The following is a 56445-nucleotide window of genomic DNA, read 5'->3' as shown; positions in this document are numbered from 1 at the left end:
TCCTGCCAGTTTTTCGCCGGGTGAAAGTGCAGGCTGAGGCGGCAGCCCTGTGCTGCCAGCAGTTGCTGAAGCCGGATAGCCATTGCGTGCAGTTCTACCGGCAGATGGTAATGCAGGCTTAACGTCGCAGGGAGTGCCGTTTGCCGATCGGGTTTCCACTGCGGAATATGCCAGCCCGGAAGCATCTCATTACTGGGGGAAATCAACCCTTCTTCCAGCGGTAGCTGTTCGACCAGTCCTGACAGGTGTACCAGTGCCATAATGTGCTGTGCCTGTGCGGCGTTAAGCCCGGCACGTTGTCCAATAGCCAGGTAACAGAACCCCAGGCTGATACGCTGGCTCACGGGCTGTAACTGCGCGAGGTCCTGCTGCGCACCTATCGCTATCTGCACCGGATGGCGGCAGCTGGTTCCAAGTTCGCGGTCAAAAAGCTGTGGTGCAATCCAGTATTCAACTGCCTGCATAAGAGGATGGACGCCGTGATACCAGCCGTGGCTTTCCAGCCTGACCAGCATTGTCGAGTTGGCGACCAGTCGCCACGGGCCTGTACCGATATCCGGATTGTCGGGATGAGGTAACAGGCAGCATACGCTGGCCAGCCGGTGAGCAAGCCAGTAGTCCGCCTGATGCAAATCGATGCGCAGGCATAGCGCATGGGCTTGAGATACGCGTTTCACGCTGGCGAGCATCCGCTCCCCGGTCGGGCTGGCAAGAATATTTTGCAGCGTCTGCTGCAGCTGTTGTGCGGTTACCGCTTCGCCGTGGTGCCAGCGTAGCTGGGGTCGCAGGAAGAAAAACCAGCTCAGGCCATCGTCGCTAATCTGCCAGTGGTGAGCGAGGTCGGGGATAGCGTCATCACCGGCCAGTCGGCTCAGCCCCGAGAACACCTGTTGGGCCAGATGCTGCTCTGCGCGCCCGGCCAGTACCAGGGGCCGCAGAGGGTCCAGCTTGCGGTAATAGGGTATACGCAGCGTAGGCTGGTTATTCTGCCACTGGCCGCCAAGAAACGGCTGGAGAAGCTGGCTGAGCTGCTCGGTGGCGAGCGGCACCAGCTGCAGGGCATGCTGCGGCTGCCCTCTGTCCAGTTGTTGCAGCATCATTTCGCTACGCAGCGCTTCAGGCGAGCGTAAAAAGGTCACGGTTCCACGCTTGCCGCGCCCCGAGCGCGCCTCCCAGCCCAGCCATCCCGCCTCCTGCCACTGATTAAGTAGAGTGCGAACGTGGCGTTCGCTACAAAAACAGCAATTGGCTATTTCGCTCACGCTGGACGATAGCGGCTGGCCTTCGCTGCGCTGCCAAAGCCGCTGATATTGATTTAACCGGTTAATTTCACGCATCAGCCTAAACCCGGAACAGTTTTGTGAAAGTATTCACTATTTGTTCCGCAAATACCAGGTGATACTTGCTGACAGATTAACCACCGTTGCCGGAGTGATTATGGTTCGCCTTGCTGCATTTGATATGGATGGAACACTGCTGTTACCGACTCATCAGTTTGGGGAACAAACTTTGTCGAGCCTGAGATCGCTGCAGGCGCACCCGGTACAGCTAGCTTTTGCTACCGGCCGGCACTTCCTGGAAATGCAACCGCTGATGCAGCAGCACAATCTGCCTGCCTGGTTAATCAGCGGCAACGGGACCCGTGTTCACGATGCCGAGGGCGGGCTGCTGTTTGGCTCAGATCTGCCACCGTCGGTTGCCCGTCAGGTGATCCACAGCCACTGGCAGACTAAAGCGAGTCTGCACGTTTTCAACGATGACGGCTGGTTTACCCAATTTGATGAGCCTGAAATTTTAGACGCGCATCAGCTCAGCGGCTTTAGCTACCATATTGCCGATCCACGTACGCTGGCGGAGCATCAGGTCACTAAAATTTGTTTTCTCGGCGAGCATGATGATCTGTGCCAGTTGCTGATTCAGCTGCGTGAGGTGCTGGGAGACAGCGCTCATCTCTGCTTCTCGGCCAGCCACTGCCTGGAGGTGTTACCACTGGGTTGTAATAAGGGATCGGCGCTGGCTCAGCTTACAAAGCATCTGGAGATAGAAATGGCAACCTGCATGGCCTTTGGCGATGCGATGAACGATCTGGAAATGCTGAATCAGGTTGGGTATGGCTTTATCATGCAAAATGCCATGGCGCAGCTGAAAGCGCAGCTACCGCATTTACCGGTTATTGGAAATTGCGCGACGCAGGGAGTGTCGCATTACCTCAACCACTGGCTTAACACACCACATCTCGACTATTCCCCCGAATACTGAGACCCGTTTTCCAGTGTGCCGGACAAGATGTCCGGCTTTTTTATTTGTATTCAGCGCTGTATTGCTGCGGGCACAACCACTTTGCGTTTCTGTGCCGCGCCGCGATACAGCGTCAGTAAAATCCCCAACAGAAACGGCAGCAGCAGCAGTAAGGATTCGCGACTGATACTGCTGCCGTTAAGCCAGTTTTCCAGTGCGATGGCGATCAGCGGAAAGACCAGAAATACCAGCGAGGCCTGGAAAGGTCGCGCTATCTGTTGCAGCGCGAAGTAGCACAGTATCCCGCCGACACCCGCGACGAATCCCAGATAAGCAATAGCCATCAGCGCCTCGGGAGCAAACGCGTGAAAATCCGGTGATTCGCTAAGGCCGGTCAGCGTTAACAGCACCCCGGCGCCCAGGCAGGGAAGGGCGTTGTAGCTCAGAACGGAAATCCCGGCGCAGCGTTTTTTACACTGTACATACATCAGTGCGTGGATCAGCACCGCCGCCACCAGCGCCAGAATACCCTTTAGCTGGCTTACCCCATTGGCCTGGGTTTCATGCCACAGAATAGTACTGAGTGCACCAAGACTGATTGCCAGCCCCAGCAGTTGCTGAAGTGATGTTTTTTCCCGCAAAAACAGCAGCGATGCTGCCAGCACCGCCGCAGGCATGGTGGCGAAAATAATCGCCGCCAGGCTGGAAGAGGTGTAACGCTCACCGTAGATCATCAGCGTAAAGGGAATGGCAAAGTAGAACAGCATAACGCAGAGCTGGAAACCGCGCTGACCTGCGGGGAACAGCAGCGGAGCGCGGCGATAGCGTGCCAGCAGCAAAAGTAGCGGGGCAGCACACAAAAAACGCAGCCCGGTAGCAAAAACAGGGGGAACCGTGGCAACGGCAATTTTCATCGCCATCCATGTCGTCCCCCATGTCAGGGCTACTGCGCCAAAAAGCCCGGCAATAAGCAGGTTACGGTAAATATTCTTGTTCATCGTCATCATCCCTGAAATGGTCTGGAGTGGATTCAGATTAACTAAACCATCGGGGAAAAGGTTGCTATAATCATGCTGCTCACCAGACCAATGAGAGAAAATTTTGCTACAAAATCCGCTTGATAAAAAAGACCGCATGCTGCTTAACCTGTTACAGCAGGACTGCATGCTCTCACTGCAGGCCCTGGCCGATGCGGTCAGCCTGACCACCACGCCCTGTTGGAAGCGCTTGAAAAGGCTTGAGGATGAGGGCTATATTCGCGGCCGGGTGGCGCTACTTGACGGTGAAAAGCTGGGCCTGGGGCTGACGGCGTTTGTGCTGATAAAAACCCAGCAGCACAGCAGCAGCTGGTTTCAGCAGTTTGTAACGTTAGTGCAGGGAATGCCTGAAGTGATGGGTTTTTATCGTATGGCAGGAGAATATGATTACCTGTTGAAGGTGCAGGTAGCCGATATGAAAAGCTACGATGGTTTTTACAAACGGCTGGTCAACGGTATTCCAGGCCTGATCGATGTCACTTCGAGTTTTGCCATGGAAGAGATAAAATACACCACCGCTTTGCCGGTTGCCCCCTGAACGGCAGCCGTCTTCTTTTCGGTCGATAATCAGGATATTTTGTGCGACTTTTCAGCCAGCTAAGTTGGTATTTCCTTCGTGAATGGCGGCGCTACGTGGGCGCCGTTCTGTTGCTCATCGTCATTGCGCTGCTGCAGCTGCTGCCGCCTCATATCGTTGGCACCATTGTTGACGGCGTTAGCCAGCAGCAGATGAGCCATCAGCGGCTGCTGGTGTGGGTGGGAGTCATGTTGCTTACTGCCGTGGTGGTCTACCTGCTGCGTTACGTCTGGCGCGTGCTGCTGTTTGGTGCCTCCTATCAGCTGGCGGTGGAGCTGCGTGAAGATTTCTATCGTCAGCTCAGTCGTCAGCATCCTGAATTCTATTTACGCCATCGCACCGGTGATCTGATTGCCCGCGCCACTAACGATGTTGACCGCGTGGTCTTTGCTGCCGGTGAGGGCGTGTTGACCCTGGTGGATTCACTGGTAATGGGCTGCGCCGTGCTGATTGTGATGAGCACGCAGATCAGCTGGGAGCTGACGCTGCTGGCGCTGCTGCCGATGCCGGTAATGGCACTGGTGATTAAACGCTACGGCGATCAGCTGCATAACCGCTTTAAGCTGGCGCAGGCAGCCTTCTCCTCGTTAAACGATCAGACCCAGGAAAGCCTGACCAGCATTCGGATGATCAAAGCTTTTGGCCTGGAAGATCGCCAGTCGGCGCAGTTTGCCGACATTGCCCGTGATACCGGAGAAAAAAATCTGCGCGTTGCCCGGGTTGATGCCCGCTTTGATCCGACAATTTACGTGGCGATTGGCCTGTCGAATCTGCTGGCGATCGGCGGCGGTAGCTGGATGGTCTGGCACGGCGAGATAAGCCTCGGCCAACTGACCAGCTTTGTGATGTACCTCGGCCTGATGATCTGGCCAATGCTGGCGCTGGCGTGGATGTTTAACATTGTTGAACGCGGTAGCGCCGCATGGAGCCGCATCAAGGCGCTGCTGTCAGAGGCACCGACAGTCACCGATGGAACAACAGTTCTGCCGGAAGGGCGCGCGGAGTTGCGGGTAGCGATCGACGAGTTCCGCTATCCGGCCGCCGCTCAGCCCGCGTTGTCGGAAATTCATCTTAGTCTGGCTCCGGGACAGATGCTGGGGCTGTGTGGCCCGACCGGTTCCGGTAAAAGCACGGTGCTCGGCCTGATCCAGCGTCATTTTGATATCGATCGCGGGGATATCCGCTACCACGGTATTCCACTGACGGAACTGCAGCTGGACAGCTGGCGCAGTCGCCTGGCGGTGGTCAGTCAGACGCCGTTCCTGTTCTCGGACACTATTGCCAACAACATTGCACTCGGCAATCCGGGAGCGACTCAGGATGAAATCGAGCGGGCGGCAATGCTGGCTTCGGTTCACGATGACATTATACGCCTGCCAGCAGGCTATGAGACTGAAGTCGGGGAGCGCGGGGTAATGCTGTCCGGCGGGCAAAAGCAGCGTATTTCTATTGCCCGTGCGCTGCTGCTCAATGCCGAAATTTTGGTACTGGATGACGCGCTGTCGGCTGTCGATGGTCGTACCGAACATCAGATCCTGCACAATCTGCGCAGCTGGGGTGAAGGGCGCACCATCATCATCAGTGCACACCGACTCTCTGCCCTGACCGAAGCCAGTGAGATTCTGGTATTACAGCATGGCAAAATCGCCCAGCGCGGCAGCCATGAACAGCTGGCCGCTGCCAGCGGATGGTATCGTGATATGTATCGCTATCAGCAGCTGGAAGCCGCGCTGGACGAAGATGAATCAGAGCAGGGGGTGCCGCATGGCGAATGAAAACCGGCGGCTGTGGCCAACGCTTAAACGGCTGCTTTCCTATGGATCGCCGTGGCGGAAATCGCTGAGTCTGGCGGTGCTGATGCTGTGGGTGGCCGCAGCGGCGGAAGTGCTGGGACCGGTGCTGATTAGTTACTTTATTGACAATATGGTGGCGAAACACCATATGCCGCTGGGCCTGGCTGCAGGTCTGGTAACCAGCTTCCTGCTGCTGCAGCTACTGGCTGCGGCGTTGCATTACTGGCAGTCACTGCTGTTTAACCAGGCTGCGGTTGGCGTGGTGCAGCGCCTGCGTACCGACGTAATGGATGCCGCGCTGCGTCAGCCGCTCAGCGCGTTTGATACCCAGCCGGTCGGGCAAATCATATCCCGTGTCACCAACGATACCGAAGTCGTACGCGATTTGTACGTTACCGTGGTGGCGACCGTTTTGCGTAGCGCGGCGCTGGTGGGGGCAATGCTGGTGGCGATGTTCAGCCTCGACTGGCGCATGGCGCTGATTGCAATCGCAATTTTCCCGGCTGTGCTGATCGTTATGCTGATTTATCAACGCTACAGCACGCCAATTGTTCGCCGGGTGCGCAGCTATCTGGCAGACATCAACAACGGTTTTAATGAAGCGATCAACGGCATGAGCGTTATCCAGCAGTTCCGCCAGCAGGCGCGGTTTGGTGAGCGTATGGGGGCCGCCAGCCGCTCGCATTATCTGGCGAGGATGCAGACGCTGCGGCTGGATGGATTTCTGCTGCGGCCATTGCTCAGCCTGTTTTCCGCGATGATCCTGTGTGGCCTGATGCTGCTGTTTGGCTTTTCGTCGGTGGGGGCAATTGAGGTCGGGGTACTTTACGCCTTTATTAATTACCTTGGTCGCCTTAATGAACCGCTTATCGAGCTGACGACTCAACAGTCGATGCTGCAGCAGGCAGTGGTGGCCGGTGAGCGCATCTTCGAACTGATGGATGCGCCGCGTCAGCCCTATGGCGACGATCCGCAGCCGCTGTCCAGCGGCAGCATTGCTATTCGCGACCTGATTTTTTCCTATCGTACCGGTAAGCCGGTGCTGACCGATATCAACCTGGAAGTCGCCCCGCGTGATTTCGTTGCGCTGGTTGGCCATACGGGGAGCGGTAAAAGCACGCTGGCTAATTTACTGATGGGCTATTATCCGCTCAGTAAAGGTGAAATCCTGCTGGATGGCCGCCCGCTGGAGTCACTCAGTCATGCGTCGCTGCGGCAGAGTGTGGCGATGGTACAACAGGACCCGGTCGTGCTGGCGGATACCTTCTTTGCTAACGTTACTCTGGGGCGGGATATCAGCGAACAGGCGGTCTGGCAGGCGCTGGAAACCGTGCAGCTGGCCTCGCTGGCGCGAAGTATGAGCGACGGGATTTACACCCGACTGGGCGAGCAGGGAAACAACCTTTCCGTTGGGCAAAAACAGCTGCTGGCGATGGCGCGGGTGCTGGTGGCAACGCCGAAGATCCTGATCCTGGATGAAGCTACCGCCAATATTGACTCGGGTACAGAGCAGGCGATTCAAAAGGCACTGCGTGCTATACGCCAGCAAACCACGCTGGTCGTCATTGCCCATCGGCTTTCCACTATCACCGAGGCGGATACGATCCTTGTACTGCACCGTGGGCAGGCAGTGGAACGCGGTAATCATCAACAGCTGCTGGCAGCCCAGGGACGCTACTGGCAAATGTACCAGCTACAGCTGGCGGGCGAAGAGCTGGCTGCCGCAGAGAGCGAATCTTAACTGGTCAGGCGCTGCACCATATTCAGGCGAAAAAATAACCATTGCCCTGACTTAATGCACCGAATCCTCGCAAAACGCACCGTTAAGGTGCGTTTTTTCTATACTCCTCTTACAGGCTTTCTGTTCGCGGTATCCCATCCCAGGCTGCGCTTCAGATCCGCACTGACTAATCACCTGAAAACTGCCTGTTTTTCATTTCTGGCACAGCCTTTGCTTTAGTAAATCCGTGTTCGTGAAACAACCGTATTCAATACTGGAGGGGATCGTATGAAGCTGGTTACCGTGGTAATCAAACCGTTCAAACTGGAAGACGTGCGTGAAGCACTGTCATCTATCGGCATTCAGGGTCTGACCGTGACAGAAGTTAAAGGTTTTGGCAGACAAAAAGGGCATGCAGAACTTTATCGCGGAGCTGAGTACAGCGTTAACTTCCTGCCAAAAGTAAAAATTGATATTGCGATTGCAGATGACCAGATCGATGAAGTGGTTGATGTGATTAGCAAAGCTGCCTACACCGGCAAAATTGGTGACGGGAAAATCTTTGTTGCAGAACTGCAGCGGGTGATCCGTATTCGCACCGGCGAAACTGACGAAGCAGCACTGTAATTCGGGGCTAAGAATTGTGATGGGATGGGATAAAATGAAGAAACTCGCTAAGTTTGGCCTTGCCAGCATTGCTTTGTTACCGTCGCTTGCCATGGCTGCCGCACCGGCGGTAGCGGATAAAGCCGACAACGCATTTATGATGATCTGCACCGCGCTGGTGCTGTTTATGACAATTCCGGGCATTGCGCTGTTTTACGGCGGTCTGATTCGCGGTAAAAACGTGCTGTCCATGCTGACCCAGGTGGCAATGACCTTCGCTATGGTCTGCGTTGTGTGGATGGTTTACGGATATTCTCTGGCCTTCAGCGAAGGCAACGCGTTCTTCGGCAGCTTTGGCTGGGCGATGCTGAAAGGTATTGCGCCAACCACGCTGATGGGTTCCTTCTACCAGTACATCCACGTCGCGTTCCAGGCTTCCTTTGCCTGTATCACCGTGGGTCTGATTGTGGGTGCTATTGCTGAGCGTATCCGCTTTGCAGCCGTGCTGATTTTCGTACTGATCTGGCTGACCTTTGCTTACCTGCCAATTGCACACATGGTCTGGGCGGGCGGTTTCCTGGCTCAGGATGGCGCGCTGGACTTCGCGGGCGGCACCGTTGTACACATCAACGCTGCGGTAGCGGGTCTGGTCGGTGCTTACCTGCTGGGCAAACGTGCGGGCTTTGGTAAAGAAGCCTTTAAACCGCACAACCTGCCAATGGTGTTCACCGGTACTGCAATCCTGTACTTCGGCTGGTTTGGCTTCAACGCCGGTTCTGCAGGTACTGCGAACGAAATCGCCGGTCTGGCATTCCTTAACACCGTTGTAGCAACGGCGGGTGCAATGCTGACCTGGACCTTCGGTGAGTGGGCACTGCGCGGTAAACCTTCGCTGCTGGGCGTCAGCTCCGGTGCGATTGCGGGTCTGGTAGCGATTACCCCAGCCTGTGGTTACGTTGGCGTTGGTGGTGCTCTGATTATCGGTCTGGTTGGTGGTCTGGCTGGCCTGTGGGGTGTGACCACCCTGAAGAAATGGCTGCGTGTTGATGACCCATGTGATGTGTTCGGTGTTCACGGCGTCTGCGGTATTGTTGGCTGTATCCTGACCGGTGTGTTCGCATCTTCTTCACTGGGCGGCGTGGGTTATGCAGAAGGCGTGACCATGGGCCATCAGGTTTGGGTGCAGTTGGAAAGCGTTGCGCTGACCGTTGTCTGGACCGCTGTTGTCGCGTTTATCGGTTTCAAAGTGGCAGATATGATTGTTGGCCTGCGTGTTCCTGAAGACCAGGAGCGTGAAGGTCTGGACGTCAACAGCCACGGCGAGAATGCTTACAACCAGTAATCTGGTCGGGTAAGCAAAAAAAGGAAAGTAGTGCGCTAAAAATAAAAAATCTTGCGGGCCATTATGGCCCGCTTTTTTTTGTGGTACATCCCAGTAGCACCGCAAACCCTCAAACCGCAAGCCCAGCAGCACGTCCGTGTTGCGCCGATCCCCGTTGTCATTATCTATCGTCTGAGGTTGCCTTACTCTCGCTGGCGGATAACGCCTTCCTGCACCGTTGAAGCAACCAGCGTCCCCTGCTGGGTGTAGAACTCGCCGCGAACAAAACCACGCGCGCTGGAAGCCGAAGTGCTCTCCACGCTGTACAGCAGCCACTCATTGAGGTCAAAAGGACGGTGGAACCACATGGAGTGGTCGATGGTCGCGACCTGCATACCCGGCTCAAGGAAGCCTTTACCATGCGGTTGCAGCGATACCGGCAGGAAATTGAAATCGGACACATAGCCGAGCAGATACTGATGAATACGCTTATCTTCCGGCATCGTGCCGTTTGCGCGTATCCACAGGTGACGATAAGGTTCGTCCACATGTCCTCTTAGCGGGTTATGAAATTTCACCGGGCGGATTTCAAACGGTTTTTCCGACAGGAATTTGTCGCGATAGGGGGCAGGGATATGTGGAGCAAGTTTGTGCGCAATTTCGTGCTCGGATGGCAAATCATCAGGTCCGGGGACCACCGGCATCGTTTTCTGATGCTCAAAGCCGCTTTCCGGGCCCTGGAATGAGGCGGTCATGTAAAAAATCGGTTTGCCATTTTGAACCGCCTTCACCCGGCGGGCGCTAAAGCTGTTGCCGTCCCGCAGGTTTTCCACATCGTAAATAATCGCCTTCTGACTGTCGCCAGGGCGCAGAAAGTAACTGTGAAAAGAGTGGATGATACGTTCGCTGGGAACAGTCTGTTTGGCAGCATAAAGCGCCTGGCCGACAACCTGGCCACCAAAGACCTGACGCAGACCAAGATCTTCACTTTGCCCACGGAATAAGCCCTCTTCAAGGCTTTCCAGATCGAGCAGATTTAACAAATTTTGCAGCGCCTGGCTCATAAACGGCATCCTCTTAAAAATTTCAGTGCTCAGTTTGCGAGATCCGACCAGTTAGCGTCAACGCCTGTTTATGGGATCTGCGCAGTTCGTGCGGAAAGAATGAAAATCGCTGGTAACAGGAAAAATCCAGCAACATGTGCCAGAATTAAAGCCTTACGGGCAGTAAAGCTCTGCCCCTGAACGGCATTATCGCGCCGTAGGGATCAAAAAGGAGAAGACATCCATGAAACTCTGGTTTGTATTGAGCAGTGCCGCTCTCGCGGTGGCAATCTCTGGCTGTGCGGACAAGAGCAAAGATGTGCCGACACCAACTTTGGGTTCGCAGGTACAGGGCCAGCAGGCAGTTATCCAGCAGCCAAACGTTAGCGGTACGGTATGGATACGCCAGAGAATCGCACTGCCGCCTGATGCGGTGCTGACGGTCACATTGTCAGATGCGTCACTGGCCGATGCACCGTCGAAAGTCCTGTCACAGCGCGTTACGCGCACCGAGGGCAAGCAGGCACCATTCCAGTTCGTGCTGCCGTTTAATCCGGCCGATGTGCAGCCGGGAGCACGCATTCTGCTTAGCGCGGCGGTAACCCTGAATGGCAAAATGCTGTTTATTACCGATACGGTGAAGCAGGTGGTCACTACGGGCGGTACGCGACAGGATCTGACGCTGGTGCCGGTTCCATCAGTGCCGCTTCAGGCACAGGACGGAGCGGCCACCTCGGTGCCGTCGACCTCACCGACACAGGTTACGCCTTCATCGGCGGTTCCTGCGCCAACCTCATACTGATTCAGGTGTTCTCAAGCGCCCCTGCGGGGGCGTTACTAAGGCTTCCAGCGATAGCGCTTTAAATCAACTTTACCCTCTGGCGAGACCTCAATGCCTTCGGCTTCCAGCGCTAACCGCTGTCGGCTCAAATCATCACCCGTAAGCGAAATTTCCCCCATGCGGTTAATCACCCGATGCCAGGGGAGTTTGCTACCTTCCGGCAGACGTTTCAGTACGCCGCCAACCTGACGTGCAGCTCTGGGTGAACCTGCCAGATGGGCAATCTCTCCGTAAGTGGTGACGGAACCGTAAGGGATAGCTGCAAGGATCTGAAAGATACGTTGGCGAAAGTTATCGTGTTCTGCGTCCAAATTCACTCCCTGACCATAGCTGTAAACAGGAACCAGCCGCGAAGGCGTTCAGAAAGGGATCAGTATAAGGGACAGACGCTGAAATTTGAGCTGATTAATCAGCGTGATTTGACAAGTAATGAGGGAATATTACCCGTATTGTGCAAGAAACAAACGGTCATCGGAGGCTGGCTTGCAATTGCCCTGGGGTTCATTGATAATGCGCCTGCGCTTCGGTTATCCGAGGCCGTCAATGGGGGCCCTGTTGGTTCTCCCGCAATGCTAACTTGTGAATTCGGTCAGGTCCGGAAGGAAGCAGCCGTAACAAGTGACGCGTGTGCCGGGATGTAGCTGGCAGGGCCCCCACCCATTTCTGCTTTCGTAACTCTCTCTTTAGCTTTCGCCTTACCCTAATCACATTGAGATTCTCCTGAGATAAAAGCGGCATATTCGCATATCACTGCAAAATTCCTTATGTTTAACATGCTTGCCGGGTTTGCTGGCTGTGCGTTATCAGCCACTGCGCGTGATGCGGATCGTTACTCTACAACATGAGATAGCGATCTGCAGAATGAGCATCACTTATATGGGGAATATACGGACACCGATCGAAGGCTACACTGTTGAGTTAAAAGCGCGCGTATCAATGCCGGTCGCTGTTGAACAACCCATCAGTTTAATTTAATCCTTAGCTCAACGTCACCGTGTTTGCCGGAAACGCTTATCCTGGTTCCTGTAGGAGGCAATGCAAGGCAGCTAACGACAACAGCAGGGCACAATAGGGAGAATTATTGTCTGCGGGGTATGCATGATAAAGCGATTGAACTCTACAGACTATGTAAGAGTGCAACCCTCATAGATTATTTGTAAAATGCTGGGATTAATTATAGTTCAGCTTGATGTCATACTCCTGGCAGACATCCTTTCTGCACATCAGCGGTTGATTTTAATGAATTCTGAGACAATCTTTACGGTGTTCTGCTGGTTGGACGCCGCCCGTTACGCCCTGGCCAGCTCTGCACACACTACTCTATTAAAATCAAAACCATTTAAATGTCAGCGTACAAATTTCCACACGGAAACGGGGACTTTGTCATAAAGTTTATTCATGGTTAGTTCAGCAAGGCGATGATCGGCTGCTGAATAAAATATAGCCAATTCGTCATCAGATAATTCGTACTTGTTCTTTTCAATCACGCGCTCGAGGGTGTCAATAGAACGACAGCGTCTGAGGCGCATCAGATAATCAGTTTTAGTTAAAAGTTTGTCAGTCATCATTAAACCGTAAGGAGTAGTGGGTTACTAAAATGAATGGCTGGCCTGGATTTGGCCGTGCGCACACTCTTCTGCAAAAATGTTGAACAGGCGTTTTGCTGATTTTTGCCAACGCTGAAGGTCCTGTGCATTAATGCCGTAGTTGCTGAATAACATAAAAGTATCATCGAGATAATCGTCAATCTGTCCAATCAGATCGGTATCATCAACGTGCTTGATTTTGTAATTCATAGTAAAAGCAGCAATGTGTTCAATCAGATCATTAAGCTGCAGGTTGATGGCAGAAGTAGGATCGTTAACCCAGCCGTGGTGGCTGTCGCCTAACGTTGCCATACTTTCATCATACAGGTTTTCACACAAGAATTTCAGCTGTGCAATATCATGCCTTCTCGGTGAGTATTCGTCCATCTTTTTCCCCTCCATCGCTTGAAAAACATGCTTATTAACAGCACTTTTATACTCGGTTGGCCAGGAAGTGATAATTACTCTTCAAATGAAACATCTATTTAAAATATAACTTAGTTTCATTTTTTTGTTAACTAATTGACTGATTATTACAATTCTTCCGACATAGAGTCCGGTTCGTTATCTATGAAATCAAACCGCAATGCACCATCTGAAAGCACAAAGTTGACTGAGCTATAAGTGGTTTCGTCTGAATCAATATCAAGACAGGCATTGAAGACGTTCCAAAGGAAACTATAGTTCATTTTATAACGCGATTGTCCCAACTCTTCCAGAGAAATAACATTCAGACTATTCGGAACATAACGAGCATTAGGGGAATACCAGATCAAATTTCCGACCAAGTCATCCTCAATTTTAGGAATGTTCTGTTTAATTTCCTCTATTAATTCTAGTGGAGTAATGTCATTTTGACGATTTTTTAATGGTAAAGTTCTGTGCATTTTTCACCCTGAAGTTAATTGTTGCTAATAAAGATGATGCATTTTTACAGCTAAAGCCAATCGGTTGTCATTCTGGTTTAGCCTATCGTTATGATTTGTCAATTGATTATTATTTCCTGTGAACCCTCTTTTTTTTGAGTGGCTTCACGCTTGTTGAATTTTCTTTATATAAATCACCGAGAAAGACGTTACGGCATAATGTAATACTTAGATACATTTTAATCTTATCAATTCACCCATTTTAGCAGTAAATTTGCGTTATGTTATAACATATTGAATGATGCTATGCGCTATCCATCCTCTCCTTTCTATCGATTCGGCACCCTGTTCAGTAGCCCTGCCTGGCTAAGAGCGGTGTTATCCATCGTAGTGGTCCTGCTGCTTTTGTTGATGACAAAATGGGCGATCGTTTGATGATTACACTGAACAAACTCGTCGTTGGTTATCAACAGCGCGCGGTCACCCCTGAGCTGGTAGGTGAGTTTACCCAGGGAAGCATGACAGCACTGGTCGGCGATAACGGCAGCGGTAAATCGACGTTGTTAAAAACGCTGTGCGGCATGATCCCGCCGGTGAGTGGCAGTATCAGCCTGCCAACTCCGCGTCCTACGATTGCGTGGCTACCGCAGCATGCGGAACTTGAAAAAACATTTCCCCTTACCGTGTTCGACCTGGTAGCCATGGGCTTCTGGCGGCAGTGCGGCTGGTTCGGCGGCATTAATCGCCAGCAGAGGAAACAGATTTTTGAGGCGCTGGAACGGGTCCGTATGTTGCCGTTTATCGATGCAGCACCGGGTACGCTTTCTGGCGGGCAACTGCAGCGTGTTCTGTTTGCCCGCCTGTTGATTCAGGATGCCGAACTGTTGCTGTTAGATGAGCCGTTTAGCGGTGTAGACAGCGATACGATCGCTCTGCTTATCGAGCTGCTGGCGGAGCGCCATCGAGCCGGCTGCACGTTGATTGTCGTTCTGCACGATATGGCGACGGTCGCTAATCATTTCCCTCAGGTTCTGCGTTTAAAAGCGAATCACAGCGAATGGTCCTGCCGTAGCTGCGGTGTGACGGGGCTGAACTTTTCCCGCAGCGCGGGGGAGCGGGCATGATACTTATTGAGCCTTTTATCGAATTTGGTTTCATGCGTCGTGCGCTGGTGGCCTGCGTCGCTCTTTCGATTAGTGCAACCCCACTCGGCGTTTTTTTACTGCTTCGACGTATGAGTTTGGTAGGGGATGCGCTATCCCACGCGGTGCTTCCCGGTGCAGCGATTGGCTATTTGATCTCGGGACTGTCTCTGGTAGCAATGGGTATCGGTGGTGCGATTGCCGGGTTGACGGTGGCACTGCTGTCCGGTGCGGTCAGCCGCTACACACCGTTGCGGGAAGATGCCAGTTTTGCCGGTTTCTATCTTGGTTCTCTGGCGCTAGGGGTTACGCTGGTTTCCCTGCGCGGCTCCAGTGTCGATCTGCTGCATGTACTGTTTGGTTCCCTGCTGGCCGTTGATGCGCCATCAATTTTGCTGGTCAGCAGTATCAGCGGTATTACGTTACTGGTGCTGGCATTCATCTATCGTCCCTTAGTGATCGATGCTTTCGATCCTACGTTTCTTGCTGCGCAGAATCGCTGGACCTCGCCGCTGGTCCACGGAATCTTTCTGATACTGGTGGTGATCAATCTGGTTGCGGGCTTCCAGGTGCTGGGAACGTTAATGAGCGTAGGTCTGATGATGCTGCCTGCTGCCAGTGCCCGCTTCTGGAGTCGCCATCTCTCCGGCACTCTCGCCGCTGCGATGCTGCTGGCAATAATTTCCAGTTTCAGCGGTCTTTGCGCCTCATTTTATCTCTCTCTGCCTGCCGGACCCGCCGTGGTTCTGAGCGCGGCAGTGCTGTTCTTTATCTCGATTTTATTTGGACCCTGCGGCGGTATTTTTTCCGTACGCAGAACATTGTCTATGGCGAAGGAGTAAAAATATGAAGAAGTTACCTTTGGTGCTGGCACTGTCAGCCCTGTTGGCCGCTCCGGCGGTGATGGCAAACACGGTACAGGCCGTGGCCAGTTTTAGCGTACTGGCTGATATCGTACAAAACGTCGGCGGTGAGCATGTGGTGGTCAAAAGTCTGGTCGGGCCAAATGGCGATCCGCACAGCTTTGAACCGACACCAAAGGACAGTCAGTCACTGGCTCATGCCGATTTAGTGTTTGTCAGCGGCCTTGGGATGGAGGGGTGGATGGATCGCCTGATTACCTCTTCTGGTTATAAAGGGCAGACCATTGTGGCTTCCAGCGGAGTTAACACGCGAAAAATGGAAGAAGATGGCAAAACAATCACCGATCCTCATGCATGGAACAGCATGCAGAATGGCGTGATCTATGCCACTAATGTGATGAATGCCCTGATTGCCGCCGATCCAACTGATGCCGCCTACTTCCGCCAGCAGGGTAATGCTTATATTGAGCAGCTGAAAAAGCTGGATAGCTGGGCACAGCAGGAGTTCGCGCAGATCCCTCAATCGAAGCGCAAGGTATTAACCAGCCATGATGCGTTTGGCTATTTCGGCCAGCGATATGGCGTCAGCTTCCTGTCTCCTGTCGGTTTTTCGACGGAATCTGAAGCCAGTGCATCAGATGTAGCCAGCCTGATTAACCAGCTTAAGAAAGAGAAGATTAACGCGTGGTTTATTGAGAATCAGACCGATCCTCGCCTGGTAAAACAGATTGCCTCTGCCACCGGTGCAAAACAGGGTGGAGAACTTTATCCAGAAGCCTTAACGGAAAAGGGCGGGGAAGCAGATAGCTACGTGGCCGCGTTTAAACATAACGTTACTGCGATGGTTGCCAGTATGAAGTAAATCAACAAGGCGGATCGTCTGGCGATCCGCCTTATTTATCGATCAGAATGAACGGTGGTAGTTAACCAGCGGCAGTACCGGAACGGTGGCATTGGTTGCAATGTTAATGACACCAATCTGTAACCCTTCAAGTTTTTTGGTGGCGTTGACCAGGCCGAACTGGAAGGACGTACTTTCGGAATAGTTAAAAGCACCAATGTCTGCGTTGGTAGTACCCGAAGAGGCGTTCACTGCGCCAAAGTTGAAACCGTTGACGTTATGAGCCACGTTAACCACCCCGATGTTTCCTCCCTGCACATCGTTCGTCATGTTCACCAGACCAATATTGGCCCCCTGAACGTTATGCGACATGTTAATCGCACTGAAGTTGGCTCCCACGGTATCCTGCGACAGGTTATACAGTGGCGAAATGTTTAAACCGGTAATGTTGCCCGAAACGTTGACCAGGCCGAGGTTAAGCCCCTCAATGTTACCTTCGCTCCAGTTACCGACAGCGCCAATGTTGACGCCGGTGGCGTTGCCAGTGTGGTTGAGGAGGCTGACGTTAACCCCGGTGCTGTCACGCTGGGTCCAGTTAAACGGCGCAACGTTTATCCCCTGCAGGTTGCCCGTGGTGTAGTTTCCCAGTGCTCCAAAGTTAATACCGTTCATTTCGGCAGTTTGCGTTGCAACACCCAGATTAATACCGGTGAACCGTTCTGCTCCACTGTATAAACCCAGGTTGAAACCGGTCATATCACCAACTTTGTTGGCAAGGCCGATGTTCACGCCATTGTCAGTGCCGCCGTGCCAGTTAAACAAACCAATAGCAACACCGTTCATACCGTTTCGAATATGTGAACCGGCAACGGCACCGATCTGTAACCCGTTGAGCTGATCCAGCTCGCCGTATCCAAGGATCGGCAGGTCGAAACCATTAACGGTGCCGGTATTGCTGTACAGGAAGCTGCCGTGAAAACCATTCACTTCGTTATCATCTGGCAGGTTATTGAATGAGGAGAGTTGAATCGGTGTTGAAGCCATACTGGCCGCAGAAAACATAACGCATGACAAGGCTAATGCTAATGTTGAACGTTTCATTTTGATATCCCTATTAAATTATGATGCGTAACATTATTGAATGACAGGGGGTCATATAATGTAGTGCCACTACACTTCAGCAATCGCCAAATATCGGAGTAATCAAAGTGATACTGCGATGGTGGGATGATGATGCTTCGTATAAATTACTGATTTAACGATGATTTCTTTGACAAAAAATGCGCATAAACACACCGTCAACGGACGGTTATTAGCGAGGTGTTCAGGTTAAATAGATGGATTTTCGAGGAAAAAAAATTATTCAATGCCGGTGGGAGTAGGGATTGAAAATAAACAGACACAAAAAAGGCGAACCCTTTGATGATTCGCCTGGCACATTAAGTTCATTTTAACTTAGCGTTTTTTCTTTCTTCCCTGCACCGCTTTAAAGCGAGGGTTGCTTTTACAGATCACAAATACCCGGCCGTGGCGGCGTACGATTTTGCAATCTTTGTGACGCTTTTTGGCTGATGCCAGCGAGCTTAATACCTGCATGGGAAGCCCTTACTTTTTCATTACGTTGAGAATGCCACCAAAGCGCTGGCTGAAACGCGCGGCGCTACCTTCTTTAGCAAAGTCTTTCTGTTTGCCGGTGTAGTACACATGTGATGCGGAAGAGACATCCAGCGTTACGTAAGGCATAACTTTGCCATCATGTTCGATGGTGCGGTCGGTTTTAATTGTCGATCCCACCACAAAGTAAGCATCGGCCGTGGTGTCATGGAACACCACCTGACGGTAGGCAGGATGAATACCCTGTTTCATCGTTCACTCCATTTGTTATGTTATACTATAACAATAGTATGCGCCCACGTTTTTGAAATTGCAACCGCAAAAAAAAGAGGCCGCACAGGGCGGCCTCTTGGGGATTTCGACAACGGTCGATTATTTGTGATGTTCAACCGGATGGCTGTGTTCCAGTTCCTCTTTGTTCTTACTAAAGCGGCGGCGAACCACCACAAAGAACACAGGGACGAAGAAGATAGCCAGAACGGTTGCGGTAACCATGCCGCCCATTACGCCAGTACCTACGGCGTTCTGCGCGCCGGAACCGGCACCGGAACTGATCGCCAGTGGCAGTACGCCGAGGATAAATGCCAGAGAGGTCATCAGAATAGGACGTAAACGCATACGTACCGCTTCCAGAGTCGACTCGACCAGTCCTTTTCCTTCCTTCTCCATCAAGTCCTTAGCGAACTCAACGATCAGGATGGCGTTTTTCGCCGATAGCCCTATGGTGGTCAACAGTCCCACCACAAAGTAAACGTCGTTACTCAGCCCACGCAGTGTGGTGAAGAGCAGAGCCCCGACAACACCCAGTGGCACAACCAGCATCACCGAGAACGGAATCGACCAGCTCTCGTACAGTGCTGCCAGACAGAGGAAGACCACAATCAGCGAGATGGCGTACAGGGCAGGGGCCTGGTTTCCTGACAGACGTTCCTGATAGGACATGCCGGTCCACTCATAGCCGATACCCGTTGGCAGTTTAGCCGCCAGTTCTTCCATCAGGTTCATCGCATCACCCGAGCTTTTGCCCGGTGCCGGCTGGCCCAACAGCTCCATAGAAGGCAGGCCGTTGTAGCGTTCCAGACGCGGTGAGCCGTAGATCCACTGACCGGTGGTAAAGGTACTGAATGGCACCATTTCACCGCTGGTGGAACGAACATACCAGTTGCCGATATCGCTTGGGAGCATACGGTAAGGGGCTTCACCCATCACGTACACTTTCTTCACGCGGCCGCGGTCAATGAAGTCATTAACGTAGGAACCGCCCCAGGTTGCGGCCAGCGTGGTGTTGATATCAGAGAGTGATACCCCCATCGCGCGCGCTTTTTCCTGGTCGATAGTCAGTTTGTACTGCGGCGTGTCTTCCAGACCGTTAGGGCGCACACCGACCAGCGTATCCGGGTGCTGTGCAATCATGCCCAGCAGCTGGTTACGGGCTTCGGTCAGCTTCTCGTGGCCCAGGCCGGCTTTATCGGTCAGCTGGAAGTCGAAGCCGGTTGCCGTACCCAGTTCTACGATGGCTGGCAGGTTGAATGGGATAACCATGGCATCTTTAATCGATGACAGTGCACCCATCGCCCTGGCGGCAATCGCCGGAACTTTGTTTTCCGAGCTGGCTCGTTCATCCCAGTCTTTAAGACTGATAAAGGCGATACCGGTGTTTTGCCCACGCCCTGCAAAGCCAAAGCCGTTAACGGTAAACACGGAGTTCACGTTGGCTTTTTCTTTAGTCAGATAGTAGTCAGTCACCTGATCCAGCACTTTCTGGGTACGTTCCTGAGTCGCACCAGCCGGCAGCTGAGCCATGGTCAGTAATACGCCCTGGTCCTCTTCAGGAAGGAACGAAGTAGGCAGGCGAAGGAACAGGAAGGCCATGCCCACAACGATCAGCAGATAAATCACCAGATAACGACCGGTGCTGCGAACGATATGACCCACGCTATCGGTATAGTGCTGGGTGCTCTTATCGAACAGGCGGTTGAACCAGCCAAAGAAGCCGGTGGTTTTACCGTGATCGCCTTTGGCAATCGGCTTCAGCATGGTGGCGCACAGCGCCGGGGTCAGGATCAGGGCCACAATCACCGACAGCACCATCGCAGACACGATGGTAATCGAGAACTGACGATAAATAACCCCGGTTGACCCACCAAAGAAGGCCATCGGGATAAATACCGCAGACAGCACCAGGGCGATACCCACCAGGGCACCCTGTATCTGGTCCATCGATTTTCGCGTGGCTTCCTTCGGCGGCAGGCCGTCTTCAACCATCACGCGCTCAACGTTCTCCACCACGACGATGGCGTCATCTACCAACAGGCCTATCGCCAACACCATACCGAACATCGTCAGGGTGTTTATCGAATAGCCGAAGGCGCTGATAATCGCAAATGTACCCAGCAATACGACCGGTACCGCGATGGTTGGAATCAACGTAGCGCGGAAGTTTTGCAGGAACAGATACATTACCAGGAACACCAGCACGATCGCTTCGATTAACGTTTTAACCACTTCATTAATCGAGATTTTAACGAACGGTGTGGTGTCATACGGATAAACCACTTTCAGGCCGGACGGGAAGAACGGTTCCAGCTTGGACAGTTCAGCTTTCACGGCAGAAGCCGTGTCCAGTGCGTTTGCACCGGTCGCCAGCTTAATCCCCAGACCAGAAGCGGGTTTACCGTTAAAGCGGGCGATAATCTCGTAGTTTTCACCGCCCAGTTCGATCTGCGCAACATCCTTCAGACGAACCTGCGAACCATCGGTATTCACCTTCAGCAGAATATTGCCAAACTCTTCAGCCGAGGTCAGGCGCGTCTGTGCAATGATCGAGGCGTTAAGCTGCTGCCCCTTCACCGGCGGTGACCCACCCAGCTGTCCCGCTGCAACCTGGGAGTTCTGCGTATTGATTGCGCTGATCACATCCACGGGAGTTAGCTGGAAGTTATTCAGCTTATGCGGGTCCATCCAGACACGCATGGCGTACTGCGCACCGAACAGCTGCGTATCACCGACGCCAGAAACGCGACTGATCGGATCTTTTACGTTAGACCCGATGTAGTCAGCGATATCGTTTTGCGTCATGGTGCCGTCTTCGTTAATGAAGCCGGCAACCATCAGGAAGCTGCTGGAGGATTTCTGAACGCGAATACCCTGCTGCTGTACTTCCTGTGGCAACAGCGGCATGGCCAGCTGCAGTTTGTTCTGAACCTGAACCTGAGCAATATCGGCGTTGGTGCCGGACTCAAAGGTCAGCGTCAGCTGCAACGTACCCGTTGAGTCACTGCTTGAGCCCATATACATCAGGCCATCAATGCCGTTCATATTTTGTTCGATAACCTGCGTGACGGAGTCCTGCAAGGTTTTCGCATCAGCACCCGGGTAGGTGGCAGAGATCTCGATTGCCGGTGGTGCAACGTTAGGATATTGCTCAATCGGCAGTTTCAGGATCGACAGTGCGCCCGCCAGCATAATAATGATGGCGATAACCCAGGCGAAGATCGGGCGATCGATAAAAAACTTAGCCATGAATCAGTGGCTCCTGTTAAGACTTGCTTTGTTCAGACTGCGCCTGAGGCTGTGCTGCTGCTTTGGAGCTGTCTTCGCTAACTTCCTGTGGCGTTACGGCTGCACCCGGTCTGACGCGCTGCAGTCCGGTCACAATCACCTTGTCACCATCTTTCAGCCCACCGGTAACCAGCCATTTGTCGCCTATGGCCTGGTCGGCGGTCAGATTGCGTACTTCAACCTTGTTGTCTGCACCCACTACCATCGCCGTAGCCTGACCGGTTGGAGTACGGGTTACGCCCTGCTGTGGAACCAGCAGCGCATTTGGGTTGGTGCCTTCATCCAGACGAGCACGAACAAACATGCCCGGCAGCAGACTGTGATCCGGGTTAGGGAACACGGCGCGCAGCGTGATAGAACCGGTGGTTTCATCGACGGTGACATCGGAGAATTCCAATGTACCGCTCTGCGCATATTCGCTACCATTCTGCATTAACAGCTTAACTTCGGCCTTGCCGTTTGCCTGCTGCAGCGTACCGGCATTCAGTTCATTACGCAGACGAATAAAGTCTTCGCTTGACTGAGTGACATCGACATAAATCGGGTCCAGCTGTTGAACGGTAGCCAGGGCAGTTGTCTGGCCACTGGTCACCAGTGCACCTTCGGTAACGGAAGATTTACCAATACGGCCGCTGATAGGCGAAGTGACTTTGGTGTAAGCCAGATTAATACGCGCGCTTTCCACCGAGGCCTGGGCTGCCTGAACGGCTGCTGCGGTCTGGCTCTGCGTGGCAATAGCCTGGTCATAGTCCTGCTGACTGATGTACTTGGTACCCAGCAGAGGTTTGTAGCGTTTAACCGTCAGGCTGGCGATTTGCGCATTAGCCTGCGCTTGAGCAAGATCGCCCTTCGCACTTTCCCACGCGGCTTTATAGGTCGCCGGGTCAATTTGATAGAGGGATTCACCCGCCTTGATGTCGCTACCTTCAACAAAATTGCGTTTCAGAATAATGCCAGAAACCTGCGGGCGAACTTCTGCGATACGGAAAGATGAGGTACGACCTGGCAGGTCGGTGGTAATTTTTAGTGGGGCGCTTTTCAGCGTGACGATACCCACTTCAGGTGCCTGTTGTTGCCCAGCCTGTTGTTGCTCTTTGTTATCGCATCCTGTCAGAACCAGGGTGCCTGAAAGCATCAGAACGGCTGCCAGAGGCGTTAGCCCTCTGTTTTTGTTCATAAATAAACCTCGAATGTCCGGTATCGATTGTTCAATGGATCACAAACCCATAAACCCATTGCTGCGTTTAAATTATGGTCGTGCTATGGTACATACATTCGGAAATGTATGTAAATCTACCATTTTGTAAAAACCCCACTATGGCACGAAATACCAAACAGCAGGCGCAGGAAACGCGCAATCACATTATCAATGCAGCGATCGAACGCTTTTCAGAAGTCGGCGTTTCCAAAACGTCGCTGGCTGATATTGCCGCTGCCGCTGGCGTTACACGGGGGGCAATCTACTGGCATTTTAAAAATAAAACTGATTTGCTAAACGAAATCTGGGCTCAGTCCGACTCCGTTATGGCGGATCTGGAAATTGAGTATCAATCAAAATACCCTGCGGATCCACTGTCTGTTATGCGAGCAATGATTCTGTATGTCTTTGACGCGACAACCAGCGATCCGAGAAGACGGGCATTGATGGAAATTATTTATCACAAATGTGAATTTGTGGGTGAAATGGCTACACTGCAGCTGATGCAGCAAAATCTCTATCTGGAATGCTATGAGAAGATAGAGGATGTTTTAAAACAGTGCATACGGGCTAAGCAGTTACCGGATAATCTGGATACCCCACGGGCGGCGATTATCATCCGGGGCTACATCAGCGGAATTATCGAAAACTGGCTGTTTATGCCGGAAAGCTTTAACCTTGCCGACGATGCACCGCAGCTGGTCGATACGTTGGTTGAGATGCTGATCTATTGTCCAACATTGCGCCATTCCTCCCGCTAAGCTTTTTCGGCAAGCTTTCGCTCAAAGTCTCGCTGAACGATAGCCAACGCGGCCAGAACCGTTTCCGGTTCCAGCTGATTTTCCTCCAGTAGCATAATCAGATCAACGGCCAGCCTGACCTCTTCAGGGGCATTTTCCAGCGACATTATGACTCCTTATCGTCTGCTATGCGGGGATAACAACACTGTTCAGATGCGCAAAATTTTAATAACCACACCCATCACCAACGCACCTGCCAGAGCCATCAGTTCGGAGCGGACATCCATCAGTGCCAGCGTACCAAAACCAAAATAGCTGCTGATATAACCGCCGATCAGTGCGCCAATCGTGCTCAAAACCAGCGTTGCGGCTCGTCCACCGGGGCGGCCGGGGAAATAGCGCCTGATAAAAATACCGACCAGTAACCCAATGATAATCCAGGAAAGCAGCCCCATTTTACCTCTCCAGCCAGATTGTGCTGTTAGTATAGTTCGCCTTAGCGGCTAGCGATCGCGTTCGCGATTTTCAATACTGCGTTCAATGCGTTTTAGCGCCTGCATACATCGCTGCAGGCGGCCTTCCAGTGCGGCAAGCTCGCGCTGAAGCTGCTGCTGTTGCGCCAGCGTCTCCTGAATTGCCAGCAGGCTTTCACGATCGGCAATCATCGCACGTAAGCGGCGCTCGAAATCCTGATGCTGGGAGAGTTTCTCATACAGATTTTCTTTTTCTACCACCGGTTCGGCTTCGCGGCTGCGCAGCGTCTGGGTGGCCAGTTCGCGCTGTAATGCCCCCATCTGCAGCACCACGCGCTCGGCCATCCAGGCAACGCGCTCGGCGCGATTGTCCTGCACGCTTTGCTTTAACTGCGTCATCGTCTGCTGTATTTCCAGCAAATAATCCCCCAGTCGGGTGGAATGGCCGTGAAACAGCTGATGATCAAAACGCGCCTTTGCCGTGCGCTGATTGGCGTGTGGCTCCACGGCGCGAGCCAGCTGTGCCAGCTGAGTATCCAGCTGCTGCAGTAAACCTGCACTTTTCATGTTCTTCTCCGTGGCCACGATCGCGATATGATAACCTGTTTACGACATTTTTTTACGGGTGCACGATGCAACGTTATATTTTATTGATTCTTGGCTGGCTTGCGATGGTGCTGGCGACGCTTGGTGCCGTTTTGCCGCTGCTGCCGACAACGCCGTTCCTGTTACTGGCCGCCTGGTGTTTTGCCCGATCGTCGCCGCGCTTCCATCACTGGTTGCTTTATCGTTCCGTATTTGGCCGCTACCTGCGTCACTGGCAGCAGCATCGAGCCATGCCGCCCGGCGCAAAGAGCAGGGCGATAGTTTTTATCCTGCTGACCTTTGCTTTTTCATTATGGATGGTAAAAATTCTTTGGGTTCGTCTTATGTTACTGGCGATCCTCTGTTGTCTTCTGGTGTTTATGGCCCGGCTTCCGGTCGTTGAGGAAGAGCAAGAAAATCGCTGATTTTCTTAAACGCGGTTGCATTTGTCGGGCAGTTTGCATAAATTTGGTCGTTTTCGTGCGCGGCTTCCCTTTCTCGTTTGAATTTCACCCGACCGATCGCCGGCTGGGGGAGATGAAGCTGCGCGAGTCAGATTTGTATTTACCAGGCATAACATTATGACCGCGACTGCGCAGCAGCTAGATTTTCTTAAAAACAGTATCAAAAGCATCCAGGACTATCCAAAACCGGGCATCCTGTTTCGTGATGTCACCAGCCTGCTGGAAGACCCGAAAGCGTATGCGTTGAGCATTGAGCTGTTAGTTGAACGCTACCGTAACGCGGGTATCACCAAGGTTGTGGGTACGGAAGCGCGTGGTTTCCTGTTTGGTGCACCTGTGGCACTGGGACTGGGGGTGGGTTTTATTCCCGTGCGTAAGCCGGGCAAACTGCCGCGCCAGACTTTCTCCGAAAGCTATGAGCTGGAATACGGTACTGACCGTTTAGAACTGCACTGTGATGCCATCCAGCCGGGTGATGTTGTACTCGTCGTGGACGATCTGCTGGCGACCGGTGGCACCATTGAAGCGACCGTTAAGCTGATCCAGCGCGCGGGTGGCACGGTGAAGGATGCTGCCTTCATCATCAATCTGTTTGACCTGGCCGGCGAAGCACGCCTGAAGGCGCTGGGGCTGAACGTTTACAGCCTGGTGAACTTCCCGGGGCACTGATGCTGTTTCGGTGGGCAGCTGCGTTGCTGCTCACCGTCATCCCTTCTGTAATATTTCGCTATTCTTGATGGCGTTCCCGGCTAAATATTATCCTTTCTTACCCCGTCAATTTGCCGCTGAAGCGCCGGAAAAGGCAAGCCCGGCCGTTTGCGATTCAGGATCCGTCGTAACTGGAGCGGTAAGATCGCCCGTCTGCGATTTCGTCTCAGGTACTGTCGGTGCCGGGCGTTCCTGATCCTGGCTATCGTTATTTTGGGGCTTGATCACTTCAGGTTTGCCGGGTTTCACTTCCTCTTTTTTCTTAGCAAGCGGGGAAACAGGCGTTATCGCCGGGGGTTGATTGATCTGTAACACGGGTAAGTCAGCAAAGATGATCTGCCGCCGATCAACCGCAGCCAGGATTTCATCCGTACAATCCACCTGCTGTTCGCTACTGGCCAGCGCCAGCTGAGCCGGGAAAATAGCGCCGATGCTATGTTCTTTACGCCACTTTTCTGCTTCTTCGTAAATGATTTTTTTCAGAGCATCACTCACACCGCGTTCTTCCACACTAAACTGCCTGACCAGCGTTTCCTCGGCGTTACTGAAGACCCGCTGCTGCTCCTCTTCAGGCGCGTTCTGGTAGCTTCTGTGTAAATCTTCCATGCCCTGCTGGAAGCGCCTGTCGATAATACTGAGATGCTCGCGCCCGGCCTTTCCGGGAGCAGACTGAGCAATAATTCTTTCCACATCCAGCAGAGCGATTCGTTCTGGAATGCCCTGATTCTGATGAAAAATATAGCCCACGGCCACAATCAACAGGACGCTCAATACCGCGCAAAGTATTTTCATTCGGTGTTCTCACTTAATCTGTAAATGACCAGCGGCAGTGCTGGCAGGGGTCAACGGCAGACAACACTCAAACCCGGTGCAGGATGCTGTACCAGGCGAACGGTGGGATTGATGTTCAGGTGGGGCAGGTCATAGTCAATTTCCTTTTGACGTTATTGGCAGGACCAAATCCTAAGATATTACCCAATCCATTTTCGAGAAGCTGTCTCCCCAATATCTGGCGCTATATTGCATATTCTATACGGTTTTTTTTGGCTTTTAGTGTGTTGATAATTAGATTCAGCTTATTTTAAGTAAAAATAAAGGCCACCGGCGAAGGTGACCTTTGGTTTACTTTACAACAACGATGGTGAGGAGTTTGCTCAGAACTTTCCCACCAGGAGATAATACCATTCTGTTAAGTAATGAATCTGTCAGCGATAAATACGATCGGGTAATATTTTTGTAATTTTCTACAATTTAAATATCGCCGATCACCATGTTTTACCAATATTGAACTGGAACTGCTCCGATTTATCACCGTCATACTTTTTCAGCGGTAGCGCATAAGAGAAGACCAGCGGGCCAAGCGGCGACTGCCACTGGACGGCCAGACCGGATGAAACACGAACCTGCGAAGGATCGCCGTAGTCTTTAATCCCGGCGGCTTCCGTCTGCTCGGTGTTTTGCCACTGGGTATCCCACACCGTTCCGGCGTCAACGAACAGTGAAGTCCGCAGCGAGCTGGCATAGCGATCGCCGACAAACGGAGTGGGCAGGATCAACTCGGCGCTGACGATAGCCATTGCATCGCCGCCAACGGCATCGGTTGATTTCTCCACCGGGCATGCGCCGTAACTGCTTTCACTGCCGTTACAGCGGTAATACACCGCTTTAGGACCGATAGTATTCGACGAGAAGCCGCGGACGGTGCTGGAGCCACCTGCGTAGAAGTTATCATAGAAGGGCACGTCGCTGCCGCCCAGGCCGCCCGCGTAGCCCAGCTTGGTTCGGGTCAGCAGCACCCAGCTGTGGCTGTCGCTCAGCGGCAGATAGGCGCTGGCGTTCAGCGTGTTTTTAAAGTAGTTGTTGCTGGAGCCTGGCAGGGTGATTTTGCTGGTAAAGCTGGCGCTGACGCCGGAGGTCGGGAAGAAACCCCGGTCCAGCGAGTTATAGCTCCAGCCGATGCTGGCGAAAACATCGTTGGCGACAAAATCAGAGTTGCTGTCACCGTCCTTGGTGACCACCGCCGGATCGATCCCGCGTGAAGCCAGGTAGCGCCAGGTGGCCAGCTGCGGTTCCATATCGGTCAGGCTGTTATAAACATAGTCCAGCCCCAGGTTCATCATGCTGTGTTCGCTGACCGGCAGGCCAAGGTTGCTGCCGAAGCCGAAGCTTTTCAGATTATATTCCGCCAGCGAGTTATCTTCAGCGCTGTAATCGTTATAGAAAAACTTGCCGCCGAGACTGACGCCGTCCACGGTGAAATAAGGATCGGTGGCGGAGACTTCAACATAGGTCTGATAGTCGTTTTTGGTGCCGCTAAAGCTGACGCTGTTGCCGGTGCCCAGCCAGTTATCCTGCGTCACGCCAACCTGGAAGCTGATGCCGCTGTCGGTGCCATAGCCGATACCGAAGTTCAGGGTGCCGGTATTGCGCTCCTTCACTTTGTACACCACATCAACCTGGTCGCTGCTGCCGGGAATGCGCTGCGTTTCGGTTTCCACGCTTTCAAAATAGCCCAGCCGGTTAAGCCGCTCTTTACCCTGTTCCACCAGATCGCTGCCCAGCCAGGCGCCTTCCATCTGACGCATTTCCCGCCGCAGTACCGCATCGCGCGAGGTGTCATTACCGTTAAAGACAATATGACGGACGGTAAAGCGATTACCGGCATCGACGTTAATGTGCAGTTTGACGGTTTTCGTTGCGTCATCGATCTCCGGCTGAGTCTGCACCCGGGGCCACGCGTAGCCGTAGCGGCCCAGCAGTTTTTTGATATCATTCTCAATGCGTGTAACCTGGGCCGCGCTGTAGGTTTCGCCCGGCTTGATGCGCGCCAGCTCTTCGATCTGCGCGGAATACCCCGCAAGATTACCGCTGACTTCCGCCGACGACAGGGTATAGCGCTGGCCTTCGGTAAGGTTGACGGTAATGAATAAGCTCTTTTTATCCGGCGTCATGCTGATTTGCGTGGAGTCGACGGAAAAACGGGCGTAGCCGCGATCGAGGTAGAAGCTGCGCAGCGTTTCGATATCGCCCGCCAGTTTTTGCTTTTGATATTTCCGGTCGCCGACCAGATTCCACCAGGGCACTTCATCGCGCAGCTGGAAGTGGGAAAGCAGTTCATCAGTGCTGAAGGCGTGGTTACCGATCAGGTTAATCTGCTGAATTTTGGCGGAAACCCCTTCAGTAAAGACCAGCTTTAAATCGACGCGGTTGCGCGGTAGGGGCGTGACGACTGCCTTAACATTGGCGCTGTATTTACCCACGCTAAAGTAGAAATCCTCCAGCCCTTTTTCAATCGAGGTAATGGTAGTGCGATCCAGCGCTTCCCCCACGCGCACTCCGGATGCCTCCAGGTTTTGCGTCAGCATGTCATCTTTGATCGCTTTATTACCGGCGAAGGTGATGCTGGCGATGGTCGGCCGCTCTTTTACCTGCACGATTAACGTTGTGCCGTCGCGAAGTACCTGCACATCCTCAAAGTTGCCGCTGGCAAAAAGGGCGCGTACCGTCTCGCTGAGATCCTGCGCGGAAACCGTATCGCCGGTTCGTACCGGCATATTCAGCAAGACGGCACCGGGCGTAACGCGCTGCAGGCCACTAAAGGTAATATTATTTACCTTAAAGTCATCCGCACCATAGGCAGCCAGGCTACTTAATAAAAGCAATCCAGGAAAATTCTTTTTCATTGGGTTTCAGTCAGGAACCTGTATTGAAATAGGGGGAACACAATAAAATGAAATCGTGTCAGTAAGTGGCGGTTGCGTTTGCCATGCCGACTCTGTTGATAACTGACTGTATTTTATTTTTTTGATTCCCTTGCGTTTGGCTATTTTCAAAAAAATTACATCTTGCTGGGGCTTCTTTAACAGAAGGGGGTGTGGTGTTTTATTTTATTTTTTACAGGCTGGGAAAATAACTCTGTGAGTTTTTTATCATTAAAACGTAAATAAATTGCCTGATTCATTTTGAGTAAAAAAACATCTCTTTCCCGACAGTGACTGCGTAAGATTTTGTGAGCGTGCTCCGTATCGGGAACTATCCGACAGGAACCGCGACGGGCAGGAGAGGATTCTGTTATAGTATCTTCTTTTGATTCAGAACAATGATGAAGTCCGAATGAGCTATCAGGTACTGGCCCGTAAGTGGCGTCCACAAGCGTTTACTGAAGTCGTTGGTCAGGAGCATGTCCTGACCGCGCTGGCTAACGGTCTTTCGCTGGGCCGTATCCATCACGCTTATCTGTTTTCCGGCACCCGCGGCGTTGGGAAGACGACGATTGCCCGTTTGTTGGCCAAAGGGCTGAACTGCGAGACCGGCATCACCGCTACGCCCTGCGGCCAGTGCGATAACTGCCGTGAAATCGAACAGGGGCGCTTTGTTGATCTGATTGAGATCGATGCCGCATCGCGCACCAAAGTCGAAGACACCCGTGACCTGCTGGATAACGTGCAGTACGCACCGGCGCGCGGGCGCTTTAAAGTCTATCTGATCGACGAAGTTCATATGCTTTCGCGTCACAGCTTCAATGCGCTGTTGAAGACGCTGGAAGAGCCGCCTGAACACGTCAAATTCCTGTTAGCCACCACCGATCCGCAGAAGCTGCCAGTGACCATCCTGTCGCGCTGTCTGCAATTCCATCTGAAAGCCTTAGATCAGGATCAGATCCGCGGTCAGCTTGAGCATATACTGCAGGTTGAGCAGATTTCCGCTGAAACGCGTGCACTGCAGCTTCTGGCGCGTGCCGCCGACGGCAGTATGCGCGATGCCCTCAGCCTGACCGATCAGGCTATCGCCATGGGGCAGGGGGCGGTCACTACGGTGACGGTGAATGATATGCTCGGCACGCTGGACGACGAACAGCCGCTGGCGCTGATCGAAGCGCTGGTCAGTGCGGATGGTGCGCAGGTGATGGCGTTGCTTAACCAGGCGGCCTCGCGCGGCGTGGAGTGGGAAGCGCTGCTGGTTGAAATGCTGACCCTCCTGCACCGCATTGCTATGGTGCAGCTGCTGCCCTCGGCGCTCGGTGAGGATATGGCCACGATTGAACAGCGTCTGCGCGAGCTGGCACGAGTGCTGCCGCCAGCAGACGTACAACTTTATTACCAGACGCTGCTGGTGGGGCGCAAGGAGCTGCCGCTGGCGCCGGATCGCCGCATGGGCGTTGAAATGACGCTGCTGCGAGCGCTGGCCTTTCATCCTAAAGCGGTGATTGCTGAACCCGTTGCTCGCCCGGCTATTGTCGCCCAGGCCGTACCCCAGACTTCACCTCAGGCCCCGCTGGTGCCGCCATCTCAGCCGGCAGTCGCGCATACTATTCCAGATGCACCGCCGCCTCAGGGATTGCCTGACACCACCAGCCAGCTGCTGCAGGCGCGTACTCAACTGATGCGCCAGCAGGGAGCAACCAAACCAAAAAAGAGTGAGCCGGCGGCGCAGGGTGCGCGGCCGGCCAGCTCTGCACTGGAGCGTCTGGCAGCCGCAACCGAACGTGGGCAGAAGCGCCCGCGACAGGATGCTGCACCCGCCGCACCGGTAAAAGAGGAAGCGTACCGCTGGAAGGCGCAGACGCCGAAGGAAGAGGTGAAAGCGGAGCCGGTAGCCACGCCGAAAGCGTTGCGCAGTGCGCTGGAACATGAAAAAACGCCGGAGCTGATCGTCAAACTGACGGAGGAATCACTGGAGCGTGATGCCTGGGCGGCCGAAATAGCCACCCTGACCATGCCGCGGCTGGTGCAGCAGCTGGCGCTGAATGCGTGGAAAGAGGTGACGAACGGTGGCGTTTGTCTGCATCTGCGGTCCAGCCAGCGGCATCTGAATTCCCCGTCGGCGCAGAAGGCGCTGAATGATGCCCTCAACAACGCCGCTGGTCATCCCATTGAATTAACCGTGGTGGAAGATGATAATCCGGCGGTGCTGACGCCGCTGGAGTGGCGGCAAAAAATTTATGAAGAGAAGCTGGCGCAGGCGCGCCAGTCGATTATCGCGGATAATAATATTCAGACGCTGCGACGCTTTTTTGACGCAGACGTTGATGAAGAGAGTATCCGCCCTGTGTAACCCGCCGCATCACCGTTTTGTTGGTGTGGCCTGAGCGAAAGAGAGAGAACTTATGTTTGGTAAAGCCGGATTGGGTAACCTGATGAAGCAGGCCCAGCAAATGCAGGACAAAATGGCGCAGGTTCAGGAAGAGATCGCCAAAATGGAAGTGACCGGTGAATCCGGTGCCGGCCTGGTGAAAGTGACCATCAACGGCGCGCACAACTGCCGTCGTGTGGAAGTGGACCCAAGCCTGCTGGAAGATGACAAAGACATGCTGGAAGATCTGGTTGCTGCGGCATTTAACGATGCGGCTCGCCGCGTTGCTGAAGCGCAGAAAGAGAAAATGGCCGCCGTGTCATCCGGTATGCAGCTGCCACCTGGCTTCAAGATGCCGTTCTGATGCAGACCAGCCCGCTCCTTGAAGCACTAATGGAGTCGCTGCGTTGCCTGCCGGGCGTTGGGCCTAAATCGGCCCAGCGCATGGCTTTTCAGCTTCTGCAACGCGACCGCAGCGGCGGTATGCGCCTGGCACAGGCTCTGACTCGTGCGATGTCTGAGATTGGCCACTGTGCGGACTGCCGGACCTTTACCGAGCAGGAGATCTGTACCATCTGCGCGAATCCACGTCGCCAGCAGAACGGTCAAATCTGTGTCGTTGAAAGCCCGGCGGATATTCATGCCATTGAACAGACCGGGCAGTTTTCCGGCCGTTACTTTGTGCTGATGGGCCATCTTTCACCGCTGGACGGCATCGGACCGGGAGATATCGGCCTGGATCGTCTGGAGCAGCGGCTGGAAAAAGAAACCATTCAGGAAGTGATCCTCGCGACCAACCCGACGGTAGAAGGTGAGGCAACCGCCAACTACATTGCCAGCCTGTGTGAGCAGTATGGCGTGGAAGCCAGCCGCATCGCGCACGGCGTCCCGGTCGGCGGCGAGCTGGAAATGGTCGACGGCACGACGCTGTCCCATTCACTGGCCGGGCGCCACAAGATTAAATTCTGACCATTCAAACGGCACGAGTTTTCGTGCCGCCTTGAAAACCCAGCGCTTCTCCCCCATCTCTACCCTCAACGTTCATCAACCTGTTTTAGTTGAGGTAGCAATGACCATGAAAGGACAAGAGACGCGTGGCTTCCAGTCAGAGGTGAAACAGCTTCTGCACCTGATGATCCACTCACTCTATTCAAACAAAGAAATCTTCCTGCGTGAACTGATCTCCAACGCCTCGGACGCTGCGGATAAGCTGCGCTTCCGCGCATTATCCACCCCCGATCTTTACGAGGGTGACGGCGATCTGCGCGTACGTGTTTCTGTCGACAAGGAAAACCGTACCCTGACGCTGAGCGATAACGGTATCGGTATGCGTCGCGACGAAGTCATTGAAAACCTGGGCACCATTGCCAAATCCGGTACCAAGTCCTTCCTCGAGTCCTTAGGCTCCGATCAGGCGAAAGACAGCCAGCTGATCGGCCAGTTCGGTGTGGGCTTCTACTCGGCATTTATCGTTGCGGATAAAGTTTCCGTGCGCACCCGTGCTGCCGGTGCTGCCGCTGATGAGGGCGTATTCTGGGAATCCGCCGGCGAAGGTGAATACACCATCGCGGATATCACCAAAGAAGATCGCGGCACCGAGATTACGCTGCACCTGCGCGAAGGCGAAGACGAGTTCCTCGATGCATGGCGTGTGCGCAGCATTATCAGCAAATACTCCGACCATATTGCCCTGCCGGTTGAAATTGAATCCCGTAACGAAGAAGACGACACCACCAGCTGGGAAAAAATCAACAAGGCTCAGGCGCTGTGGACCCGCAGCAAGTCTGAAATCAGCGAAGACGAATACAAAGAGTTTTATAAGCACGTTGCTCACGACTTCACCGACCCGCTGACCTGGAGCCACAACCGCGTGGAAGGTAAGCAGGAGTACACCAGCCTGCTCTATATTCCGGCTCAGGCACCGTGGGATATGTGGAACCGCGATCACAAACACGGCCTGAAGCTGTACGTGCAGCGCGTGTTTATCATGGATGACGCAGAGCAGTTTATGCCGAACTATCTGCGCTTCGTGAAGGGGCTGATCGACTCGAACGATCTGCCGCTGAACGTCTCCCGTGAGATCCTGCAGGACAGCCGCATCACTCAGACCCTGCGCAGTGCGCTGACTAAGCGTTCTCTGCAGATGCTGGAAAAAGTGGCGAAGGATGACGAAGAGAAATATCAGAAATTCTGGCAGCAGTTCGGCCTGGCACTGAAAGAAGGCCCGGCGGAAGACAGCGCGAACATTGAAACCATCGCGAAACTGCTGCGCTTTGCCTCAACCAGCAGCGAAGGCCCTGCACAGACCGTGTCGCTGGAAGACTACATCAGCCGCATGGTGGAAGGTCAGGAGAAGATTTACTTCATTACAGCCGATAGCTATGCCGCGGCGAAGAGCAGCCCGCATCTGGAGCTGTTCCGCAAAAAAGGTATCGAAGTCCTGCTGCTCTCCGATCGCATCGACGAGTGGATGATGAGCTACCTGACCGAGTTCGACGGCAAGCCGTTCCAGTCCGTCAGCAAAGCCGACGATGCGCTGAGCAAGCTGGCCGACGAAGAAACCGAAGAGCAGAAGGAAGCAGAGAAGGCGCTGGAACCGTTCGTTGAGCGTGTGAAAACGCTGCTGGGCGAGCGTGTGAAAGAAGTGCGTCTGACCCACCGTCTGACCGATACCCCGGCCATCGTCACCACCGACGCGAACGAAATGAGCACCCAGATGGCCAAGCTGTTTGCCGCTGCGGGCCAGGACGTGCCGGACGTGAAGTATCTGTTCGAGCTGAACCCGGATCACGCACTGGTTAAACGCGCTGCCGATACCCAGGACGAAGCGCGCTTCGCCGAGTGGATCGAGCTGCTGCTGGATCAGGCGCTGCTGGCCGAGAAGGGATCGCTGGACGATCCAAACCAGTTTATTCGCCGCATGAACCAGCTGCTGTTGGGCTAATCATCGCGCACGTGAACTGAAAGGGGCCGGATAATCCGGCCCCTTTTTGCGTCCATCTGCCGACCTCGTCAACCGCCGCCGGAAGCCTCTTCCAGCAGCCAGCGACGGAACAGGGCAATCTCCTGTTCTTCACGCCGTGTTTCTTTCACCATCATCCACGTTGCGCGATCCACTTCGGCGAAGCCTAAGGGGGCGATCAGTGACCCCTCCTGGATCTCTTTTTTCACCAAAATCTGCGGTGTCATAATAATGCCCATGCCGCTGCGCGCCGCCTGAATAGCCAGCGTCAGATTATCGAAGTGGCGTCCGGCCCAGAAATCGCCCCGTGCTCCGGTTTTTTTTGCCCATTCAGCCCAGGCGTGCAGCTTGGTATCGGCATGCAGCAGCGGAAGGGTGGCGAAATCGGTTTCATAGGTAAAGCGATTAGCGAATTCTGGCGAACAGACCGGACCAATATAATCGACGGTGATTAGCGTGGCAGCGATATCCTCTCCGACAGACTGTTCATGACTGACGATCAGCACATCGCAATACTCGTTACGTACGCGCTCAATATCGACATGAGTTTGAAAAGTCAGGGCGATCTCCGCGTGGCGGCTGGTAAAACGGCTGATCCGCGGGATTAGCCATTGGGCAAGAAAGCTGGGGGCGCAGGAAATCGTCAGGCTGTGCAGGTTACGCGCGCGGATTTTTTCGCAGGTCGCTTCAATTTCGCCAAAGGTTTGTATACAGCAAACCTTAAGCCGCTCGCCGTCCGAGGTCAGCTGAACCCGGCCACCTACCCGCAGAAACAACGGTTTATCTAACCACTCTTCCAGCAGTTTGATTTGATGGCTGACTGCACTATGAGTCACGTGCAGTGATTGTGCAGCGAGGCTAAAGCTTTGATGCAGTGCAGCCTGATGAAAATAGCGCAGAGCGCGTAGCGAAGGAAGTCCGGACATAGCCCTATCCGTTAGAAAATCTCACATCCAGTGTCTGTTTATATCATTTTAAAGTCCAGTCGATTTTACCTACTCTGACCCCGGAGTTATCAGCAGAACAACTGCCTGAGAGAGGATGTTTTTTCTTTTAACTCCATGTACATACAGCGATATTTTTTCTTGTCAGCCGACGATTACGCACAACAGCTATGTGAAGGAAAGGAAAATGACAAATCAGTATTCCGTAAAACCACAGCTCGTCATGTTCACCGGTGGTCGCGATAGTACGCTGGCAGCGTGTTATCTAATGTTACAGGGTATTCCTGTGCACCTCTGGTCAGGAAACAGCGGATGTTCACTGCATCGTGGCATTTTAGCGCATCGCGTTGATGAATTAAGAGGTCGTTTCGGTGATTTGGTCGTCGATCATACCGTCGCTGATATCAGCGGAGCGTTTCGTTCAATTGCTATTGAAAATCTGGAAAGTGATATCCTTAAGTACCGGAAAAATCTGGTTCTTTTAGGTGAAAAGTTGGCTATTCATGCACATCTCGTTGATTTTTGCCATCGAAACGGTATTAACACCATTAACGACGGTATCACCCACTACCAGATGGAATTCCCGGAGCAGCGTCAGGTAGCGAAGGCATTTCTGGTGGAGATGATGGCTCAGTACGACATCAACTATCAGTCACCCATTTATGAATTCGCCCAGTCGGCGGACGACGTGAAATATCGCCTGCTGCAATTGGGGATTTCCACTAAGTCGCTGGAAGGGATCAGTATTTTCGCCGACAGCTTCTCCACGCCTTCAGATGAGGTAATTCTTGCCTATCTGCGAGAAAAAGCCCCGCTGGCGCAGAACATCGTGCGTTTCCTGTCCGGTGAAACCCTGCTGACCCCGGTGCTGAAAGCCAGCGCCGTTGCCTGAATCAAACCGTTAATCGTGGTGTAACCGTTGGGTTACGCCACGCGGAGTTTGCTATGAAAGTTATCGTTAAATGCGCAGCCATCATCATCAACCAGCGCTCACTCCTGCTGACGCGTAAACGCGGTACCGAGATCTTTATTTCTCCAGGCGGTAAGCCGCTTGCCGGTGAAGATCATCTCAGCTGCCTGAAGCGTGAGCTTCAGGAAGAGCTGGGTGTACAGGTCAAAACCTTTCGTCCATTTGGCCTGTTCCACGGCCTGGCCGAATTTGAACAAACGGCGATTGAGAATCATGTCTATCACGTGGAAATCAGCGGCCAGCCGCGTGCGGGGTCCGAGATAGAAGAAATTGCCTGGGTGAACTATCGCCTCCCTCCCTGCGAGATCGCCGTGGGGTCGATATTCCGCGATAACGTGATGCCGCTTCTTTTCCAGCAAGAGTTAATAAATTGATGGATACCTCCTCACTTTCCCTTCAGTTACAGCAGGTCCACGGCGACCAGTTTTATAAGCGAGCGCGTATGCTGAGAGATGAACTCCGTGAAGAACTGACCCGCGTTTACCGCCTGGAAAAGTATGAGCTGTTCCTGGTCCAGTCTGTGCGGGTTGGATTGGTCATTCTTTCCCACCTGCTTCATAAACAGGAAACGACGCTGTGCCTTGCCAGGCATGCCCACTATCAACCGGTCAGCGAGCTGTTTAACTTTCCTAATACCCACTGTACCGGGCCGGGAACCGTGCCGATTATTACTCACGTCAATCCCTACACTGCGGAAGTCAACAGTCTGAAAGGAACGAAGGGCAAAGGGGTTGTTGATGCTTCCCACAGTTTCGCCACCTGCCGTCATGGCGAACTGATTGCTGACAGTTCGGTCTTTGTTGCGCCGCTGCACAAACATGCCTCACTGACTATCGGACTGGCGATTATCGCCCTGCGCCCGGAAGACTTCAGTACCCTGATGCGCAGCGAACTGCTGCTGTTTGAGGAGTCTACCGCCTCTGATAAGCCGCTGATTGAAGCGCTGAACAATCTTCGTAGTCCCGACTGGCAGCCGTTCAATATGTCCAGTGTGGGAGCTATCAGCCTGAAAGACGTGGGCGGAATGGATTTTGATTCGCTTGGTAACGCGGGTGGCCCATTCGGCTGCTTTAACGTTCCCCCGCTCAGTGAAACATTGAAGAAAAAGGTAAAGGCGGCCGGGGCGAGCTATTTCGAACAGACCGGTACGCTGCGGCTTTCCTCCTGGGCTCGTGGAGACGGAAGTCAGCGAATTGATACAACGGCAGAAATACAACAACAGCTACAAGCCCTGTGGGAGGGGAAATGAAAAACGCACTGCCGGTGAATGGCAATCTGATTGGCATTATGGGTGGCATTATTCTCAGTAGCGATTCGGTGTTTATCCGTATGATGGGAATCGAAAATTCGTGGCTGATCGTTGCGCTACGCGGCATCTTTATGTGGGGTATGTGCCTGCTGGTCTGGCTGCTGTGGCGGAAAAGTCGTTCAACGTTAGGCACACCCTGGCTGACCCAGGAAAATGCGCTGTCGACGCTGTTTTTCTGCATTTCCTCGGCCTGCTTCGTCAATGCGCTGAATCGCGGTAGTGTGGCGACCGTGCTGGTGATTATCTCCTCAACGCCGTTTATTTCGGCGCTGATTTCGCGGCTGTTCTTTAAGATGAGCATTGACCGTAGCGTACTGCTGGCATCGCTGGCGGGGATACTCGGCGTAGCGGTGGTCATGTCCGGTCGCGGCGTGGGCCACAGCGGTATTGCCAACCTCTATGCATTGGGTACGGCGTTCTCCATGGCTCTGGCTTTTATCTTCACTTCCCGCGTCAGCGGTGGGACGGCCGGTCTGCCTTCGCTGGGGGCAATTCTGGCTTCGGTGGTGATTGTGCTGTGGTCCGGCAGCGATCTCCTCGAAAGTCTGAAAATGCTGACACCGGCGCAGTATGGCTGGTCGATCGCAGAAGGCGCGTTAATTATGCCGCTGGCGATGGGATTGATCACATTATCGACGCGTTTTGTTTCTCCGGCCAATGCCGGGCTGTTTTTGCTGCTTGAGACGGCGCTGGCTCCGCTATGGATGTATCTGTTCCTGGATGAAATCCCTACTATTCATGCAGTTATTGGTGGGGCGATTATTATTCTGGCGGTGGTTTCACAAACGGTTTATGCCCGTCGCCGAGTGGATGTGCAACGCTACGCGGATGCAGGATAGCCGCGTGCTTCCTTGTGGTGAGCGGCCCATTAATGTTATGTTCATACACTTGGATAAAGTACACATATAAGCAATTCGCAAGGGGATTTACGCAATGCGTATTATTCTGCTCGGGGCTCCGGGTGCAGGTAAGGGGACTCAGGCTCAGTTTATTATGGAGAAATACGGTATTCCGCAAATCTCCACGGGTGACATGCTGCGTGCCGCGGTTAAAGCGGGAACGGAGTTAGGTCTGAAAGCCAAAGAGATTATGGATGCTGGTAAACTGGTCACCGACGAACTGGTTATCGCGCTGGTCAAAGAGCGTATCGCTCAGGAAGACTGCCGTAACGGTTTCCTGCTGGACGGTTTCCCGCGCACTATCCCTCAGGCTGATGCCATGAAGGAAGCGGGCATTAAAGTCGACAACGTGCTGGAGTTCGACGTACCAGACGAACTGATCGTTGAGCGTATTATTGGTCGTCGCGTTCATGCGCCATCCGGCCGCGTTTACCACGTGACTTTCAATCCGCCGAAGGTGGAAGGGAAAGATGACGTGACCGGCGAAGAGCTGACAACGCGCAAAGATGACCAGGAAGAGACCGTTCGTAAGCGTCTGGTTGAATATCATCAGATGACCGCTCCGCTGATTGCTTACTACAGCAAAGAAGCCGAAGCGGGCAACACTGCGTACAACAAGATCGACGGCACACGTAAAGTGGCCGAAGTCAGCGCTGAGCTGGCAAAAATCCTCGGTTAAGTTTGAAGGGGGCCGGTTAAATCCGGTCCCTTTTACAGCAATTGGTTTTTCCCCCGCAATTTTCCGTTAGAATGAGTCTCGTTTTCATCTCCGCTGATGCCATCAAAAGGAATAACAATGAGGCAAGATAAGCCAGGCGTACTGCTGGTCAATTTAGGCACACCAGATGCTCCGACCACCTCCGCAGTAAAACGCTATCTAAAGCAGTTTCTCAGTGATAAACGCGTGGTCGACACGCCGCGCTGGCTGTGGTGGCCGATTCTGAATATTGGTATTCTGCCGATTCGTTCACCGCGCGTAGCCAAGCTGTATGCTTCCGTCTGGACCGATGAAGGTTCGCCGCTGCTGGTGTTCAGCAAGCGTCAGCGCGATGCGCTGGCGGCGAAACTGGATATACCGGTTGCGCTGGGCATGAGCTACGGCAATCCCAGCCTGAAAAGCGCCGTGGATGATCTGATGGCTCAGGGCGTGAATAAGCTCATCGTCCTGCCGCTCTATCCGCAGTTTTCCTGCTCAACCGTCGCATCGGTGTGGGACGGTCTCAGCAGCGTGTTTGCTGGCTATCGCAGCCTGCCAACGGTGCATTTTATTCGCGACTACGCCGACCATCCTGCCTATATCGCCGCGCTGAAAGCGTCGGTCGAGCGCTCTTTTGCGCAGCACGGTAAACCGGATCTGCTGCTGGCCTCGTTCCACGGTATTCCGCAGCGCTTTGCCAATGAGGGCGACGATTATCCACAACGCTGCCATGACACCTTTGATGCGTTAAAAACCGCACTGGGGCTGAGCGACAGCGAAGCGATGCTGACCTTCCAGTCACGTTTTGGACGTGAACCCTGGCTGACGCCGTACACGGATGAAACCATGCAGGGTCTGCCCGCGAAGGGAGTGAAGCACGTACAGGTGATGAGCCCGGGCTTCGCGTCAGACTGCCTGGAAACGCTGGAAGAGATCAACGAGCAGAACCGCGAATTCTTCCTGCACGCGGGCGGCACCCGGTTTGAGTACATTCCGGCGCTGAACGACGATGAAGCGCATATCGATATGATGCTGGAACTGGTTAATCAGTATCGCTAACTGACGAAGCGATCGGTCGTTTTCCACCGCCGATCGCCTCGTTGCGCAAATATGTTATGATTGCGGCCTGCTTCCCCTTCTGGTCCTGCAATTATGAAATTCCCCGGTAAACGTAAATCCAAACACTATTTCCCCGTCAGCGCGCGCGATCCGCTGTTACAGGTCGCTCAGCCGGAAAACGAGGCCGCTAATAGCTGGATTGTGGGCATCGACCAGATCCTTGTTGATATTGAAGCCAAAGTGGATGATGACTTTGTGCGTCGCTATGGCCTCAGCGTGGGCCATTCGCTGGTGATTGAAGATGATGTGGCGCAGGCGCTTTATGAAGAGCTGATGCGCGATAATCTGATCACCCATCAGTTTGCCGGCGGCACCATCGGCAACACGCTGCATAACTATTCCGTGCTGGCCGACGACCGCTCCGTGCTGCTGGGCGTGATGTGTAATAACATTCAAATCGGCAGCTATGCCTACCGCTACCTGTGTCATACCTCCAGCCGCACCGATCTGAACTACCTGCAGGGCGTTGACGGCGCAATCGGCCGCTGCTTTACGCTGGTGGGCGATAACGGCGAGCGTACCTTCGCCATTAGCCCGGGAATGATGAATCAGCTGCGCGCTGAAAGCGTGCCGGAAGAGGTGATTGCCGGAGCGTCGGCGCTGGTGCTGACCTCCTATCTGGTGCGCTGCAAACCGGGTGAACCGATGCCGGAAGCGACCATGCAGGCTATCCACTATGCCAAAAAGCATAACGTGCCGGTGGTGCTGACGCTGGGTACCAAATATGTGATCGCTGATAATCCGCAGTTTTGGCGCGATTTTATGCGCGACCATGTCTCGATCGTGGCGATGAATGAAGATGAAGCTTTTGAGCTGACCGGAGAAAGCGACCCGCTGAAGGCATCGAATCTTGCCCTCGACTGGGTGGATCTGGTGCTGTGTACCGCCGGGCCAAACGGTCTGTATATGGCCGGATTCACCGAAGAAGAGGGCAAGCGTACCACCCGTCATCCGCTGCTGCCCGGTGCGATCCCGGAATTTAACCAGTACGAATTCAGCCGCGCGATGCGTCATCAGGACTGCACCGTACCACTGCGTATTTTCTCCCATATCGCGCCTTATATGGGCGGTCCGGAGAAAATCATGAATACTAACGGGGCCGGTGACGGCGCGCTGGCGGCGCTGCTGCATGATATTACCGCCAATAATTTCCACCGCAGCAACGTCCCCAACTCCAGTAAGCACGCACGTAGCTATCTGACCTACTCCTCGCTGGCGCAAGTCTGCAAATACGCCAACCGCGTCAGCTATCAGGTGCTGAACCAGCATTCACCGCGCCTGTCGCGCGGCCTGCCGGAGCGGGAAGACAGTCTGGAAGAGTCTTACTGGGAACGATGATACGAGGAGAGGGCAGGCTGGCCGTCTGCCATCTCTGGCATTAAGCCGGTGTGATAAAAAAGGGACGACGCGAAGTCGTCCCTTTTTGCTGACATCAGATCGGGCACTCTGCCGGTGCTTCAACCGGGTTGAGCAGGATAAGATTGAGCATACTGTTGGCAATCTCACGCTCGCCCATCACCACGCGGTCGGCACCGCGTTCCATAATGTAATCCACTTCGTCGTCATAATGGGCACGGGCGATAATCTCAATGTTCGGGCGCTTTTCGCGAGCTGCGGTAACGATCTCCCCGGCCTCATAGCCGTTAGGGATGGTCAGCAGCATCCAGCGCGCGCAGTCGAGCCGCGCCAGGTCCATAATATCGCCCCGGGCGGCATTGCCTAATACGGCTTTAATTCCCTGCTCGCGCAGCGCTTCAACGCGCGGGCGGCTGTTCTCGACGACTACAATTGGAATACCCGCTTCCATCAGGCGGCTGCCAAGCAGGCTGCCAACGCGGCCAAAACCAACCACCACCGCGTGATTACACAGGTCCACCGGGATCTGCTTCTCTTCTTCGATAGCTTCTTCCATGGTCTGCTCTTCGATGGTTTCGGTTTTTTGCAGATAGCGCTCCAGCAGAGCGAACAGGATCGGATTCAGCATAATCGACAGAATGGCGCTGGCCAGGACCAGATTGCGGCCGGTTTCCGGCAGCAGATTCAGGGTAACGCCCAAACCGGCCAGGATAAAGGCGAACTCACCGATCTGCGCCAGGCTGACTGAAATGGTCAACGCCGTGCGCTTGGAGTGGCCAAATAGCCGTACCAGGAACAGCGCGGCAAGGGATTTACCGAAGACGATAATCGCCAGCGCGCCCAGCACCGCCAGCGGCTGCTGTATCAGGATCATCGGATCGAACAGCATGCCGACCGAGACAAAGAACAGGACCGCAAAGGCATCGCGCAGCGGCAGCGTATCGTGTGCAGCACGGTGGCTCAGTTCAGACTCGTTAAGCACCATACCGGCAAAGAAAGCACCCAGAGCAAAGGAGACATCAAAGAACTCTACGGCGCCAAAAGCAATACCGAGCGCCAGTGCCAGCACCGCCAGGGTAAACAGCTCGCGCGAGCCGGTTGCGGCGCTGCGGGCGAGTATCCACGGTACGACGCGGCGGCCAACCACCATCATCAGCACCATAAAGGCCACCACTTTACCGATGGTCAGTACCAGATCGAACAGCAGCAGGCCGATGCTGGCATTACCTTCTTCGAACATACCGGCAATAGCAGGCAGCAACACCAGCGCCAGCACCATCACCAGGTCTTCAACAATCAACCAGCCAATCGCAATTTGCCCGCGCTGGCTGTCAATCAACTGACGCTCTTCCAGCGCACGGAGCAGCACCACCGTACTCGCCGTGGAAAGGCACAGCCCGAACACCAATCCGGTGAGCATCGACCAGCCCATTGCCCATGAAAGCCCCATTCCCAGCAGTGTCGCCACGGCTATCTGTGCGATAGCGCCGGGAATGGCGATCGACTTTACCGCCATCAGGTCTTTTAAAGAGAAATGCAGACCCACGCCGAACATCAGCAGGATCACGCCAAGTTCAGCCAGTTCGGGAGCAAGATTGGTATCAGCAACAAAGCCTGGGGTGAAAGGACCGGCAAGAACGCCAGCCAGCAGGTAACCAACAAGGGGAGAAATGCGCAGGCGATTAGCCAGCATACCAAGGAGGAAGGCGAGAACCAGGCCTCCTACAATGGTGGTGATAAGCGGTGTGGTGTGGTGCATGCCTGTCTCCTTATGTATGCCTGCTCGTCATACTTCAAGTGGCAGATGCCCTGATTTTTGCCCTGGTCACTGTGCGATCCGTGCGCCGGGCTGGGGGGCCTCCCGCTGTACTGCAACTCGAATTAATTAGAGTATAAATGTGTCCAGTTGTAAGTTTTCAGTGTATGGCATAATCCGTCGCGGCGCTTGTGTTTATTGAGACTAATGGAAAAAAATATGAGCCATACGGTAAAAGTTGTCAGTAAGTACGATTTTATACACTTATCAGATTACAGTGCTGGTGTTACCGCAAGGTGAACCGGTGCAAAAATCAGACAATTGCACCGGTAAGGGACTATTTCCGACGGTTATCAGGCAGGAAAGCCGTGAGAATACCGAGAAGTGGAAGATAAGCGCAGATTTGGTAGACCAGTTCGATACTGGTGTGGTCCGCCAGCAGACCTAACAGGGCGGCACCCAGCCCCCCCATACCGAAGGCAAAACCAAAAAACAGCCCGGAAACCATACCGATACGCCCCGGCATCAGCTCCTGGGCATAGACCAGAATGGCGGAAAACGCCGAGGCCAGCACGAAGCCGATAATCACTGACAGCACGCCCGTCCACAATAAGTTCATATGCGGCAGCAGCAGCGTAAAGGGGGCAACGCCGAGAATAGAGGCCCAAATCACCCGCTTACGGCCAATTTTATCGCCAATCGGCCCGCCGATCACCGTCCATGCCGCCACGGCAAACAGGAAAATAAACAGGTGTAGCTGCGCGCTTTGTACCGACAGGCCGAATTTCTGCATCAGGTAGAAGGTGTAGTAGCTGCTCAGACTGGTGAGATAAAAATACTTAGAGAAAATCAGCACCAGCAGAATGCTAATCGCAAAGGCCACCTGGCGGCGCGGCAGCGGGCTGACGGCGGCCACGGTGCTTTTCTTCGCCATGCGATTCTGCGTTTGATACCAGCGGCTGATTTGCAACAGGACCACAATCGCCAGCAGCGCCGCCAGCGAGAACCACGCAACATTACCGCGGCCATAGGGGGCAATGACCAGTGCGGCCAGCAGCGGGCCCAGCGAGCTGCCAAAGTTACCGCCGACCTGGAATAGCGACTGCGCCAGGCCGTGCCGTCCGCCCGATGCCATCCGCGCCACGCGCGAGGATTCCGGGTGAAACACCGAGGAACCGGTGCCGACCAGCGCGGCGGCCAGCAGGACGGTGGTGAAGTTCCCGGCCAGCGCCAGCAGGATCAGGCCGGAAAGCGTAAAGCCCATACCGACGGGCAGTGACCACGGCTGCGGATGCTTGTCGGTGTAGTGCCCAATCAGCGGCTGTAACAACGACGCTGTGAGCTGATAGGTCAGCGTGATCATGCCGATTTGCACAAAGCTTAATGAGAAATCCGCACGCAGCAGCGGGTAGATCGCCAGAATCAGCGACTGGATCATATCATTCAGCAGATGGGCAACGCTGATGGCGCCGAGGATACCAAAAGCGGTGCGCCGAACGGGCGATGAGGGAGAAGAGAGCGGGGATTCACTTGCCATTAAATTAACCTGTCATCTATTTATGTTTTTATGAGCGCAGAGAAGCAAATTCGCTGCAAAGCCCTCTTTTATAACTAACAACCTCCGCGCGAGTAATTACCATTTAGAGCTATTTCAGCGCTGCGGTTGCGGGGCTGTCACAAAAAGTGAATACTTTTGCTGATTATTTTGCCAAAGCCGCATTTGTGCGGGTTGGTTTGCGGTTGATGAAACAAGGAGAAGCGCAGTGCTGGTATTTAATAAACGTATCCTGAGTCTGTTAACCGTTGGGTTGCTTAGCGCACCGCTGATGGCGCAGGCCTGGGTAAAAGACCGTACCTATAAATTCACCGTGCTGCATACCAACGATCATCACGGTCGGTTCTGGAACAATGAACACGGTGAGTACGGGCTGGCGGCGCAGAAAACCATGATGGATAAGATCCGTCTGGACGTGCAGTCGCACGGTGGGGCAGTGCTGATCCTCTCCGGCGGCGATATTAATACCGGCGTACCGGAATCCGACCTACAGGATGCCGAGCCTGATTTCCGCGGGATGAATTTGATTGGCTACGATGCCATGGCGATAGGTAACCACGAGTTTGATAATCCGCTGTCGGTGCTTCGCCAGCAGCAAAAGTGGGCGAAGTTCCCGCTGCTCTCCGCCAATATCTATCAAAAAAGTACCGGCAAGCGCCTGTTCCAGCCGTATGCGCTGTTTAATCGTAAAGGACTGAAGATCGCCGTGATCGGTCTGACCACTGACGACACGGCCAAAATCGGCAATCCGGAAAACTTTACCGATATCGTGTTCCACAAACCGGCAACCGAAGCGAAAGCGGTGGTGGAAGAGCTGCGTGCCAAAGAAAAACCGGATGTGATTATTGCCGCTACCCATATGGGGCATTATGACAACGGTAATCATGGTTCGAATGCGCCGGGCGATGTGGAAATGGCCCGCGAGCTGCCCGCAGGCTACCTGGATATGATCGTGGGCGGCCATTCACAGGACCCGGTGTGTATGGCGCAGGAAAACGTCAAACAGGCAGACTACGTGCCGGGCACTCCCTGTACGCCGGATCGCCAGAACGGCACCTGGATCGTGCAGGCTCATGAGTGGGGCAAATATATTGGCCGCGCCGATTTCACTTTCCGCAACGGCAAGCTGAAGCTGGAACACTACGAACTTGTACCGATCAATCTCAAGCATAAAGTCACGAACGCTGACGGCGGCACCAGCTGGGTGAACTACACGGCGGAAATCGATAAAAACCCGGCGATGATGAAACTGCTGACGCCGTTCCAGAAAAAGGGCGAGGCGCAGCTTGGCGTGAAAATAGGCAGCGTTAACGGCCATCTTGAGGGCGACCGCAGCAAAGTGCGCTTCGTGCAGACCAATATGGCGCGGTTAATCCTTGAAGGGCAGATTGAACGCACCAAGGCCGATTTTGCGGTGATGAGCGGCGGCGGCGTGCGCGACTCCATTGAAGCCGGAGATATCACCTATAAAGACGTGCTAAAGGTACAGCCGTTTGGTAATACGCTGGTTTATGTCGATATGAAAGGCAGCGAAGTGCGTGATTATCTGGCGGTCGTCGCGAATAAGCAGGTGGATTCCGGTGCCTATGCGCAGTTTGCCCGCGTCAGCCTGATTGCCGACGGTAGCGGGGTCAGCGACGTGAAGATTAACGGCGAACCATTGCAGGACGATAAGGTGTACCGCATGGCTACCCTGAGCTTCAACGCCACCGGGGGCGACGGCTATCCGGAAGTGGATAAGCAGGCCAGCTATGTCAATACCGGCTTTGTTGATGCGGAAGTGCTGAAGCAGTACATACAGGCGCACTCCCCGCTGGATGCGGCAAAGTACCAGCCTGCCGGTGAGATTGTGTATAAGAAAGCGGAGTAAAGTCTGCTGCTGTGAATATGGAGCACGCGAGTGCTCCATATCCGCGTCGTCAGGAAGAAGTAGGGGCCTGACGGCGCTGTTCACGTGAACGCATCAGGCGCTCACGAAGCTTATCGTAGACCCAGTTGTACACCACCGTGTAGGGCAGGAAGAACAGGAAAAAGCCCAGTTCAACCAGAAATGCCTGCCACAGCGTCACACCCAGCATCCAGGCCGCCAGCGGCAGACCAATCAGAATAAATCCACCTTCAAAGCCCAGAGCATGCATCACGCGCAGTGCCAGACCGCGTTTTACACGTTCGCGCGGGAACAGGCGATCGAACCCGGCGTTATAAATCATGTTCCAGATCATCGCCACGGTGGAAAGCATAATGGCCAGTGCGCCCATCTGAAATAGCGGTTTGTTCATAAGCCAGGCGGCGACAGGGGAAATGATTGCAATCGCCACCAGTTCAAAGCCTGCAGCATGATAAAAACGTTCTTTCAGCGTACGAGTGGACATATGTCCTCCTGAGTGATTTAGGAAGCGTATTTTCTATCCTTTTGCTGCTAAGATAAAATGATTATCCATCGATAAAAGCGATACATCTGCGATGCGTTATTCACCGGAATCCCTGGAAGCGTTTGTACAGACCGTAGAAAGCGGCTCGTTCTCCGCAGCGGCGCGAGCGCTGCGCAAAAGCCAGTCAACGGTCAGTACCGCAGTGGCCAACCTGGAAAGCGATCTCGGGCTGATTTTATTTAACCGCGAAGCTCGTACCCCGGTACTGACCGAAAATGGTCAGCGAGTGCTGACGCAGGTTAATGTTATTCTTAATGCCGCCGCGCAGCTGGATGAGCTGGCTATGCGTCTGGCGGGCGACGTCGAGCCCTGTTTACGGCTGGCGATCTCCGATTTCTGGCAGGCCGATCATCACGAACATTTGCTTAAACGCTTTGCCAGCCGCTATCCGGATATTGAGTTTGAATGCATGATTGCCGAAGACGGCGATGTTATCGATCTGCTGCAAAGCGGCAGGGCGCATATCGGTGTGATCCGCGTGCAGGACCGCTATCCGGCAAATATCAGCCTGCGGCGTCTGCAGGTGGAAGCGAAAATGGCGATTTACCTGCATAAGGATCATCCGCTGGCGCAGCAGGATAGCGTAACGGAGGTCGAACTGCAGGGCATCCGTCAGCTGCGGCTGAATACCTGGTCTGAACAGGAACCGGTGCCGGGAGGTAAAATCTGGCTGGCACCGTCGTACTTGCTGCTGCTGGAGATGGCGGAGCAGGGATTTGGCTGGAGCGTACTGCCGCGCTGGCTGACCGAACAGTTTGGCCACCAGCTGCTGCGTGAGCTGCCGGTGGCGGGCTGGCCGCAAAATATCCAGGTGGATGTCGCCTGGTCGCGGCTCTCACCGCCCGGCCCGGCGGGGCGCTGGATGATCGATCAGCTGATTAACCAGCGGCCGGATTAATCGCGTTTGGCGATATCGGCAAAACTGGCGCTCAGCAGTTTTGCCAGGTCACCCGGAGCCAGTTCGAGATCCAGCCCGCGCTTGCCGCCGGAAACATAAATCGTTTCGAAGTGCTGGGCCAGATGGTCGATGACCGTCGGCAGGCGCTTTTTCTGCCCCAGCGGGCTGATGCCGCCCAGCAGATAGCCGGTGCTGCGCTGGGCGAACTGCGGATCGGCCATCTCGACTTTTTTGGCACCCAGCGCTTTCGCCACTTTTTTCAAATCAAGCTGGCCCGCAACCGGTGTAACGGCAACGGCGAGGGTTTTATTGTCGCCGTTAAGTGCCACCAGCAGCGTTTTATATACCCGCTCGGCGTCAAGATTGAGCTTACGCACCGCCTCATCGCCAAAGTTAGTTTCGTTGCTGTCGTGCTCGTAAGGATGCAGCGTAAAGTTTACTTTTTGTTTTTCTAATAGTTTTACCGCCGGAGTCATCGCTTTAATCCTTCCTGTTCCATTCGCGTGCTTGCCGCTTAAAATTGGTGAATAAAAGTACTGGAGAAAAAGTGCGCATTGAGCGACAATCTGCCCCGCGTCAGTACCCGTGCTGATAGATAACCAAAATCATAAAAACTTCATTATTGACTGGCCGATAGAAATATCGGCCATTTTTTTAGCGGCCCAGCAGGTCCGGGAGATTTCCTTCACCGTAAAGATGCAGTGCGCCGACCGCTAAAATATAGCGCCCCGCCGGCAGTGCGTGCAGCTGCTGGCACCATCGCTGATTACGCTGATGCATAAGCAAATCACTCAGGCTGCTGCTGAAGGTATCCGGTAGTACCGTTTTCCCACTGCTGCCCGGTGGGGCTTCCAGCCACCAGCTGACCATCGTTTGCAACAGCCGGGCATTAACGTGCCAGTGCTGCAACGTATCTTCCAGTAGCGTCATGCCTTGATCCGGCAGCGATTTAAGCAGCGCCAGCTGGGTTTCCGGTCCTTCCAGTTCAATGATTTTTATCTGCCGTTCTTTCGCCGCCTGCAACAGCTGGTAATCAATGCCACAGTCTGCGCGAAGCCCGAGCCGCTGAGCCTGCTGCGCCTGGAGCATCAGCGCCACCTGCCATGCGGGCAGGGTATCAATACGTTGCAAATCAACACTCAGTTCGCTGCACAGCTTTTCCAGCAGCTGGAAACGTTCGGCAGACAGCCGCTCAGCCAGTGGAGGACAGACCTCACTATCGCTGAAGGGTGAACCACCGGTGGTGATATCTGCCTCTACAATCAGGGCATCAACATACTGCAGCTGATTGATCAGTTGCCCCGGTAGCGGAGACATATTGCGTGTGCCCATATGGATACTGCCGACCAGATGCAGATGTCGCTGGCCCAGGGAAATATCCAGAGCCGGATAACGATACTCTACCGGCCAGAACCTGCGCGACAGCTGCCGCAGTGCGTGAATGACTTTGCCCATTGTTCCCCCGGCGGATCGCGTTATTAGCTCTCATGCTAACGCGATAAGTCGCTGAGCGACAGGGCAAAACGCAGCACACCGACAGTCCGCGCCCTGAAGCATTAATCCTGCGGCGGACGGTAGCGGATCAGGCGGTTTGCGTTACTCACCACGGTGATTGAAGAGAGCGCCATCGCTGCCCCGGCCACGACCGGATTCAGCAACGTACCGGTCAGCGGAAAGAGTATTCCAGCCGCAATCGGAATGCCGCAGGCATTGTAAATAAACGCGCCCAGCAGATTCTGTTTCATATTGCGCAGCGTGGCTTTGGCAATCGCCAGTGCGTCCGCCACGGCATTCAGATCCTGACGCATTAAGGTAATCGCCGCCGTTTCAATGGCAACATCGCTGCCGCCGCCCATTGCAATGCCGACATCGGCCTGTGCCAGCGCCGGGGCATCATTAATACCGTCACCGATCATCGCCACCTGCTGGCCCTGCTGCTGTAACTGGCTAATAGCCTGAGCTTTGCCTTCTGGCAGCACCCCGGCGATTACCCGATCGATGCCCGCTTCCCGGGCGATGGCGTTGGCGGTAATTTCATTATCCCCGGTCAGCATCACCAGCTGATAGCCGCGACGATGCAGGCGCTGTAATGCACTGATGCTTTCCTGGCGCAGCGGATCGCGGATGGCAAACAGCGCGACGATTTTCCCGTCCGCCGCCAGCAGAACCGGCGTGGAGCCATTGGCGGCATGCTCAGCCAGCGTTCCCGTAATCTCGCTGGTATCGATCTTTTGCTGCTCCATCAGCGCCAGGTTACCCAGCAGCAGCGGCTTGCCGTCAAGTATGCCGCTAACCCCCAGGCCCGGTATTGTACGAAATTGCGCAACCTCCGGCAGCGATGCCAGTGCGGCGTGGCTGATGATCGCCCGCGCCAGCGGATGGCTGGAACCCTGCTCGAGAGCCGCAGCCTGGCGCTCCACGTTCGCTGCCTCTGCGCCATTGAACAAGACAACCTCGACCACGCGCGGTGCTCCTTCGGTCAGCGTACCAGTTTTATCGAATACCAGCGTGGTCAGCGTGCTGGCACGTTGTAATGCATCGGCATCGCGCACCAGTACGCCAAACTCCGCCGCGCGACCCACGCCAGAAATAATCGACATCGGCGTTGCCAGCCCCAGCGCACAGGGGCAGGCAATAATCAGTACCGTGGTGGCAATCACCAGTGTGTAGACAATCTGCGGCGCGGGGCCAGCGAAATACCAGATCGCCGCGCTCAGCAGCGCAATCAGCACTACGGCGGGAACAAAAATCGAGGAGATCTTATCGGCCAGTTGACCGATTTCCGGCTTGCTACTTTGCGCCTGCCGTACCAGTTGGATAATGCGTGAAAGCGTGGTGTTTTTACCGATCGCCTGCGCGCTGAACAGCACGCTGCCGTCCTGAAGGACCGTTCCTGCGTGGATCGTATCACCCGGTGATTTTTGCTGCGGGATGGCTTCTCCGGTCAGCATCGCCTCATCCAGCCAGGCTTCACCCTGTACAATGGTGCCATCAACCGGCACGCGATCGCCGGTCGTCACGCGCAGCGTCATGCCCAGCTGAACTTCGCTCAGCGGCAGCACACGATCGCCGGTCTCGGTTACAACCCGAGCGGTGGGCGGCGTCAAGTCTAACAGTTTTTCCAGCGCCTGCGAGGAACGCTGGCGGGCACGTTGTTCCAGCATATGGCCGAGATTAATCAGGCCAATAATCATTGCACTGGCTTCGTAATAGAGGTGGCGGGCTTCCATCGGGAACCATTCAGGCCACAGATTCACGCTGATGGAGTAAAGCCACGCCGCACCGGTGCCGAGTGCTACCAGCGTATCCATGGTGGCGGTACGATTAAGCAGGCTGCGCCAGGCGCTGCGGTAGAAATGCCCTCCGGCGATAATCATCACCAGCAGGGTAAGTGCGCCAATGACAAGCCAGCCGCTGCGGTTCTCAGCGGTGAGCATCATATTGTCGCCGATCATTCCCCAACCCATTAGCGGGATACCGAGAGCAAGGGCGAGCGCGGCCTGCCAGCGGAAGCGCCGGGTGGCGTTCTGCGCACTCTGCTGCTGCTTCTCGCGGCGTTCGGTTTCATCTTCAATAATTTCGGCAGCGTATCCCGCATTGCTGACGGCATCGATCAGCGTTTGCGGCGAGGCGGTGCCGAGTACCAGCGCGCTGCGCTCGGCAAGGTTAACCCGTGCCTGGCTGACACCCGGCACGTTTTGTAAGGCATTCTGTACTCGTCCAACGCAGCTGGCGCAGCTCATGCCGTCAATTAACAGCTGATAGCTGTCGCCAGCGTCGGATGCCGGAAGCTGGGAAACGGCCGCTGTCAGCGCTTCCGGCTGAGGTTCTGATTCTGTCAGCGGATCAGGCTTTGGGTGGCTGTCGTCCGCTGACAGGGTGGCGTGATAGCCTGCGCCTTCCACGGCGGCAATCAGCGCTTCTGCGCTGGCGCTACCGGTGACGCGTGCTTCATTCACTGTAACGTCGGCCTGTTCAACATTATCGAGTTTGGTGAGCGTTTCCTGAACCCGTTTAACGCAGTGGCCACAGGTCAGGCCATCCAGCGCCAGTAGTGTGGTATGTGACATAGAAAACTCCTTGTTGCCCGGTTTGACCCGGTGCGTTATTTGCAGTAGTTATGAAGGTTAAACCTTCCATCAAGGTGAAGGTCAAGGAGCAAATATGAATATCAGTGAGGTCGCCAGAAAAACCAGGCTGACCAGCAAAGCGATTCGCTTCTATGAAGAAAAAGGGTTGGTTACACCGCCGCTGCGCAGTGATAACGGCTATCGCACCTACTCGGCGAAGCAGCTGGAAGAGCTGACGCTGCTGCGCCAGGCGCGGCAGGTCGGCTTTAATCTTGACGAGTGCCGGGAAATGGTCAGCCTGCTCAACGACCCACAGCGGCACAGCGCTGATGTTAAAGCGCGCACGCTGGAAAAAGTGAAGGAGATTGAGGAGCATATCGAACAGCTGACGCAGATGCGCCTGCGGCTGCTTGATATGGCAGCCAGCTGCCCCGGCGATGACAGCGCGGACTGCCCGATTATCAATCACTTGGCGGGCTGTTGTTCAACGACAAAACCGGCTTAATGTTCCCGGCGTGCAACCTGTAGGGTAATCCCTTCAACGGCGACCACGATGATGTTGCAGCCCGCGGGGAGGTCTTCTTCTGCCTGCACCCGCCAGTTGCCGTCACCGATTTTCACGTGGCCAAAACCGTTAACCAGCGCGCTATCCAGCGTCAGCCGGCGGCCAATAAGCTGCTGGCCGCGCTGATTAAGCGAGGAGGGCGGCAGGCGACGATTGCGGCGCTGTAGCCAGCGATGCCACCACAGTGCGGCAAGTACGGTGAGTACCGCAAAGCTTAATCCCTGCCACTCCCACGGCATCGGCACCAGCCACACCAGCAGCGCAACCAGTACGGCAGCAATGCCGCTCCACAGCAGATATCCGCTGGTGCCCAGCATTTCGGCAGCCAGCAGCAGCCCCCCCAGCGTCAGCCACAGCCACCAGGGATTTGCCAGCAGTTCAACGATCATCATCGATTCCGCTCAGGTTTACGCTCGCCCAGCAGTTCGCTGATACCGGCAATGGAGCCCAGCAAGCTGCTGGCATCCAGCGGCATCATTACCACCTTGCTGTTGTTTGCGGCCCCGATATTTTGCAGGGCATCGGTATATTTTTGTGCCACGAAATAGTTAATTGCCTGAATATCCCCGGCGGCGATGGCTTCTGAAACCATCTTTGTAGCTCGTGCTTCGGCTTCGGCACCACGTTCACGCGCCTCGGCGGCCAGGAATGCGGACTGGCGTTCACCTTCAGCTTTCAGGATCTGCGACTGCTTTTCCCCTTCCGCACGCAGGATTGCTGCCTGGCGCACGCCTTCAGCTTCAAGAATATCGGCACGCTTGGTACGCTCGGCTTTCATCTGGGCGTTCATCGAGGCGATCAGTTCTGCCGGTGGCCGCACGTCGCGGATCTCAATGCGGGTGATCTTCACCCCCCACGGGTTGGTGGCTTCATCGACGATTTGTAACAGGCGGGTGTTGATATTATCGCGCTGCGACAGCATCTCATCCAGCTCCATTGCGCCGAGCACCGTACGCATATTGGTCATGGTCAGGTTGATGATCGCCAGCTCAAGATTACTGACCTCATAGGCCGCGCGCGCCGGATCGACCACCTGAATGAAGCAGACTGCGTCAATAGTCACGCTGGCGTTATCCTTCGAAATAATCTCCTGAGAAGGAATATCCACCACCTGTTCCATCATATTAATTTTCCGGCCAATGCGATCCATAAAGGGAATCACCAAATTTAAGCCGGGCTGTAACGTGTTGGTATAGCGGCCAAAGCGTTCGACGGTCCACTGATAGCCCTGCGGGACAATCTTGATACCGGACCAGACAATGATCAGAGCCAGAACGATAATGACGGGAATAACAGCAAGCATTAATAACCTCCGGATTGTTATTATCAGGGCCGATTCACTTTTGCCCAGCAGCTATCAGTTTGCTGTATTTATGCGCGCTAGCATAGCCGCGCGGGGATTTTTTTGCCCATCCTGCGCTTATTTGCGCGACGTTACGCAGAAAGGTCGATATTTTGCAGAAAATCGCCGATGGCTTCGTCTCGCTGCTGGAAAAGAGCCACAATCTCTTCCACCGCTTTTCCCGCCTCATTTTTCCAGGCAAGTGAAAGCGGGGAAGGCTGCCGCTGATTGGCCACTTCACAGCTGACCAGTTGCCCACTGTTGATATAGCGCTGACAGAGTTCCGCAGGCAGGAAACCGACGCCCAGCCCCTGTAGATGGCACTCCAGCTTGCTGCTTAAATCCGGAACGATAATCTCTTTTTGTCCCGGCAGTAGCCAGGCCACCCGTTTGGTCAGATTCCGCGAGGTATCTTCGATATTAATCGCCGGCCATGCGCGCAGTTTGTCCTCGTGTACCGGGCCTTCGCACTCGGCGAGGGGATGATCCGCGGCCACGACAAACAGCCAGCTGACGCCGCCCAGTTCCAGCATGCTGACGTTATTAGCCAGCGCTTCCGAACCGGTCACGCCAATCGCCAGCTGAAAGTCATCGTGCAGCAGGGAATCCCACACGCCCATATACACCTGGCGGGAGATAAGAAACTGAGTCAGTGGGAATTTCTGATGCAGGTGCGCCAGCAGTTTTGCCACCGCCTGCGGCGAGTAGAGCAGGTTATTAATCACTATATTCACCTGGCGCTCAACGCCGTGATTAATCTGCTGCAGCTCACCCGGCATAGCATCCAGCCAGGCCAGCCACTGGCGGCAGCGCTCCAGCAGGTGATCGCCTGCTGGCGTCAGCTGCACGATACGGGTAGTGCGCATAAACAGCTGCGTACCGACATCCTCCTCCAGCATTTTAATCCGGTAGCTGATGGCCGCAGGGGTTTTGAACAGCGCTTCGGCCGTTTTAGAAAAGCTGTGGCTTTCCGCCACGTGGATAAAGGTACGGATAGTTTCCTGGTCAAGCACAGAGAATAGGCTCCTGATAAACACGCCCAATAACCGGACGGCAAATGCTAAGCCTAACAGGATAACAGCTGATGAATGATGATGCAGAGCCAGAAAAGAGTTGATGAATGTTGCAGAAAGTTGAAAGGGACTACCGGGTACGACAGGCCATGCTGTAAACAGCATGGCCTGTCCGGTTTACATCAGCAGTCTACGTCGCGATTACAGTCTTTTGAGTAGATGTAGCTGAACTCATCTTTACCAACCGCATATCCCGCCTGCGGTACATACGCGCCCATAAAGATGTAATCCCCTTTTTTCACCGGTATCCATTCGTTATCGAGGTTATACACACCTGCGCCGGAAAGCACATAGGCACCGTGCTCCTGCACGTGGGTTTCCACATAGCCGTGGCTGGCACCGGGTTTGAAGGAGAGAATATGCATGTTCATATCAAAACCCAGCTCTTTCGGCAGCAGGTCCTGCAGGGTGACGTCGCTCATTCCCTCATAGTGAATTTTTTCGAGGTTTTTCACATTGTCGCTGACTACGTGGGCCTCATAGCCTTTAATGCGCTGATAGGTTCGCTTATAGAGGAACAGCTGGCTTGCCTGGCCGCCGTTGGTGTTCTCCAGGCGCAGCGTCACGCCAGCCGGGCAATACAGGTAGCCACCGCTGGTCAGGGGATAG

Annotated in this window: 55 protein-coding genes, 1 other RNA gene and 1 other annotated feature (2 of these 57 cut by a window edge); of the genes, 28 read left to right on the top strand and 28 right to left on the bottom strand. The window is 54.2% G+C overall.

Features of this window, described 5'->3' with window-relative positions; all coding sequences use genetic code 11:
- A protein-coding gene (locus OMR58_RS16720; RefSeq protein ID WP_264546456.1) for an SgrR family transcriptional regulator crosses the window boundary here: on the bottom strand, window positions 1–1337 show its 5' portion. 364 nt of this gene lie to the left of the window's left edge; 1337 of the gene's 1701 nt are visible here — the first part of the coding sequence; its start codon is at window positions 1335–1337; its stop codon lies off the left edge, out of view.
- Between the two features lie 100 nt (window positions 1338–1437).
- Here OMR58_RS16720 and cof point away from each other — a divergent pair, with 100 nt between their 5' ends.
- Window positions 1438–2259 (top strand): HMP-PP phosphatase, encoded by an 822-nt coding sequence (gene cof, locus OMR58_RS16715; protein ID WP_105590808.1) that lies wholly within the window; start codon window positions 1438–1440, stop codon window positions 2257–2259.
- A gap of 50 nt (window positions 2260–2309) precedes the next feature.
- On the opposite strand, the gene OMR58_RS16710 is transcribed toward cof, so the two are convergent.
- Complete coding sequence (locus tag OMR58_RS16710) at window positions 2310–3245, bottom strand: DMT family transporter (RefSeq protein WP_444861325.1); 936 nt, start codon at window positions 3243–3245, stop codon at window positions 2310–2312.
- Window positions 3246–3339: 94 nt separating this feature from the next.
- On the opposite strand from OMR58_RS16710, the gene OMR58_RS16705 reads away from it, so the two are divergent.
- The 5 genes from OMR58_RS16705 to amtB all read left to right on the top strand — a co-directional run bounded on the left by OMR58_RS16705 (window position 3340) and on the right by amtB (window position 9313).
- Window positions 3340–3813: an Lrp/AsnC family transcriptional regulator gene (locus tag OMR58_RS16705; RefSeq protein WP_200560019.1), complete on the top strand. Its 474-nt coding sequence runs from the start codon at window positions 3340–3342 to the stop codon at window positions 3811–3813.
- Between the two features lie 41 nt (window positions 3814–3854).
- Window positions 3855–5627 carry a SmdA family multidrug ABC transporter permease/ATP-binding protein gene (locus tag OMR58_RS16700; RefSeq protein WP_200560018.1) on the top strand — a complete coding sequence of 591 codons (1773 nt, stop codon included), beginning with the start codon at window positions 3855–3857 and terminating at the stop codon, window positions 5625–5627.
- Window positions 5617–7386, top strand: coding sequence for a SmdB family multidrug efflux ABC transporter permease/ATP-binding protein (locus tag OMR58_RS16695; RefSeq protein ID WP_264546454.1), 1770 nt, complete (start codon window positions 5617–5619; stop codon window positions 7384–7386). The genes OMR58_RS16700 and OMR58_RS16695 overlap by 11 nt, the downstream gene beginning before the upstream one ends.
- Window positions 7387–7653: 267 nt before the next feature.
- Window positions 7654–7992 carry a P-II family nitrogen regulator gene (gene glnK, locus OMR58_RS16690; protein WP_105590813.1) on the top strand — a complete coding sequence of 113 codons (339 nt, stop codon included), beginning with the start codon at window positions 7654–7656 and terminating at the stop codon, window positions 7990–7992.
- A gap of 19 nt (window positions 7993–8011) precedes the next feature.
- A complete protein-coding gene (gene amtB / locus OMR58_RS16685) occupies window positions 8012–9313 on the top strand; it encodes an ammonium transporter AmtB (protein ID WP_172606534.1) in 1302 nt (433 codons plus the stop codon).
- 182 nt (window positions 9314–9495) lie between these two features.
- Here the strand turns inward: amtB and tesB are convergent, their stop codons facing one another.
- Window positions 9496–10356, bottom strand: coding sequence for an acyl-CoA thioesterase II (tesB, locus tag OMR58_RS16680; RefSeq protein WP_105590814.1), 861 nt, complete (start codon window positions 10354–10356; stop codon window positions 9496–9498).
- A gap of 223 nt (window positions 10357–10579) precedes the next feature.
- Between tesB and OMR58_RS16675 the strand changes: the two genes are divergently transcribed.
- Complete coding sequence (locus OMR58_RS16675; protein ID WP_200560015.1) at window positions 10580–11137, top strand: YbaY family lipoprotein; 558 nt, start codon at window positions 10580–10582, stop codon at window positions 11135–11137.
- A gap of 35 nt (window positions 11138–11172) precedes the next feature.
- Here the strand turns inward: OMR58_RS16675 and OMR58_RS16670 are convergent, their stop codons facing one another.
- The gene (locus OMR58_RS16670; RefSeq protein ID WP_200560014.1) at window positions 11173–11487 is read right to left on the bottom strand and encodes an MGMT family protein; all 315 of its coding nucleotides are present in this window, start codon (window positions 11485–11487) and stop codon (window positions 11173–11175) included.
- A 242-nt stretch (window positions 11488–11729) separates the two neighbouring features.
- Here OMR58_RS16670 and ffs point away from each other — a divergent pair.
- An RNA gene (ffs, locus tag OMR58_RS16665) (signal recognition particle sRNA small type) lies at window positions 11730–11826 on the top strand.
- Between the two features lie 696 nt (window positions 11827–12522).
- Here ffs and OMR58_RS16660 read toward each other — a convergent pair.
- The 3 genes from OMR58_RS16660 to OMR58_RS16650 form a co-directional block, all read right to left on the bottom strand.
- A complete protein-coding gene (locus OMR58_RS16660; RefSeq protein ID WP_105591157.1) occupies window positions 12523–12741 on the bottom strand; it encodes an HHA domain-containing protein in 219 nt (72 codons plus the stop codon).
- A gap of 27 nt (window positions 12742–12768) precedes the next feature.
- Entirely contained in the window at window positions 12769–13149 is a 381-nt protein-coding gene (gene tomB / locus OMR58_RS16655) for an Hha toxicity modulator TomB (protein WP_200560013.1), read from the bottom strand.
- Between the two features lie 146 nt (window positions 13150–13295).
- The gene (locus OMR58_RS16650) at window positions 13296–13649 is read right to left on the bottom strand and encodes a hypothetical protein (protein ID WP_264546453.1); all 354 of its coding nucleotides are present in this window, start codon (window positions 13647–13649) and stop codon (window positions 13296–13298) included.
- Between the two features lie 413 nt (window positions 13650–14062).
- Here OMR58_RS16650 and OMR58_RS16645 point away from each other — a divergent pair, with 413 nt between their 5' ends.
- From OMR58_RS16645 to OMR58_RS16635, 3 genes are read left to right on the top strand one after another with little or no spacing between them, the layout of a single operon-like run.
- Entirely contained in the window at window positions 14063–14752 is a 690-nt protein-coding gene (locus OMR58_RS16645; protein ID WP_200560011.1) for a metal ABC transporter ATP-binding protein, read from the top strand.
- The gene (locus OMR58_RS16640) at window positions 14749–15612 is read left to right on the top strand and encodes a metal ABC transporter permease (RefSeq protein ID WP_105590820.1); all 864 of its coding nucleotides are present in this window, start codon (window positions 14749–14751) and stop codon (window positions 15610–15612) included. The genes OMR58_RS16645 and OMR58_RS16640 overlap by 4 nt, the downstream gene beginning before the upstream one ends.
- 4 nt (window positions 15613–15616) lie before the next feature.
- Complete coding sequence (locus OMR58_RS16635) at window positions 15617–16495, top strand: metal ABC transporter substrate-binding protein (RefSeq protein WP_200560010.1); 879 nt, start codon at window positions 15617–15619, stop codon at window positions 16493–16495.
- Between the two features lie 42 nt (window positions 16496–16537).
- Here the strand turns inward: OMR58_RS16635 and OMR58_RS16630 are convergent, their stop codons facing one another.
- The 5 genes from OMR58_RS16630 to OMR58_RS16610 form a co-directional block, all read right to left on the bottom strand.
- On the bottom strand, window positions 16538–17518 hold the full coding sequence (locus tag OMR58_RS16630; RefSeq protein WP_234471765.1) for an LA_2272 family surface repeat-containing protein: 981 nt from the start codon (window positions 17516–17518) through the stop codon (window positions 16538–16540).
- A 411-nt stretch (window positions 17519–17929) separates the two neighbouring features.
- Complete coding sequence (ykgO, locus tag OMR58_RS16625; protein ID WP_071997379.1) at window positions 17930–18070, bottom strand: type B 50S ribosomal protein L36; 141 nt, start codon at window positions 18068–18070, stop codon at window positions 17930–17932.
- Between the two features lie 9 nt (window positions 18071–18079).
- Window positions 18080–18340 carry a type B 50S ribosomal protein L31 gene (locus OMR58_RS16620; RefSeq protein ID WP_105590823.1) on the bottom strand — a complete coding sequence of 87 codons (261 nt, stop codon included), beginning with the start codon at window positions 18338–18340 and terminating at the stop codon, window positions 18080–18082.
- Window positions 18341–18460: 120 nt separating this feature from the next.
- Entirely contained in the window at window positions 18461–21610 is a 3150-nt protein-coding gene (acrB, locus tag OMR58_RS16615) for a multidrug efflux RND transporter permease subunit AcrB (RefSeq protein WP_264546452.1), read from the bottom strand.
- Between the two features lie 16 nt (window positions 21611–21626).
- Window positions 21627–22826, bottom strand: coding sequence for an efflux RND transporter periplasmic adaptor subunit (locus tag OMR58_RS16610; protein WP_105590825.1), 1200 nt, complete (start codon window positions 22824–22826; stop codon window positions 21627–21629).
- 140 nt (window positions 22827–22966) lie between these two features.
- On the opposite strand from OMR58_RS16610, the gene acrR reads away from it, so the two are divergent.
- Window positions 22967–23608: a multidrug efflux transporter transcriptional repressor AcrR gene (gene acrR / locus OMR58_RS16605; RefSeq protein WP_200560007.1), complete on the top strand. Its 642-nt coding sequence runs from the start codon at window positions 22967–22969 to the stop codon at window positions 23606–23608.
- Here acrR and rsmS read toward each other — a convergent pair.
- Genes rsmS through priC form a run of 3 tightly spaced genes read right to left on the bottom strand, consistent with a single transcriptional unit; the run spans window position 23605 to window position 24627 of the window.
- Window positions 23605–23754, bottom strand: a complete 150-nt coding sequence (gene rsmS, locus OMR58_RS16600) for a pleiotropic regulatory protein RsmS (RefSeq protein WP_264546451.1) — start codon at window positions 23752–23754, stop codon at window positions 23605–23607. The genes acrR and rsmS overlap by 4 nt on opposite strands.
- Window positions 23755–23796: 42 nt before the next feature.
- Window positions 23797–24042 carry a hypothetical protein gene (locus OMR58_RS16595; protein WP_105590828.1) on the bottom strand — a complete coding sequence of 82 codons (246 nt, stop codon included), beginning with the start codon at window positions 24040–24042 and terminating at the stop codon, window positions 23797–23799.
- A 48-nt stretch (window positions 24043–24090) separates the two neighbouring features.
- Complete coding sequence (gene priC / locus OMR58_RS16590) at window positions 24091–24627, bottom strand: primosomal replication protein (protein WP_264546450.1); 537 nt, start codon at window positions 24625–24627, stop codon at window positions 24091–24093.
- A 65-nt stretch (window positions 24628–24692) separates the two neighbouring features.
- On the opposite strand from priC, the gene OMR58_RS16585 reads away from it, so the two are divergent.
- On the top strand, window positions 24693–25070 hold the full coding sequence (locus OMR58_RS16585; protein WP_264546449.1) for a DUF454 family protein: 378 nt from the start codon (window positions 24693–24695) through the stop codon (window positions 25068–25070).
- Between the two features lie 156 nt (window positions 25071–25226).
- Window positions 25227–25778, top strand: coding sequence for an adenine phosphoribosyltransferase (gene apt, locus OMR58_RS16580; protein ID WP_105590831.1), 552 nt, complete (start codon window positions 25227–25229; stop codon window positions 25776–25778).
- 105 nt (window positions 25779–25883) lie between these two features.
- Here the strand turns inward: apt and OMR58_RS16575 are convergent, their stop codons facing one another.
- The gene (locus tag OMR58_RS16575) at window positions 25884–26423 is read right to left on the bottom strand and encodes a hypothetical protein (RefSeq protein ID WP_264546448.1); all 540 of its coding nucleotides are present in this window, start codon (window positions 26421–26423) and stop codon (window positions 25884–25886) included.
- A gap of 659 nt (window positions 26424–27082) precedes the next feature.
- The gene (gene bamA, locus OMR58_RS16570) at window positions 27083–29500 is read right to left on the bottom strand and encodes an outer membrane protein assembly factor BamA (protein ID WP_264546447.1); all 2418 of its coding nucleotides are present in this window, start codon (window positions 29498–29500) and stop codon (window positions 27083–27085) included.
- Window positions 29501–29930: 430 nt separating this feature from the next.
- On the opposite strand from bamA, the gene dnaX reads away from it, so the two are divergent.
- From dnaX to htpG, 4 genes are all read left to right on the top strand, one after another.
- Window positions 29931–31871: a DNA polymerase III subunit gamma/tau gene (dnaX, locus tag OMR58_RS16565; protein ID WP_264546446.1), complete on the top strand. Its 1941-nt coding sequence runs from the start codon at window positions 29931–29933 to the stop codon at window positions 31869–31871.
- Window positions 31207–31268, top strand: a sequence feature (DnaX frameshifting element). (Overlaps the previous gene by 62 nt.)
- A gap of 52 nt (window positions 31872–31923) precedes the next feature.
- Window positions 31924–32253, top strand: coding sequence for a YbaB/EbfC family nucleoid-associated protein (locus OMR58_RS16560; protein WP_105590835.1), 330 nt, complete (start codon window positions 31924–31926; stop codon window positions 32251–32253).
- The gene (gene recR / locus OMR58_RS16555; protein WP_105590836.1) at window positions 32253–32858 is read left to right on the top strand and encodes a recombination mediator RecR; all 606 of its coding nucleotides are present in this window, start codon (window positions 32253–32255) and stop codon (window positions 32856–32858) included. The genes OMR58_RS16560 and recR overlap by 1 nt, the downstream gene beginning before the upstream one ends.
- Window positions 32859–32964: 106 nt before the next feature.
- A complete protein-coding gene (gene htpG, locus OMR58_RS16550) occupies window positions 32965–34833 on the top strand; it encodes a molecular chaperone HtpG (protein WP_264546445.1) in 1869 nt (622 codons plus the stop codon).
- A gap of 68 nt (window positions 34834–34901) precedes the next feature.
- On the opposite strand, the gene OMR58_RS16545 is transcribed toward htpG, so the two are convergent.
- On the bottom strand, window positions 34902–35777 hold the full coding sequence (locus tag OMR58_RS16545; RefSeq protein ID WP_105590838.1) for a LysR substrate-binding domain-containing protein: 876 nt from the start codon (window positions 35775–35777) through the stop codon (window positions 34902–34904).
- Window positions 35778–35982: 205 nt separating this feature from the next.
- Here OMR58_RS16545 and OMR58_RS16540 point away from each other — a divergent pair, with 205 nt between their 5' ends.
- The 7 genes from OMR58_RS16540 (at window position 35983) to OMR58_RS16510 (ending at window position 42127) form a co-directional block, all read left to right on the top strand.
- On the top strand, window positions 35983–36687 hold the full coding sequence (locus tag OMR58_RS16540) for a hypothetical protein (RefSeq protein ID WP_105590839.1): 705 nt from the start codon (window positions 35983–35985) through the stop codon (window positions 36685–36687).
- Between the two features lie 53 nt (window positions 36688–36740).
- Window positions 36741–37139 carry an NUDIX hydrolase gene (locus OMR58_RS16535; protein ID WP_105590840.1) on the top strand — a complete coding sequence of 133 codons (399 nt, stop codon included), beginning with the start codon at window positions 36741–36743 and terminating at the stop codon, window positions 37137–37139.
- Entirely contained in the window at window positions 37139–38014 is an 876-nt protein-coding gene (locus tag OMR58_RS16530) for a DUF6024 family protein (protein WP_200559999.1), read from the top strand. Before OMR58_RS16535 ends, OMR58_RS16530 begins: the two co-directional genes overlap by 1 nt.
- Window positions 38011–38913 carry a DMT family transporter gene (locus OMR58_RS16525; RefSeq protein ID WP_200559998.1) on the top strand — a complete coding sequence of 301 codons (903 nt, stop codon included), beginning with the start codon at window positions 38011–38013 and terminating at the stop codon, window positions 38911–38913. Before OMR58_RS16530 ends, OMR58_RS16525 begins: the two co-directional genes overlap by 4 nt.
- 94 nt (window positions 38914–39007) lie before the next feature.
- Window positions 39008–39652 carry an adenylate kinase gene (gene adk, locus OMR58_RS16520; RefSeq protein WP_105590843.1) on the top strand — a complete coding sequence of 215 codons (645 nt, stop codon included), beginning with the start codon at window positions 39008–39010 and terminating at the stop codon, window positions 39650–39652.
- Window positions 39653–39769: 117 nt separating this feature from the next.
- A complete protein-coding gene (gene hemH, locus OMR58_RS16515; RefSeq protein WP_200559997.1) occupies window positions 39770–40729 on the top strand; it encodes a ferrochelatase in 960 nt (319 codons plus the stop codon).
- A gap of 93 nt (window positions 40730–40822) precedes the next feature.
- Window positions 40823–42127, top strand: coding sequence for an inosine/guanosine kinase (locus tag OMR58_RS16510; protein WP_264546444.1), 1305 nt, complete (start codon window positions 40823–40825; stop codon window positions 42125–42127).
- A gap of 94 nt (window positions 42128–42221) precedes the next feature.
- Here OMR58_RS16510 and ybaL read toward each other — a convergent pair whose 3' ends face one another.
- Both ybaL and OMR58_RS16500 read right to left on the bottom strand, forming a co-directional pair.
- Window positions 42222–43904, bottom strand: a complete 1683-nt coding sequence (gene ybaL / locus OMR58_RS16505; RefSeq protein WP_105590846.1) for a YbaL family putative K(+) efflux transporter — start codon at window positions 43902–43904, stop codon at window positions 42222–42224.
- Window positions 43905–44238: 334 nt separating this feature from the next.
- The gene (locus OMR58_RS16500; protein ID WP_264546443.1) at window positions 44239–45438 is read right to left on the bottom strand and encodes an MFS transporter; all 1200 of its coding nucleotides are present in this window, start codon (window positions 45436–45438) and stop codon (window positions 44239–44241) included.
- Between the two features lie 289 nt (window positions 45439–45727).
- Between OMR58_RS16500 and ushA the strand changes: the two genes are divergently transcribed.
- Entirely contained in the window at window positions 45728–47326 is a 1599-nt protein-coding gene (gene ushA / locus OMR58_RS16495; protein WP_264546519.1) for a bifunctional UDP-sugar hydrolase/5'-nucleotidase UshA, read from the top strand.
- A gap of 49 nt (window positions 47327–47375) precedes the next feature.
- Here ushA and OMR58_RS16490 read toward each other — a convergent pair whose 3' ends face one another.
- Complete coding sequence (locus tag OMR58_RS16490; RefSeq protein ID WP_264546442.1) at window positions 47376–47828, bottom strand: multidrug/biocide efflux PACE transporter; 453 nt, start codon at window positions 47826–47828, stop codon at window positions 47376–47378.
- A 91-nt stretch (window positions 47829–47919) separates the two neighbouring features.
- Between OMR58_RS16490 and OMR58_RS16485 the strand changes: the two genes are divergently transcribed.
- Window positions 47920–48786, top strand: coding sequence for a LysR family transcriptional regulator (locus tag OMR58_RS16485; protein WP_200545405.1), 867 nt, complete (start codon window positions 47920–47922; stop codon window positions 48784–48786).
- Here the strand turns inward: OMR58_RS16485 and ybaK are convergent.
- From ybaK to copA, 3 genes are all read right to left on the bottom strand, one after another.
- On the bottom strand, window positions 48783–49262 hold the full coding sequence (gene ybaK, locus OMR58_RS16480) for a Cys-tRNA(Pro)/Cys-tRNA(Cys) deacylase YbaK (RefSeq protein WP_200545406.1): 480 nt from the start codon (window positions 49260–49262) through the stop codon (window positions 48783–48785). The genes OMR58_RS16485 and ybaK overlap by 4 nt on opposite strands.
- A gap of 178 nt (window positions 49263–49440) precedes the next feature.
- Complete coding sequence (locus tag OMR58_RS16475) at window positions 49441–50241, bottom strand: TraB/GumN family protein (protein WP_264546441.1); 801 nt, start codon at window positions 50239–50241, stop codon at window positions 49441–49443.
- A gap of 101 nt (window positions 50242–50342) precedes the next feature.
- The gene (gene copA, locus OMR58_RS16470; protein ID WP_264546440.1) at window positions 50343–52856 is read right to left on the bottom strand and encodes a copper-exporting P-type ATPase CopA; all 2514 of its coding nucleotides are present in this window, start codon (window positions 52854–52856) and stop codon (window positions 50343–50345) included.
- 94 nt (window positions 52857–52950) lie between these two features.
- Between copA and cueR the strand changes: the two genes are divergently transcribed.
- Window positions 52951–53361: a Cu(I)-responsive transcriptional regulator gene (gene cueR / locus OMR58_RS16465; protein WP_264546439.1), complete on the top strand. Its 411-nt coding sequence runs from the start codon at window positions 52951–52953 to the stop codon at window positions 53359–53361.
- Here the strand turns inward: cueR and OMR58_RS16460 are convergent.
- The 4 genes from OMR58_RS16460 to allE all read right to left on the bottom strand — a co-directional run.
- Window positions 53358–53810 carry an NfeD family protein gene (locus OMR58_RS16460; protein ID WP_200560063.1) on the bottom strand — a complete coding sequence of 151 codons (453 nt, stop codon included), beginning with the start codon at window positions 53808–53810 and terminating at the stop codon, window positions 53358–53360. The two genes, cueR and OMR58_RS16460, sit on opposite strands and share 4 nt — an antisense overlap.
- On the bottom strand, window positions 53810–54724 hold the full coding sequence (locus OMR58_RS16455) for an SPFH domain-containing protein (protein WP_264546438.1): 915 nt from the start codon (window positions 54722–54724) through the stop codon (window positions 53810–53812). Before OMR58_RS16455 ends, OMR58_RS16460 begins: the two co-directional genes overlap by 1 nt.
- A gap of 131 nt (window positions 54725–54855) precedes the next feature.
- Window positions 54856–55776: an HTH-type transcriptional activator AllS gene (allS, locus tag OMR58_RS16450; RefSeq protein ID WP_105590857.1), complete on the bottom strand. Its 921-nt coding sequence runs from the start codon at window positions 55774–55776 to the stop codon at window positions 54856–54858.
- A 182-nt stretch (window positions 55777–55958) separates the two neighbouring features.
- On the bottom strand, window positions 55959–56445 hold the 3' portion of the coding sequence (gene allE / locus OMR58_RS16445; RefSeq protein ID WP_105590858.1) for a (S)-ureidoglycine aminohydrolase. Its footprint extends 299 nt past the window's final position; only the last 487 of its 786 coding nucleotides appear in the window; the start codon falls outside the window, past its right edge; its stop codon occupies window positions 55959–55961.

The sequence above is a fragment of the Erwinia sp. INIA01 genome (genome assembly GCF_025947915.1).
Lineage (GTDB): Bacteria > Pseudomonadota > Gammaproteobacteria > Enterobacterales > Enterobacteriaceae > Erwinia > Erwinia coffeiphila.
This window is presented reverse-complemented; position numbering and strand designations above follow the sequence as displayed.

What these genes read in the sequence shown, in the direction of transcription:
- OMR58_RS16530 (WP_200559999.1), top strand. Translation starts at nt 37,139, where the DNA reads ATGGATACCTCCTCACTTTCCCTTCAGTTACAGCAGGTCCACGGCGAC.
- OMR58_RS16540 (WP_105590839.1), top strand. Translation starts at nt 35,983, where the DNA reads ATGACAAATCAGTATTCCGTAAAACCACAGCTCGTCATGTTCACCGGT.
- OMR58_RS16525 (WP_200559998.1), top strand. Translation starts at nt 38,011, where the DNA reads ATGAAAAACGCACTGCCGGTGAATGGCAATCTGATTGGCATTATGGGT.
- htpG (WP_264546445.1), top strand. Translation starts at nt 32,965, where the DNA reads ATGAAAGGACAAGAGACGCGTGGCTTCCAGTCAGAGGTGAAACAGCTT.
- glnK (WP_105590813.1), top strand. Translation starts at nt 7,654, where the DNA reads ATGAAGCTGGTTACCGTGGTAATCAAACCGTTCAAACTGGAAGACGTG.
- OMR58_RS16490 (WP_264546442.1), bottom strand. Translation starts at nt 47,828, where the DNA reads ATGTCCACTCGTACGCTGAAAGAACGTTTTTATCATGCTGCAGGCTTT.
- OMR58_RS16460 (WP_200560063.1), bottom strand. Translation starts at nt 53,810, where the DNA reads ATGATCGTTGAACTGCTGGCAAATCCCTGGTGGCTGTGGCTGACGCTG.
- acrR (WP_200560007.1), top strand. Translation starts at nt 22,967, where the DNA reads ATGGCACGAAATACCAAACAGCAGGCGCAGGAAACGCGCAATCACATT.
- ykgO (WP_071997379.1), bottom strand. Translation starts at nt 18,070, where the DNA reads ATGCAGGTATTAAGCTCGCTGGCATCAGCCAAAAAGCGTCACAAAGAT.
- OMR58_RS16610 (WP_105590825.1), bottom strand. Translation starts at nt 22,826, where the DNA reads ATGAACAAAAACAGAGGGCTAACGCCTCTGGCAGCCGTTCTGATGCTT.
- rsmS (WP_264546451.1), bottom strand. Translation starts at nt 23,754, where the DNA reads ATGTCGCTGGAAAATGCCCCTGAAGAGGTCAGGCTGGCCGTTGATCTG.
- OMR58_RS16635 (WP_200560010.1), top strand. Translation starts at nt 15,617, where the DNA reads ATGAAGAAGTTACCTTTGGTGCTGGCACTGTCAGCCCTGTTGGCCGCT.
- tomB (WP_200560013.1), bottom strand. Translation starts at nt 13,149, where the DNA reads ATGGACGAATACTCACCGAGAAGGCATGATATTGCACAGCTGAAATTC.
- ybaK (WP_200545406.1), bottom strand. Translation starts at nt 49,262, where the DNA reads ATGACTCCGGCGGTAAAACTATTAGAAAAACAAAAAGTAAACTTTACG.
- OMR58_RS16585 (WP_264546449.1), top strand. Translation starts at nt 24,693, where the DNA reads ATGCAACGTTATATTTTATTGATTCTTGGCTGGCTTGCGATGGTGCTG.
- ushA (WP_264546519.1), top strand. Translation starts at nt 45,728, where the DNA reads ATGGCGCAGGCCTGGGTAAAAGACCGTACCTATAAATTCACCGTGCTG.
- amtB (WP_172606534.1), top strand. Translation starts at nt 8,012, where the DNA reads ATGGGATGGGATAAAATGAAGAAACTCGCTAAGTTTGGCCTTGCCAGC.
- OMR58_RS16560 (WP_105590835.1), top strand. Translation starts at nt 31,924, where the DNA reads ATGTTTGGTAAAGCCGGATTGGGTAACCTGATGAAGCAGGCCCAGCAA.
- recR (WP_105590836.1), top strand. Translation starts at nt 32,253, where the DNA reads ATGCAGACCAGCCCGCTCCTTGAAGCACTAATGGAGTCGCTGCGTTGC.
- OMR58_RS16710 (WP_444861325.1), bottom strand. Translation starts at nt 3,245, where the DNA reads ATGATGACGATGAACAAGAATATTTACCGTAACCTGCTTATTGCCGGG.
- acrB (WP_264546452.1), bottom strand. Translation starts at nt 21,610, where the DNA reads ATGGCTAAGTTTTTTATCGATCGCCCGATCTTCGCCTGGGTTATCGCC.
- OMR58_RS16545 (WP_105590838.1), bottom strand. Translation starts at nt 35,777, where the DNA reads ATGTCCGGACTTCCTTCGCTACGCGCTCTGCGCTATTTTCATCAGGCT.
- OMR58_RS16640 (WP_105590820.1), top strand. Translation starts at nt 14,749, where the DNA reads ATGATACTTATTGAGCCTTTTATCGAATTTGGTTTCATGCGTCGTGCG.
- cof (WP_105590808.1), top strand. Translation starts at nt 1,438, where the DNA reads ATGGTTCGCCTTGCTGCATTTGATATGGATGGAACACTGCTGTTACCG.
- priC (WP_264546450.1), bottom strand. Translation starts at nt 24,627, where the DNA reads ATGAAAAGTGCAGGTTTACTGCAGCAGCTGGATACTCAGCTGGCACAG.
- OMR58_RS16455 (WP_264546438.1), bottom strand. Translation starts at nt 54,724, where the DNA reads ATGCTTGCTGTTATTCCCGTCATTATCGTTCTGGCTCTGATCATTGTC.
- OMR58_RS16695 (WP_264546454.1), top strand. Translation starts at nt 5,617, where the DNA reads ATGGCGAATGAAAACCGGCGGCTGTGGCCAACGCTTAAACGGCTGCTT.
- bamA (WP_264546447.1), bottom strand. Translation starts at nt 29,500, where the DNA reads ATGAAAAAGAATTTTCCTGGATTGCTTTTATTAAGTAGCCTGGCTGCC.
- OMR58_RS16510 (WP_264546444.1), top strand. Translation starts at nt 40,823, where the DNA reads ATGAAATTCCCCGGTAAACGTAAATCCAAACACTATTTCCCCGTCAGC.
- OMR58_RS16675 (WP_200560015.1), top strand. Translation starts at nt 10,580, where the DNA reads ATGAAACTCTGGTTTGTATTGAGCAGTGCCGCTCTCGCGGTGGCAATC.
- hemH (WP_200559997.1), top strand. Translation starts at nt 39,770, where the DNA reads ATGAGGCAAGATAAGCCAGGCGTACTGCTGGTCAATTTAGGCACACCA.
- adk (WP_105590843.1), top strand. Translation starts at nt 39,008, where the DNA reads ATGCGTATTATTCTGCTCGGGGCTCCGGGTGCAGGTAAGGGGACTCAG.
- OMR58_RS16475 (WP_264546441.1), bottom strand. Translation starts at nt 50,241, where the DNA reads ATGGGCAAAGTCATTCACGCACTGCGGCAGCTGTCGCGCAGGTTCTGG.
- cueR (WP_264546439.1), top strand. Translation starts at nt 52,951, where the DNA reads ATGAATATCAGTGAGGTCGCCAGAAAAACCAGGCTGACCAGCAAAGCG.
- dnaX (WP_264546446.1), top strand. Translation starts at nt 29,931, where the DNA reads ATGAGCTATCAGGTACTGGCCCGTAAGTGGCGTCCACAAGCGTTTACT.
- OMR58_RS16500 (WP_264546443.1), bottom strand. Translation starts at nt 45,438, where the DNA reads ATGGCAAGTGAATCCCCGCTCTCTTCTCCCTCATCGCCCGTTCGGCGC.
- OMR58_RS16630 (WP_234471765.1), bottom strand. Translation starts at nt 17,518, where the DNA reads ATGGCTTCAACACCGATTCAACTCTCCTCATTCAATAACCTGCCAGAT.
- OMR58_RS16660 (WP_105591157.1), bottom strand. Translation starts at nt 12,741, where the DNA reads ATGACTGACAAACTTTTAACTAAAACTGATTATCTGATGCGCCTCAGA.
- OMR58_RS16650 (WP_264546453.1), bottom strand. Translation starts at nt 13,649, where the DNA reads ATGCACAGAACTTTACCATTAAAAAATCGTCAAAATGACATTACTCCA.
- OMR58_RS16620 (WP_105590823.1), bottom strand. Translation starts at nt 18,340, where the DNA reads ATGAAACAGGGTATTCATCCTGCCTACCGTCAGGTGGTGTTCCATGAC.
- tesB (WP_105590814.1), bottom strand. Translation starts at nt 10,356, where the DNA reads ATGAGCCAGGCGCTGCAAAATTTGTTAAATCTGCTCGATCTGGAAAGC.
- OMR58_RS16595 (WP_105590828.1), bottom strand. Translation starts at nt 24,042, where the DNA reads ATGGGGCTGCTTTCCTGGATTATCATTGGGTTACTGGTCGGTATTTTT.
- copA (WP_264546440.1), bottom strand. Translation starts at nt 52,856, where the DNA reads ATGTCACATACCACACTACTGGCGCTGGATGGCCTGACCTGTGGCCAC.
- OMR58_RS16535 (WP_105590840.1), top strand. Translation starts at nt 36,741, where the DNA reads ATGAAAGTTATCGTTAAATGCGCAGCCATCATCATCAACCAGCGCTCA.
- OMR58_RS16575 (WP_264546448.1), bottom strand. Translation starts at nt 26,423, where the DNA reads ATGGAAGATTTACACAGAAGCTACCAGAACGCGCCTGAAGAGGAGCAG.
- OMR58_RS16485 (WP_200545405.1), top strand. Translation starts at nt 47,920, where the DNA reads ATGCGTTATTCACCGGAATCCCTGGAAGCGTTTGTACAGACCGTAGAA.
- apt (WP_105590831.1), top strand. Translation starts at nt 25,227, where the DNA reads ATGACCGCGACTGCGCAGCAGCTAGATTTTCTTAAAAACAGTATCAAA.
- ybaL (WP_105590846.1), bottom strand. Translation starts at nt 43,904, where the DNA reads ATGCACCACACCACACCGCTTATCACCACCATTGTAGGAGGCCTGGTT.
- OMR58_RS16645 (WP_200560011.1), top strand. Translation starts at nt 14,063, where the DNA reads ATGATTACACTGAACAAACTCGTCGTTGGTTATCAACAGCGCGCGGTC.